Below are 55,530 nucleotides of genomic sequence, written 5' to 3'. Positions count from 1 at the left end.
CGAGCCAGCGGGCGCTCGCCCGTGCCCGCCGCGCGGGCCCGGTGGTGACGGTCGTCCTGCTCGCCGACCCGCTCGTCGCGACGGTCCTCGGCGCCGCCTGGTTCGGCGAGCGCCTCGCCCTCGACCCCCCGGTCACCACCGGGATCGTGCTGGCCGCGGGCCTCGCCGTCGTCGGGGTGCGGCTGCTCGACCCGGCGCCCGCGGACGCCGCGGCGCGGACCTAGCGGCCGTCGACCCGGCGGGCCCCGAGCTGCGAGGTCAGCAGCTCCATCGCCGCCTCCTCGGGGTCGACGCGCACCCCGCCGCCGGCGCCACCCGGGTCGGCGGCGGCCTCGTTGTACATGTCCTCCTCGGTGACCTCGCCGTCCTCGGGCGGCGGCTCCGGCGGCGGGGGGACGTCCGACGGCCCGGGCGCGGGACGGCTCGGCCGGCGGATCTCGCGGGGCCCCGACTCGCGGGCCTGCTCGCGCGGCGCCTCCGCCGGCCGGTCCGGCGCCGGCGGCTCCTGGCGCGGGCGCTCCGGGCGGCGCGGGGGGTCGGGACGCTGCCGGGGCGGAGGCTCCGGGCGCCCGCCACCGGAGCCCTCGCCCCCGGTGCCGTGGACCGCCTCCACCCGCCACTGCCCCGACAGCACCGCCCCGAGCGCCGCGGCGACGTGGTCGGCCCGGTTGGGCTGGGAGAGCTGGCGCGCCAGCGGCGGCGTCGGCATGCCGAGCGTGACCGTGGTGCCCTCGACCGCCGTCACCGTCGCGTTCTGCAGCAGCGCGTGGGTGGGCTTGTTGCGCTCGCGGACCTGGTTCATGACCTCCGGCCACACCCGCCGCAGCCCCGCCGCGTCCACGGCTCCGGCGGCCGCGGGCTGCGGGGCCGCCGGCCGGGGCGCCTCCTGCCGCGGCGCCTCCTGCCGCGGGGCCTCCTGCTGCGGGGGGCGGGCCGGCGGCTCGGGACGGGCCGTGGCGCGCTGCGGCTCGCGCGGCGCCTCGCGCGGCACGTCGCGGGGCGGGTCGTCGCTGCTCGCGACGGTGGCCGTCGGGCGGTCGGTGGGCGGGGCGACGGTGGCGTCGAGCTCGCCGGCCCGCGGCGTCGTCCGGACCGGCGGCGCCTCGTCGGCTTCGTCACTGCGCTGCGACGGGCGGGTGAAGCGCGCCGGCTCGTCGACACCCTCGGCCCCGGGGCCGGCCGGTGCGCCGCCGGCACCCAGCGCCAGCCGCCGCTCGACGCCCTCGAGGCGCTGCACCATGGCCGCGTCCTCGGACGACGCCGCGGGCAGCAGCATGCGCGCGCAGACCAGCTCGAGCAGCAGGCGCGGCGCGGTGGCCCCGCGCATCTCGGTGAGCGCGGTGTGCACGAGCTCCGCGTGCCGCGCGAGCGCCGCCGGGCCGAGGCGCTGGGCCTGGTCGACCATGCGCTCCAGCTCGTCGGCGGGCACGTCGACCAGACCGCGCTCCCCCGCGTCGGGGACGGCCTGCACGAGGATGAGGTCGCGCAGGCGCTGCAGCAGGTCGGCCGCGAAGCGCCGCGGGTCGTGCCCGGCCTCGACGAGGCGGTCGACGGCGCCGAACACCGCCGGCCCGTCCTGGGCCCCCAGCGCGTCGACGACGTCGTCGAGGATCGCCACGTCGGTGACGCCGAGCAGACCGACGGCGTGCGCGTAGGTGACGCCCGCGTCGTCGGCGCCCGCGAGGAGCTGGTCGAGCACCGAGAGCGAGTCGCGCGCCGAGCCCCCGCCGGCGCGGACGACCAGCGGGTAGACGGCCGGCTCGACCGTCACGCCCTCCTCGGTGCAGATGCGCTCGAGCAGCCCGCGCAGCGTGCTCGGCGGCAGCAGGCGGAACGGGTAGTGGTGGGTGCGCGAGCGGATGGTGGTGAGCACCTTGTCCGGCTCGGTGGTGGCGAAGATGAAGATGAGGTGCTCGGGCGGCTCCTCGACCACCTTGAGCAGCGCGTTGAACGCCGCCGTGGTGACCATGTGCGCCTCGTCGATGATGAAGACGCGGTAGCGGGAGCTGACCGGGGCGTAGGCCGCCTTGTCGCGCAGGTCGCGCGCCTCGTCGACGGTGCCGTGGCTCGCCGCGTCCATCTCGGTGACGTCGAGGGAGCCGGGGCCGTTGGGCGCGAGGGCGACGCACGAGTCGCAGACACCGCAGGGGTCGGGCGTCGGGCCCTGCACGCAGTTGAGCGAGCGGGCGAGGATGCGCGCGCTGGACGTCTTGCCGCAGCCGCGGGGCCCGGAGAAGAGGTAGGCGTGGTTGATCCGCCCGGCCAGCAGGGCCGTGCGCAGCGGATCGGTGACGTGCTCCTGCCCGACGACCTCGGCGAACGTCGACGGCCGATACCTGCGGTACAGCGCCAGAGCCACGGCCCGAGGCTACGCGGAGGGTCCGACGTCGAGAGACGGGACCAGAGATGAAAGGGGACCCCGCGCACCCGCCAGAGCCCGCTGACCCTTGCTGCCTTCCGGCCCTGGGGGAGTTCACAGGATGGACGCCGCGCGGGGTCCGTGCGCCAGTGTAACGAAGGGCCCGCGCGGCGCCGAGCGCCCCGCCCCGACCGCCGACCGGCCCCGCGGGGCGCTGTATCGTCTCCCGCGGAGGATTGGCCGAGCGGCCTAAGGCGCACGATTGGAAATCGTGTTGGGCTCACACCCTCACGGGTTCGAATCCCGTATCCTCCGCACCCGCTGAACAGCCCGCACTGGTCAGCACCGACGCCGGCCGGACCCGCGAGGGCCCGGCCGGCGTCGGTCTGTGCGGGCCACTCAGGCCGACGACCCGGTCCTGCGCTTCGCGCCCGGGCTCCGGCGTCGCGGCGACCCGTTCGTGCTCTTCGAGGCCCGCGCCCCGTTCGAGCCCTTCGAACCGGCGGGGCGGGCGTCGAGGGCGGGCTCCGCCGGGGTCTCGGTGTCGGTCACGGTGTCGATCACCCCGGCCTCCTCGCCCTCCTCGGCCCCGCCGGCCGGGACGGGCTCGTCGGTCTCCCCGAGCTCGGCCTCGACGTCGGCGACGTCCACGAGCTCGTCAGGACGGTCGTCGCCGTTCCCGGAGTCGGCGTTCCCGGAGTCGGTGTCGAGGTCGTCGACGACCTCCAGCTCCTCGCCGTCGAGGACGTCGGCGATCTCCTCGTCACCCGCGTCGACCTCACCGCCGACCGGCTCGACAGCGGCGCCCTCCACACCGACGCCCTCGCCACCGACGCCGATCCCGATGTCCTCGCCGTCGGCGCCGACGCCGACGTCCTCGGCACCGGTGTCCGCGAGGCCGACGTCCTCGAGGCCGATGTCCTCGACCGCCGTGTCGCCCACGGCGGCGTCCGTCAGCGCCGCACTCGCGACCACGCCGCCCCCGAGGTCGGTGTCGGGGATGCGCGGGACGTCGCCCTGGTCGCCCCCGGACCGCTCGACCTCGGACCGCTCGACCTCGGCGGAGGGGGCGGGCTCGCGCCGCGCCTGCACCGTCGCGGACAGGCGCTCGGCGCCCACGGCGGCCTTCTCGCCGGCCCGCTCGCCCACGTCGAGCACCGGCGCGGCCGACCGGATCAGGGCGACGACGAGGCGGCGCTGGGAGTCCAGCACCTCGCCGTAGATGCGGAACACGTCGTCGCACCAGGCCGCGATCGCGTCGGAGATCATCGGCGGGGTCCCGCCGTGGAGATCGGAGGCCATGTCGCCCTCCCGTCGTCGTGCTCGTGCCGCCCCGCAGGGTTCGAGACGGCGGAACGCCGGGTGGTGCCCGCGGGATCCGCCCGACACGCGGGACGCGCCGGAATCGGCGCGGAGTCAGGCCGATCGGCGCAGCGGGCCCCACCGCCCGCCCCGCGCCCTGGGCGCCACCCGCCGGGACGCGCGTGTTGCGGCACCGCCCCGGGCCCGATCACGCTGCGCCGCGATGACACCGTGTCGTCCGTGCGCGGATGCCTCATCAGCCTGCTCGTCCTCGTCGCGATCGTGGTCGGGGTCGACTTCGGCGCGCGGTGGGTCGCCGAGGACCGCGTCGGCGCGGCGCTGCAGGACGCCCTGTCGCTGCCCGCGCAGCCGGACGTCGACGTGCGCGGCTTCCCGTTCCTCACCCAGGCCCTGTCCGGGCAGTACGACGACGTCGGGCTCTCCGCGCCGGGCATCCAGTACGGCGATCTGCGCGACATCACGCTGACGGCCGACCTGTCCGGGGTGTCGGTGCCGACCGCGAACCTGATCAACGGCCAGGTCCGCGAGATCCCGGCGGACCAGGTCGTCGCCTCGGCGCGGGTGAACCCGACCGACCTCGCGCGGATCCTCGACGTCGGCGACCTGACCATCGAGCCGGTCACCGAGGCCGACCTCGACCAGCTGCGCTCCGACGCCGCCGCCGACGACTCGGGAGCGTCGGGCAGCAGCAGCGCCCTCGCCGACATCGACCCCGCGTCGGCGGTCCGGCTGACCTCGACGAGGACGATCGCCGGCCAGCCCGTGCAGGTCTCGGTGATCGCGACCTTCCGGCTCTCCGGCGGCCGGATCACGCTGCAGGCCCGCGACATCCGCGCGGAGGGCGGGGCGGGCGCCGCCGGGCAGGTGGCGGCGGCGGCCCTGCGCCGCCAGCTCTCCGGCTTCTCGACGAGCGTCGACCCCGGCCAGCTCCCGTTCGAGATCACCGCGACCGAGCTGCGGGCGGAGAACGGCGAGCTCGTGGTGTCCGGGACCGCGCAGGACGTCGACCTCTTGGCCCGCCCGGGGTCCTGACCGGGCGCGCTGACACAGTGAGCCCCATGCCAGACATCCGCTGGGGCATCGCCGGGCCCGGCCGCATCGCCGAGAAGGTCGCCGAGGACCTCGCCCTGGTCGAGGGCGCCGTCCTCGCGGCGGTGGGCTCGCGCTCCGAGGAGCGGGCCCGCGCCTTCGCGGAGACCCACGGCGCGCCGAACGCCCGCGCCCACGGCAGCTACCGGGCGCTGGTCGACGACCCCGAGGTCGACGTCGTCTACATCGCGACGCCGCACCCGCAGCACGCGGAGCTGGCGGTGGCGTGCCTCGAGGCCGGCAAGGGGGTCCTGGTCGAGAAGGCGTTCACCGCGACGCTCGCCGGGGCCTGGCGGGTGGTCGACACCGCCCGCACCCGCGGGGTGTTCGCGATGGAGGCGATGTGGACCCGCTTCCAGCCCGCCGTCGTGCGGCTGCGCGAGCTCATCGCGCAGGGCGAGATCGGCGAGCCGCGCTCGGTGCAGGCCGACCTCGGCACGGTGCGCGACGTCGACCCCACCGACCGTCTCTTCGCCCCCGAGCTCGGCGGTGGCGCGCTGCTCGACCTCGGGGTGTACCCCGTGTCGTTCGCGCAGATGGTGCTCGGCGCCCCGGACCGCGTCACGGCCGTCGCGTCCCGCGAGACCACCGGCGTCGACGCCGACGGCGCGATGCTGCTGGCGTTCCAGGACGGGCGCTACGCGACGCTGCAGACCTCGTTCCACAGCCCCTCGCCGGGCCAGGCCCGGGTGTTCGGGACGACGGGCTGGATCGACGTGCTCCCCCGGTTCCACCACCCGAGCACGATCGTCCTGCACCACGCCTCCGACGACCCCGGCGAGACCATCGAGCTGCCGGCCACGGGCGCGGGCTACTTCCACGAGCTGGTCGAGGTCACCGAGTGCCTGCGCGCCGGCCGGGCGGAGAGCACCGTGATGCCGCTCGACGACACCCTCGCCGTACAGGGCGTCCTGGCCGAGGCCGCCGATCAGCTCGGCCTCGTCTTCCGGGAGGACGACACCGCGGTGTGACCCTGCGCCGTACCCTGCCCCCTACCCTGCACGCGGACGGCAGGAGGTGCCATGGCCGATCGTGAGCAGGAGACAGCCCGGGGCACGTCCCCACACAGTGGCCTGCGCCGCGCCACCACCGAACGGGCGATCCTCGACTGCCTCGCCGCCGAGGACGGCCCCCTGACGCGCGCCGAGCTGTCGCGGCGCACGGCCATCTCGCCCCCGGCGATCAGCGAGGCGGTGCGCCGCCTGGAGGCCGACGCGGTCCTCGTCGCCGTCGGCCCCCGCTCCGGCGTGCCGGGGGCCGTCGCGACCCTCTACGACCTCGCCCCGGGCGCCGGCGTCGTGGTCGCCGTCGAGATCAACCGCAGCGTCGTGCGCACGGCCGTCGGCGACCTCGCCGGGCGCAGCCTCGAGCGCGCCGACCACGACCCGCCCGACGACGGCCGCGTCGCCCCGCGCCTGCAGGAGGTCCTCGCCGCGCTCGGCGAGCGCTGGCGCGCCGACGGCCGGCCGGTGCGGGCCGTGGCGGTGTCGATCGCCAACCCCGTCGACCCGGCGACGGGCCGGGTGATCGAGCTCCACGAGTCGGCGTTCCCCGCCGGGGTCGTCGGCGTCGAGGACGTGCACGGCATCGACCCCGCGATGGTCGTGCTGGACAACGACGTGAACTTCGCGGCGCTCGCCGAGCGCGACCACGGCGCCGCGGTCGGGGCGACGACGTTCGCGTACCTCTACGTCGGCGAGCGCCACAGTGTCGGGCTCGGGCTGGTGCTCGACGGCGTGCTGGTCCGCGGGGCGCGGGGGCTCGCCGGCGAGATCGGCTACCTCCCGCTCGGCGAGGGCACCGGGCGCTTCCGGTTCGGGGAGGCGGTCGCCGCGCAGGCCCTCACCGCCGGCGGCGAGCCCGACGACGCGGCGCTGGAGCGCGCCGGGCGCACGCTGGGCGAGGCGGCGGTGGCGGTGTGCGCCTGCGTCGACCCCGCGCTGCTGGTCCTGGGCGGCCCGGTGGGCCTCCTCCCCGGGCTGCGACCCCACGTCGAGGCCACGGTCACCGAGCTGGCGCCGCGCCCCGTGCCCGTCGTGGCCGGCGCGCTGGGCGAGAGCGCGCCGCTGTGGGGCGCGCTGGCCGAGGCGCGGCGCCGGGCCTGGGACCGGCTGGTCTCAGGACGGGGATAGCCAGCGCGCCGCGTCCTCGACGAGTGCGCGCTGGTCCGCGTGGTCGTCGCGCGCCGCCGACGCCGCGTCGCGGTGGGTGTCGAGCAGGACGTGGGTGGCGCCGAGCTCGCGCAGCTCGTCGAGGTCGGCCCGGATCTGGTCGGGGCGGCCCTCGCCGGTGAGGCGGTCGTCGTCGGTGCGGCGCTCGGTGGTGGGGTGCAGGACGACCCGCGGGGCGAGCGCGGGCACGGGCCGCCCGGCCTCGTCGGCCGCCGCGCGCAGCGCCGGCAGCCCGGTCGCGCGCAGCCACCCGGCCGGCGCGCGCAGCGGGTGCCAGGCGTCGCCGAAACGGACGGCCCGCCGCCGCGCCGCCGCCCCGTTGCCGCCGACCCACAGCGGCGGGTGGGGCCGGCGCCGCGGGCGGGGCCGGGTGTCGACGTCGCGGAACGCCACGTGCCGCCCGGTGAAGCTCACGACGTCGTCGGCCCACAGCGCGAGCAGCGCGCGCAGGTATTCGTCGGTGATCTCGCCGCGGCGCGCGGGGTCGACGCCGAGCGCGGCGAACTCCTCGCGCGCCCACCCCACCCCCACGCCGACGACGAGGCGGCCGTCGCTGAGCTGGTCGAGCCCGGCGAGGCTGCGCGCGGTCAGCAGCGGGTCGCGGTGGGGCACGACGAGCACCGTCGTCCCGAGCTCGACGCGGCGGGTCACGCCGGCGAGATAGCCCAGCAGCGTCAGCGGCTCCCAGAACGGGCCGGGGTAGGCCGCGGTGACGTCCGGGGTGGCCGCGACGTGGTCGCCGACCATGAGGAAGTCGAACCCCGCGTCCTCGACCACGGCGGCCCAGGCACGCAGCGAGTCCGCGGTCGCGGCGGGGCCGAAGTTGGGGACGGTGACGCCGACCTTCATGCGCAGGGCACCCCGGCGTCCCAGGCCATGGCCACCGTCTCCCCCGAGCGTCGCGCACGCTCCGCGGCCCAGACGATGCGGTGGCTGGTCAGCGCCTCCTCGAGCCCGGTCAGGTTGGCGCCGGGCTCGTCGTCGGCGACCGCGCGCAGGAAGACGCGGACGAGCTCCTCGTCGCCCTCCTGGTGCGGCGCCCGCCCGTCGCCGGCGGCGACCGTCTCGACGGCCCGGTCGGGGTGCGCGCGGAAGTCGTAGAAGCGCAGGACGCCCCCGTCGACCTCGACCGCGCCGTGGGTGCCGAACACGCGCGTCTGACGCGGGGCCTGCTCGGAGAACGCGGTGACGGTGTGGGTCGCGGTGATGCCGCTGTCGAACTCGAACGCGACGACCTGGTGGTCGACGACGTCGTTGTCGCAGCCGTACACGCAGCGGCCGTACGGGCCGTCGCGCAGGGCCGCGTCGAGGGCCTCGGGGGTCGGCACGTCGGTGACCGCGCCGAGCAGCTGGTGCTCCCAGTCGGGGTCGCCGAGGCACGAGCGGTAGATCCGCGGCGCGGAGTAGGGGCAGGTCGGCTCGACGGCGCAGTCGAGGCACCGGTCCGCGGCGCCCTCGGGCCGGCGCTCGGGGCGGAAGTGGCTCAGCCGCCCGAACGACGCGAGCCGCGACGGGCGGTCGCCGACGAGGTGGGTCAGCAGGTCGATGTCGTGGCTGCACTTGGCGAGCAGCAGCGACGACGCGAGGTCCTCGCGGCGCCACGACCCGCGCACGTAGGAGTGGGCGAAGTGCCAGGTGCCGACGGGCTCGAGGTGCTGGACCGACACGAGGTCGCCGATCCGCCCGGCGCGCAGGGCGGCCACCAGCGCGCGGGTCGAGGGCGCGTACCGGAGCGGGTGGGAGATCGTGAACTGCACCCCGGTGCGGCGCACGGCCTCGGCGACACGCAGGGCCGCGGGCTCGTCGGGCGCGATCGGCTTCTCGCACAGCAGGTGCACCCCGCGCTCGGCGAACGCGACGGCGGGGTCGGCGTGGTCGTGGTCCTGGGTCGCGATGACGACGACGTCGACGTGGTCGGCCGCGTGCTCGGCGAGCTCGGCCCAGTGCGCGAACCGCGCGGCGGCGGGCACGTCGTGGGTGGCGGCCAGCGGCTCGCGGCGCTCGCGCACCGGCTCGGCGATCGCGGTGACGCGGCCCCCGGCGCGCTGCACGTTGCGGGCGTGCAGGCGGCCGCGGCCACCCGCGCCGACGATCCCGACACGGACCGGACCTCTCCCGAGGCTCACCCGCGCTCCTCCCGCCGTCGGTCCCGATCCCTGGTCCCTCCGGCCCCCCATCCTGCCTCCGACGGGGGACACGGCGCGCCGGTGACCGCGCCCACCCGGCCGCTCATCCGTGCGAGCGACACCACGTTTAGGCGTCCCGATAGCGACCCGTTACGTTCCCGTGACCGACTTCGTTACTCCTTCAAGCTCCCCACCACTGCGGCGAACGGCCTCTCCGGACTCGCCCGAAGGGACCCTCATGCCGGCCAAGCACCGCACTGCCCCACGGCCCCCACGCCGTCCGGTCGCGAACAAGACGACCCCCGACGGGGCCCCGAGCGGCATGCAGCGCCGTCGCTTCCTCGGCTACCTGATCGCCGCCCCGACCCTGGCCGTCGGCGTCAAGCTGACCGCAGACAACGTGCTGGAGGCGCAGGCCCTGCCCTCGCCGACCCCCGAGGTGTCGGAGGTCTACGACCTGTCCGACCTCCTGCTCGACTCCACCCGCCCCACGGCGAACCTCATCACGATCGTCGTGAACGAGGACGGCACCGTCTCGTTCAGCATCCCGCGGGCCGAGAGCGGCCAGGGCATCACCACGACGGCGGCGATGCTCATCGCCGAGGAGATGGGCATCGACGTCTCCGACGTCACCGTGACCCTGGCCGACGCGCGCCCGGAGCTGCTGTTCAACCAGCAGACGCAGGGCTCGGCCTCGGTCATCTCCATCTACACGCCGGTCCGGGTGGCGGCGGCGCTGGCCCGCGGGCAGCTGGTCGAGGCGGCCGCGACGATCCTCGGCGACGAGGCCGAGAACCTCCGCACCACCGGCGGGCGGGTCCTCTCCACCGCCGGCTCGAGCGTCCCGTTCGCCGAGCTGGCCGCCGCCGCGGCGAACTCGGTGACCCGCGAGGCGATCACCGAGCTCAAGCCGGTCGACGAGTTCGAGGTCATCGGCACCCCGCAGCGCCGCGACGACGTGCTCGCCGCGGTCACCGGGCGCAAGAAGTACACGATGGACCTCGACGTCCCCGAGGCCCTGCCGACCATGATCGCCCGGCCGCCGACGATCAAGGGGACCGTCGAGTCGGTCAACAACCTCGCGCAGGTCAAGGGCATGCCCGGGGTCACCGACGTCGTGGAGATCTCCACCGACGCCGAGCCCGGGCGGGGGACGACGTCCTCGGCGGTGGCGGTGCGGGCGCGGACCTTCGGCCAGTGCATCGACGCGGTCAACGCGCTGGACATCACCTGGGGCGGCGGCAACGTCGACGACGAGTCGGACGCGACGATCCTGGAGCAGCTGCGCGCGGCCGACGCGCCGGCGAACCTGCCCTCGCCGGGGCCGCTCGACGAGGCCGGCGGGGTGCTCCCCCTCGTGACCGAGCCCGCGACCGCCGCCCTCGACGGCGTGGGCGCCGTCGAGACGATCGACCAGGAGTTCGTCTTCTACTGGCGCAGCAACGCCGCGATGGAGCCGAACGTCGCCATCGCCGACGTCCGCGACGGCGAGGCGGAGATCTGGACCCCCAGCCAGATCCCGATCGTGACCCAGTCGCAGATCGCCCAGGTGCTCGGGATGACCCCGGGCCAGGTGACCGTCCACGTCCCCCGGGGCGGCGGGGCCTTCGGGCGTCGTCTCTTCAGCGACGTCGCGCTCGACGCGGCGCGGGTGTCGCAGGAGATCGGCAAGCCGGTGCGGCTCATGTGGCACCGGGCCGACGAGTGCCGGGCCGGTCGCGTCCACCCGATGTGCATCTCGCGGGTGCGGGCCTCCTACGCCGGCAGCGAGGTCGTCAGCTTCGAGCACCGCCACACCAGCGTCGCCACCGACTACACCGAGTCCTTCGGCGACATGATCACCTCGCAGGCCGCGAAGCTGCCGTTCGCCAACGAGCTCACGCTCTCGCAGACGGTCTTCCTGCTCACCGCCAGCGTCCCGTACGACCTCGGCGCGGTCGCGCTCGGCTACAACGAGATCTTCGACTTCGACCGGTTCGCCACCGGCAGCGTCCGCAACCTCAACAACCAGGACTTCCGGCCGGCCCAGGAGCTCATGGTCGACCAGCTCGCCCTGAAGATGGGCGAGGACCCCCTGGACTTCCGGTTGGACCGCGTCGAGGACGAGCGCGCCAAGGCCTGCCTGGAGACGGTCCGCGACGAGGGCGACTGGGGCCGCGACCTGCCCGAGGGCGTCGCCCAGGGCGTCGTCGTGCACAACGAGTACAAGGGCTCGGTCGCGGTGCTCGTCGAGGTGGACACGCGGGCCGCGACCGCGGAGCGCGAGATCGCCGGCGCCACCACCGGCCCGCGGGTCACCAGGGTGACCGTCGCCGTGGACGTCGGCCTGCCCATCAACCCGCTCGGCCTCAAGGCGCAGATGGAGGGCGGGGTGATGACGGGCATCTCGCACGTCTTCACCGGCAGCCTGCACCTGCGCGACGGCAACTTCCTCGAGGGCAGCTGGGACGACTACCGCTACACGCGGCACTGGAACGCCCCGCCGGAGATCGACGTGATCGTCATGCCGCCCAGCGGCGACCGTCCCGGCGGCGCCGGCGAGCTCGCCGTGGGTGCGGCGACGGCCGCCGTGGCCTGCGCCTACGGGCGGGCCACCGGCGAGATGCCCACCAGCTTCCCGATCGGCCACACCAAGGACGTGCCGTTCGAGGTCAAGTCATTCGTCCCCCCGCTCCCCCCGTCGCCCGTGGACGGCCTGACCGCGTACCCCACGCCGTCCGCCGCCGGCCCGGCGTTCAACCCCGCCAGCTGAGGAGCCCCGCATGCCTCCCCACACCTTCAAGGTCAACGGCCGCCCGGTCACCGTCGAGGTCGAGGACGATGTGCGCCTGCTCTGGGTGCTGCGCGACCTGCTGAAGATCAACGGCCCGAAGTACGGCTGCGGCATCAACGTCTGCAAGGCCTGCACGAGCCACATCAACGGCCGCGCCTTCAACCCCTGCTCGGTGCCGGTGGGCCAGATCAAGCCCACCGACGAGATCACGACCATCGAGGGCCTGCCCGACACCGTCGGCGCCGACCTGCACCCGATGCAGGAGGCGTGGATCGACCGGGACGTGCCCCAGTGCGGCTACTGCCAGCCCGGCCAGATCATGGCCGCGGTCGACCTGGTCAAGAAGGTCCAGGCCGAGGGCGGATCGGTCACCGACGACGACATCGACGAGATCCGCAACATGTGCGCCTGCGGCACCTACGCCCGCATCCGCGAGGCCATCAAGCAGGGCGCCGAGAACATGTGAGCTCCCCGCCCGCTCCCCCCACCACCGTTCGTCGGAAGGACCCGTCATGACCGGAGCGCTCAGCCCGTCCCACTGGTTGATCATCCTCGTCGTCCTGCTGCTGCTGTTCGGCGCCAAGCGCCTGCCCGACGCCGCCCGCGGCATCGGGCGCTCGCTGCGCATCTTCAAGGCCGAGACCTCGGCGCTGACCGAGGACGACAAGGCAGAGAAGACCGCGGCCAAGGAGCTCCCGCAGGACACCGCGGTCGCGCCCGTCGAGGCCGTCCCGACCCGGACCTCGAACGGCACGACGGTCTGACCCCGTGCCCACGCTGACGCACCGCCTCACCCGGTGGTGGCCCGGCCGGCGCCGGGACCCCGAGGCGACGATGTCGTTCCTCGACCACCTCCTCGAGCTGCGCCGCCGCCTGGCCTGGGCGCTGGTGGCCGTCGCCCTCGGCACGGTGGCCGGGTTCGTCTGGTACGAGAACGCCCTCCCGGGCGTGCCGAGCCTCGGCTCGCTGCTCATCGAGCCCTACTGCTCGCTGCCGCCGGCGGCGCGCGCGGGACTGAACGGCACCGACTGCCGCCTGCTGGCGACCGGGCCGTTCGACCAGTTCCTGCTGCGGGTCAAGGTGGCGGCGACGGCCGGGGTGGTGCTGTCCGCCCCGGCCTGGCTGGGCCAGCTGTGGGCGTTCGTCACCCCGGGGCTGCGGCGCCACGAGCGGCGCGGCGCGGTGCTGTTCATCAGCACGGCGTCGGTGCTGTTCGCCGGCGGCGCGGTGCTCGCGTACCTGGTGGTGGCCCAGGCCCTGAGCTTCCTGCTCATGATCGGCAACTCGGTGCAGACGACGGCGCTGCGCGGCGACGAGTACTACTCGCTCGTCCTGTCGCTGATGATCGTGTTCGGCGTCGGGTTCCTGACGCCGCTCGTCGTGGTCATGCTCAACCGGGTCGGGGTCGTCTCGTACGCCAAGCTCGCGAGCTGGCGGCGGGTCATCATCTTCGGCGCGTTCCTCTTCGCCGGCATCGCGACGCCGGGCGGTGACCCGATCTCGATGGCGGTCCTGGCGGTGGCGCTCTGCGTGCTGCTCGAACTGGCCATCCAGGTCTGCCGCCTGCACGACCGCCGCCGTGCGCGCCGGGACCCCGGCTGGGAGCACCTCGACGACGACAGCGCCTCGCCCCTCCCCGATCCCGACCCCGACCCCGACCCGCTCTCGAAGGGGAGGTGACCCGTGTTCGGTCTGGGCATGGGTGAGCTCGTCCTGCTCGCCCTCGTCGGTTTCTTCGTCATCGGTCCCGAGCGCCTTCCCGGCGCCATCCGCTCGCTCGCCCGCGCCGCCACGCAGGTGAAGGGCTACGCGGCGTCCGTGCGCGAGCAGGTCGACACCGCGGCCGACCTCGCCGAGGTCCGCCGCCAGCTCGACGAGCTGCGCGAGCCGCTCGCGGAGATCCGCTCGGCGGACCCGCGCCGGGCGGTGCGGGAGGCCTTCCGCGAGGTCCCGCAGCCGGCGCCCCGCACGCGCACCCGCTCCTGAGGCTCACGATCGGGGGCGCCACAGCGCGCCCTCGATCGCCTCGGGGCTGCCGGTCGGCGCGGCGCGCAGCGACCGGATCGCGTCGAGGTGCTCGGCCATCGCCAGCGCCGAGAGCGCGGCGTCGAAGGCGTCCTCGGTCGCCACGACGTCGTCGCGCAGCGTCGCGGGGATGCGCGGGTCGCCGGCGACGTCCTCGCGGCGCGCGGCCGGCGAGCGCTTCACCACCGGCCCCGTGTGCACCCGCGGGTAGATCTCGATCAGCGTCGCCGGGCCGGCGTCGTCGAACGGCCACACCGCGAACCCGGCCGTCCGGAGGCGGGCCAGGTGGGGCATCCCGCGCAGGGAGCCCGTGCCCACCGCGCCCGCCCCGCCGATCTGGAACGTCGAGGTCGGTGTGAGCCCGTCGGCGCGCGCGGCCTCCTCGGTGACGCGGAACCCCGGGCGCGCCGGGTCGGGCGGGGGCCGGGGCGTCGCCCCGCGCCCCCAGAACGGCGGCCGGCACTCGCGCAGCCAGCGCTCGCCCTCGCGGGCCACCAGCGCCCACAGCGCCGCGACGTCGGCGCACCCCTGCTCCCGCGCGAACCAGGCCGGCAGCGCGAACGAGAAGTCGAGGCCGGCGACGACCGGCCCGGAGGCGGCACGCTCCCGCAGGAGGTCGGCGACCCCCTCGCGATCGAGACCGGCCCGGACCGCGAGCAGCCGGCCCGGGCGGGCGGTGGCCACGCGGATGCGCCGACGGGCGGCCCGCGCATCGCCCGACCAGTCGATCGCGACGGCCTCCACGCCCTCCGGCCTCCGTCCTCGCTCCGTGCCGTTCGTCCGGTTCCGACGACCGTTCGACGCGCGCTGCCCACCGCTCGCCCCGCTCAACCGACCGCCACGCTTTCCGGTGGCCCTTCGTCGCACCGATTGCCGGGGTCGGGGCGGCGGGGTTGAGTCCTCGCCGACCGTTCAGCGCAGCTGCAGATGCGACGAACGGTCTCCTTGGTTCGTACCTTCGCGAGGAGACCACCCATGTTCCGACGCTCTGCCTCGGTCGTCGCGCTCTGCGGCGCCGGGCTGCTCGCCGCCGCACCGTTCGCGGCGGCCGACCCCGTCGTCGTCGATGATGACGATTCGGGGGTGAACCTGCTCAACGACCTGACCGTCCTGCCCGTGCAGGCCTGCGGCGTGGAGGCGAGCATCCCGATCCTGTCCGACATCCTCTCCCCGTCCGACACGGCGGCCCCGGACGCCACCTGCAGCGTCGTGGACGAGGGCGACGGCGCCGACGACTGACGCGGCCCCGGGGCGCAGGTGGACCGGACGGCCCCGGGCCGTCCGGCCTGCCCGCGCTCGCGCGCTCAGCCCACCAGGACCCGGCTGGGCTCCGCCTCCGAGGCGGTGATCGCCGGGAGCCGCAGGCGCACCGCCGTGCCGACCCCGGGGCGGGTGTCGACGTGGACGTCGCACTGCGAGCCGAACGTGGCGTGCATCCGGCGTGACACCTCGGCGATGCCGCCGTGGCGGCGGTCGACCTGCGACGCGGTGCGCGTCGCCTCCGGCCCCATGCCAGCGCCGTCGTCGGACACCGTGATCACGCAGTCGGACCCCGAGCCGGACGCGAAGACGCTGACCGAGCCGCCACCGGGAACCGGCTCGATGCCGTGACGCACCGCGTTCTCCACCAGCGGTGCCACGACGAACGGCGGCACGAGCACGTGGCGCACCTCGGGGGCCACCGCGACCTCCGCGCGCAGCCGCTGCCCGAAGCGCGCCTGCTCGAGGGTGAGGTAGCGCTCGGCGTTGTGGAGCTCGTCGCCGACCGTGGTGAGCTCGCCGCCCGAGCGGAACGAGTAGCGGGTGAAGTCGGCGAACTCGGTGAGCAGCTCGCGCGCCCGGCCCGGATCGGTGCGCACGTAGGACGCGATCGCGGTGAGCGTGTTGTGCACGAAGTGCGCCGAGAACCGCGAGCGCAGCGCCGACTCGACGTCCTCGGCGGACGGCACGGCGACCACGTCAGCGGGGGTGGCCGGGGCGCGGCGGGCCGGCACCTCGGCGGTCTCCAGGTCGTCCAGCTCCAGGTCGGTGTCGACCACGGGCGCGGAGAGCACCGGCGCGGCGACCGTGGCGGGGTGGGCCGAGCGCAGGCCCTGCCAGACGGGCCGCTCCAGCAGCCCGGTGGCGGTCCAGCGGCGGTGCTCGACCTGCCCGACGAGGCGGGGCGCGAGCCAGTGCACGGCGCCGCCCTCGTCGTCGGGCAGCGGGGTCGCGAACGGGCTGACCTCGCGCTCGAGCGGCGCGAGGAACCCCTCGAGCTCGCGTCGCGCGGCCGCGGTGACACCGGTGACGACGCGGCCCGAGTAGCTCAGCCCCGCCTCGCCGGGCACCCCGACGAGCAGCGCGCCGACCGCGCCGGGCCGGTCGCGGGCGGGGGTCCAGCCGCCGATGACGACGTCCTGGGTGCGCCGCACCGGCGCCTCGATCCAGCTGCGCGAGCGCCGGCCCACCTGATAGGTCGACTCGAGGCGTTTCGCCACCACACCGTCGAGCCCGTAGCGCCGCGCGGTGCTCACGACCGCGTCGGCGTCGACACCGGTGAAGGACGGCGGGATCACGACACGGCTCCCGGAGAGATCGAGTTCGGCGAGCAGCTCGCGGCGCTGGCGGTAGGGCAGCCGGCGGGTCGAGGCGCCGGCCACCTCGAGCACGTCGAAGACGTAGAAGGACACGGGGACCCGGGCCTGCAGGACCTCCGAGGGGTGCGCCACGCGGGCACGGCGGCGCAGCTTGCCCGCGCTCGGGCGTCCGACCCCGTCCAGGGCCACCACGACCCCGTCGAGCACGAGCCCCTCGGTGCTCGTCCACGGCGCCGACACCCCGAGCTCGGGGAAGTGGGACGTGACGTCGCGGCCCGCCTCGGTGACGAGGGTCAGCCCGTCGGCACCGGTGCGGGCGAGGCAGCGCAGCCCGTCCCAGACGAACTCGAACGCCCAGCCCGCGCCGCGCGGGATGTCGCCGGCGCTCGCGAGCATGGGACGGCCGGGCGAGGCCTCACCGGCGGTCGTGCCGACGGCGGCGCCCGTGAGCCCGAGGGTCGCCACGTCCGTCATCGGCGCCTCCTCCCCGGCCCGTCGCGCTGCCCGCCGACGAGGTGATCGGCGGCGCGTCCCACGGTAGACGCGCGGTGCGACGGTGACACCGTCGTCGCCGACGCGGCGCGCGCGGACTGCGACCGGGGAGCACCGAGCAGCGACGAACGGTGGAACGGGGTGTGGCGTGCGGGCGAGGACCCGTCAGGTGGCCACCAGCCCGATCGCGACGACCGTCGACGGCCGCGCGGGAACCGGCCCCGTCGGCTCGATCGACACGGCCCAGCCGCGCGGTCCGGGGCCGTCCGGCGTGGTGGGGCCGTCCGCTGCGGCGAGCGGGCGTGTCACCCCGTCGTCCGGGTCCACCACCGCCACCGCCCGCGGCGCGTTGCCGGGCAGGCCGGTCGCCCAGACCACGTAGTCGCGCGCGTTCCCCGTGGCCGGGAGGTCGAGCGCGACCAGACGGACCGGCGCGCCCGGGTCGCCCGGGTCGACGAGCACCGCGGACGGCGTGCCGGTCTCCGAGCGCAGGATCGTGCTGCGGGCGCCGGGATCGCGGGAGCGGGCGTCGTCGACCACGCGGTCGGCCTGGTCGGCGAGCGCGGTCACCGGGTTGTCCGAGGGCGTCGACTGCGTGGGCAGGACCCCCTGCGCGACGATCAGCCCGATCCCCAGGACGACCGCGGCGACCAGCCCGCCGACGGCGGTCAGGAAGCGACGCCGGCGGGGCGGCGGGGCCTCGACCGGGGCGGGCGCCGGGGGTGCCGAGGGTGCCGAGGGGGCCGCCACCGGCCGCGCGCGGCGTCCCGGCTCCGCGCGGGCCGCGTCGAGGATGCGGGCCCGCAGGTCGGTGGGCGGCTCGACCGGCGGCACCGCGCGGCCGAGCGCGGCCACGACGTCCATGGCCTCGTCGTGGGCCCGCCGGCAGATCGCGCAGTGCGGCAGGTGGGCCTCGAGCGCGCGGTCCTCGTCGGGCTCGAGGGCGGAGAAGGCGTGTCCGACGGCGTCGTCACGCAGGTCGCAACCGCTCACGCGAAGTCCCCGAGGGCGTCGGCGGCCGAGGAGCCCAGCACCGGACCGAGCAGCACCCGCAGGCGCGCGACACCGGCGAACATGCGGGACTTGACGGTGCCGATGGGCACGCCGGTGAGGCTCGCGACCTCGCGCTGCGAGTAGCCGCCGTAGTAGGCGAGCCCGAGGGCCGTGCGCTGCTCGGTCGGCAGCCGGTGCAGCGCCGCGCGCACCTGCTCGCCGATCACCGAGCCGAGCGCCTGGCGCGCCGCCGACGGGCCGGCGGCCGGCACGCCCTCGTCGGGCTCGCCGGTGGTCGGGTGGTGGCGGCGCCGGGTGGCCTCGCGGCGCACGGCGTCGACGGCCTTGTGGTGCACGAGGGTCATGAGCCAGCTCGCGACCGTGCCGCGCCCGGGGTCGAAGCGGCCCGGGTCACGCCACAGCGCGAGGAAGACCTCCTGGACGACGTCCTCCGCGAGGCCCTCGTCGCCGCAGATCCGGCGCGCGAGCGAGTACGCGGGACGCCCGTAGCGCTGGTACAGCTCGTCGAGCGCCGCCTTCTCGCGCCCGCCGAGCCGCCGGACCAGCGCGGCGTCGGCCGCCGCCGCACCGCCGTCGGCCCGCGCACCGCTCTCCGGCGTGGTGATCGCCTCCGGCCGCATCTCCGCACGGACGGGCGCCACGGGCACCGTCACGGGTAGGGCCACCTCGACCACCACGGCCACCTCCTCGTCGACTTCCTGGGCACCGTTCGCCCAGGGGTCGCCGACGGTTCGGCCGTTCGGAGTGTCCGTGGCCGGGATGGTCCGGCGTCACACGGTCCCGGACCCCGGGGAGGTCGTCGCCAGCTCGGCGCGGAGATCGTCCCGTGCCTGCTCCAGGGCCCACAGCCGCCGGCCCCGCGCCGGGACGCGCTCGTCGGCGAGCAGGAACGCGATCTCGCCCTCCACCGCCGCGGGGCGATCGCGCACGGCGGCCCGGGCCACCACCCGTTCCGCCTCCCGCGCGACCTCCCGGGCCGCGGCGCCGATCCCCAGCGCCCGTCGGGCCTGCTCGCACCACCGTCGAAGTCCCATGGCTCGGCACTAAACCGGTTCAAACGGGTAGGGCGCAAGAGGAGTGGCGATGTCGATCGAGCTGTGGTTGAACCGGTTCACTTCCCGTCGTCTCCCGGTCCGGCGACGAGGTCGGGGAGAATCGCGCCGTGGAGACCGACGGGCGCCGGGGCGGGCGGGTCACGCTCGCGACCGTCGCCGACGCGCTCGGCGTCTCCCGGGCGACGGTCTCCAACGCCTACAACCACCCGGAGCGGCTGAGCGCCGCCCTGCGCGACCGGGTGCTCGGCACCGCCCGCGAGCTCGGGTACGCCGGGCCCCACCCGCTGGCCGCGACCCTCTCGCGGGGCCGGGTCAACGCGCTGGGCCTCGTCTACGACGACCCCATGTCCTTCGCGTTCTCCGACCCGGCCGCGGTCTTGTTCCTCCAGGGCGTCAGCGAGGTCTGCGAGCACGAGGACCTCGCGCTCGTGCTCATCAGCGGCGGGCCGGCGGGAGCGGTCGCGCGCGTGGCCCTCGTCGACGCCGTCATCTGCTACTGCGACGTGCCGATCGAGGGCGCGCTCGCCGCGATCGTCGACCGGGGACTGCCCTTCGTCGTCGTGGACGGCCCCCGCCTCCCGAACGCCGGGCACGTCGGCATCGACGACCGCCGCGGCGCCGCGTCGGCCGCCCGCCACCTGCTCGACCTCGGCCACACCCGGCTCGGCGTCGTCGCGATGCCGCTGGTCGAGGACGGGTGGGAGGGCACCGCCGGGCGGGAGCGCCAGGACCGGGCCCGCTACCGCGCCTCCCGCGAGCGGCTCATCGGCTACCGCGAGGCGGTCGAGGGCGCGGGGATCGACTGGTCCGCGGTGGCGGTCGAGGAGCGCGTCCCCTACGGCCGCGACGCGGGCCGGCGCGCGGCGGCGGCCCTGCTCGCCCGCGAGCCACGCCCCACCGCCCTGCTCGCGATGAGCGACGAGCTCGCCCTGGGCGCGCTGGCGGCGGCCGCCGACGCCGGGCTCGCGGTGCCCGGGGACCTCTCGGTCGTCGGGTTCGACGACGTCCCGGCCGCCGCCGACGCGCACCCCGCCCTGACCACCGTCCGCCAGCCCCACCGCGAGAAGGGGCGCCGCGCCGCGGAGCTGCTCCTGCGGCCGGCCGCGACGGCCGACGAGCACCGGCTGCCGGTCGAGCTCGTCGTGCGCGCCTCCACCGGACCCCCGCCCTCGCGGTGAGCGACCCCTCCGAACGGGCAGCCCGCGGACCGTCCGCGCAGACACCGTGGAGGCCGTCACGCGCGGATAGGCTGCGATGAAGCACGTCACGCGCGGAAGGGTTCTCATGGCTGGTCAGTGGTTCGAGTCCGTCGCCGAAGCTCAGCGGCGCGCCCGCAAGAACCTCCCGAAGTCGGTGTACGGCGCCTTGGTGGCCGGCAGCGAGGCCGGGGCGACGCTCGAGGACAACATCAACGCCTTCCGCGAGCTGCAGTTCCTGCCGCACGTGTGCGACCTGCCGTTCGAGAAGGACCTGTCCACCACGGTGATGGGCCAGGAGATCTCGCTGCCGGTGATCATCTCGCCGACCGGCGTGCAGGCCGTCAACCCGGAGGGTGAGGTCGCCGTCGCCCGCGCGGCCAAGAACGCCGGCACCGCGATGGGCCTGTCCTCGTTCGCCAGCCGCGCGATCGAGGACGTCGTCGAGGCCAACCCGACGACGTTCTTCCAGATGTACTGGGTGGGCGACCGCGAGACCCTCGCCGCCCGCGCGGAGCGCGCGAAGAAGGCCGGCGCCAAGGGTCTGATCGTCACCCTGGACTGGTCGTTCTCCCACGGCCGCGACTGGGGCAGCCCGGCCATCCCGGAGAAGATGGACTGGAAGACGATCCTCAAGTACATCCCCGAGGGCGCCACCCGTCCGAAGTGGGGGCTCCAGTTCCTGCGCTCGGGCAAGATCCCCGACCTGACGGTGCCGAACATCCCCACCGGCGGCGAGGACGCCCCGACGTTCTTCGGCGCCTACGGGCAGTGGATGTTCACCCCGCCCCCCACCTGGGCCGACGTCGCCTGGCTGCGGGAGCAGTGGGGCAGCGAGCTGCCGTTCTGTGTCAAGGGCATCACCCGCATCGACGACGCCAAGCGCGCCGTCGACGCCGGCGCCACCGCGATCCAGGTGTCCAACCACGGCGGCAACAACCTCGACTCCACCCCGGCGCCGATCCGCGTGCTGCCCGGGATCGTCGACGCCGTCGGCCGCGACGTCGAGGTCATCCTCGACGGTGGCATCCGCCGCGGCAGCGACGTCGTCAAGGCCCTCGCGCTCGGCGCCCGCGCCGTCGCCATCGGGCGCGCCTACCTGTGGGGCCTCGCCGCCGCGGGGCAGCCGGGCGTCGAGAACGTGCTGGAGATCCTGCGCGGCGGCATCGGCTCGGGGCTCATGGGCCTGGGCAAGAAGTCGGTGCACGACCTCGTCCCCGAGGACCTGATCATCCCGCCGAACTTCACCCGCCAGGCCGTCCACTAGGACCACGGACGACGAAGGCCCCCTCCCGGAATCCGGGAGGGGGCCTTCGTGGTCTTTCGGGAGTCCGGGGGCGGACCCCCGGTGCGCGGTAGCGGTGGGATTCGAACCCACGGTGGGCAGAACCCACACGCGCTTTCGAGGCGCGCTCCTTTGGCCGCTCGGACACGCTACCGCCGACAAGGCTACGGGACGCCCTCCCGACGATCACGACCGGGCCAGAAGTCGAGCATCAGCGCAGCGCACTCGGCCTCCCGCACGCCGGCGACCACCTCGGGGCGGTGGTTGAGCCGTCGGTCGCGCACGACGTCCCACAGGGAGCCGACGGCCCCGGTGCGCGGCTCCCAGGCCCCGAAGACGATCGTGTCCACCCGGGCGAGGACGGCCGCGCCGGCGCACATGGTGCAGGGCTCGAGGGTGACGACGAGGGTGCAGCCGCCCAGGCGCCATCCGTCGCCGTGGTGCCGCGCGGCCTCGCGCAGCGCCAGGATCTCGGCGTGCGCGGTGGGGTCGCCGGCGGCCTCGCGGGCGTTGGCGGCGGTGGCGAGCAGGCGGCCGTCGGCGTCGACCACCACCGCGCCCACGGGCACGTCGTCACCGGAGGTCCGGGCGACCTCGAGCGCCCGGCCCATCCAGCCCTCGTGATCAGGGCGCAGCGGTCTCCACGACCTTCGCCAGCTCGTCGGCGAACCCGCAGCGGCGGGCGATCGCGGTGAGCTGCTCGTCCGGGTAGAGATCGATCTCCTCGACCAGGACCGCGAGCTCGTCCTCGGGCACACCGAGGTCGGCGAGCATGCCGAGATCGCCCTCGGGCCACGGGTCGTCGTCGGCCTCGTCCTCGTCGGGCACCTCGAGGCGCAGCAGGTCGAGCACGTCGGCGGCGACGTCGTAGTCGAGCGCGGCGACCGCGTCGGAGAGCAGCAGCGCCACCCCGCCGGGCGTCGGGCGCACCAGGACGAAGAACTCGTCGTCGACGTCGAGCAGCCCGAGCACCGCCCCGGTGGAGCGCAGGCTCCGCAAGGCGCTGATGGCGGCGTCGAGGTCGGCCAGGCTGTCGCGCTCCATGGCGACCGCGCGCCAGCGTCCTTCCTCGCGCGTGACGGCCACCGCCCACCCGTCGAGGGGAGCGACGGTGCCCGTGCCGCCGCGTGTCGCGGTGGAGCCTCCAGGGCCCTGGCCTGCCATGGCTCTACGGTAGGGGCGGGTGTGTCCACGTGGAAGTCCGGCGAGGTCACGGGCGCCGGACGGTCGTCGGTGCACTGCCCGCGGGCGTCCGGGGGACCGCGCACGGGTGAACGGACGGCATCGCGCGACGCCGCGACCTCACGCAGGGGGTGCCAGGATCGGACGGGTGAGTGCTCCGGAGCGACGAGCGGGTGGTCGTCGCGCGGCCCACCGGGCGCCCGAACGGGCACTGCTGGCCGAGGCCCGGGCCCTGCAGCCGCGCACGCTCGCGCTGCGCCGCGTCCTGCACCGCAACCCCGAGACCGGGCTGACGCTGCCGGTGACGCAGGCGGCGGTCCTGTCCGCGCTGCGCGAGCTCCCGCTCGAGATCGACACCGGCCGTGACTGCAGCTCCGTCACCGCCGTGCTGCGGGGTGCGCACCCGGGGCCGACGGTGCTGGTGCGCGCCGACATGGACGCGCTGCCGATGGACGAGGAGTCCGGGGTCCCGTTCGCCTCCGAGGTCGACGGCGCGATGCACGCGTGCGGGCACGACCTGCACACCGCGATGCTCGCGTCGGCCGCCCGCCTGCTCACGGGCCGGCGCGAGCGCCTCGCCGGCACCGCGGTGTTCATGTTCCAGCCCGGCGAGGAGAGCGCGCACGGCGCCCGCACCATGATCGACGAGGGCCTGCTGTCCGCCGACGGCCCGGGCGGCGTGCCCGGGTCGGCGATGGCCCTGCACGTCACCTCGCGCCTGGCCGCCGGCACGCTGCAGACGCGCCCCGACTCGATCATGGCGTCGTCGGACGACCTGCACGTGCGGGTGACCGGCCGCGGCGGCCACGCCTCGGCCCCGCACGACGCGCTCGACCCCGTTCCCGCGGCGGCCGCGATGGTGGGCGCGCTGCACACGATGGTCACGCGGCGGATCAGCGCGTTCGACCCCGCCGTGCTCACCATCTCGCACATCAGCGCCGGCACGACCACCAACGTCATCCCCGAGACCGCCCTGCTCGAGGGCACGGTGCGCACGCTGTCGGAGGAGACCCGCGGGCGCGTGCTCGACGAGATCGGGCAGGTGTGCGCGGGCGTCGCGGCGGCCTACGGCTGCTCGTGCGACGTGCACATCGAGGCCGGCTACCCGGTCACGGTCAACGACCCCGACGTCGCCGACCGCGTCGCCGACGTCGGCCGCTCGGTGCTCGGATCGCGGTTCGTCGAGCCGATGCCCGACCCGATCATGGGCTCGGAGGACTTCTCCTACGTCCTCGGACGCGTCCCCGGCGCGCTCGCCTTCCTCGGCGCCTGCCCGCCCGACGTCGACCCCGCCGAGGCGCCGCCCAACCACTCGAACCGCGTGGTGTTCGACGAGGACGCGATGGTCGCCGGGGTCGCCCTGTACTCGGGGTACGTCATGGACGCCCTGCGTCCGCGCTGATCAGGGGTCGCGCCCCCGTTCGGGCGCATCGTCCTCACTCTCCCGGGTCGTCCTACCCTCGCCGACGTGGAATCCGCAGGTGCCACCCTCGCCGCCGCCCAGCAGCGCCCGGTGTGCGTCATCGGGCTCGGCCTCATCGGCGGGTCGCTGCTGCGCGCCGCCACCGACGCCGGGCGTCACGCCTGGGGCGCGTCCGCCTCGACGACGACCGCCGAGAAGGCCGCGGCCGACGGCTACGACATCGCCGCCTCGGTCGACGAGGCGCTCGCCCGGGCCGCCGAGCAGGACGCCCTCGTCGTGCTGGCCGTGCCGCTGACGGCCCTCGACGACGTGCTCGCCGCCGTGGCCCGCGAGGCCCCCGGCTGTCGCCTCACCGACGTCACGAGCGTCAAGGTGCCCGTCGCCGAGGCGGTGGCCCGCCGGGCGCCGGCGACCCGCTTCGTCGGCGGCCACCCGATGACCGGCACGGAGTTCTCCGGCTGGGACGCGGGCTCGCTGCAGCTGTTCCACGAGAAGGTGTGGGTGGTCGCCACCGAGGACGACGCCGACCTCGAGGTGTGGGTCGACGTCGCCGCGCTCGCGCTGGCGTGCGGCGCGGTCGTCGTCCCGGCCGCCGCCGACGAGCACGACCTCGCCGTCGCCCGCATCTCCCACCTGCCGCACCTGTTCGCCGCGGTGCTCGCCGCGGTCGGCGCCGACGGGGGCGAGCTCGCCCTCGCCCTGGCCGCCGGCTCGTTCACCGACGGCACCCGGGTCGCGGCCACCCGCCCCGAGCTCACCGCCGCGATGACCGAGGGCAACCGCTCGGCCCTCCTGTCGTCGCTGGACGACGCGCTCGGCCGGCTCGGCGCCGCGCGCGGGTCGCTGGCCTCCACCGGCGGGCTGCTGGCGACGCTCTCCGCGGGCCACGACGCGCGCGCCGCCCTCGACGGGGCGCGCACCGCCCGCCGCGAGGTGCGGATCGACCTGGACGGCACCCCCGGCGAGTTCCTCGAGGGCATGCGCGAGCTCGGCCGCACGGGCGGGCGCGTGATCGGCTGGACCTCGGAGGCCCTCGACGCCGCCGAGGAGGCGGGCGGGGCGCTCGACTGACCCGGGTGCGAGCGATGCGGCCTTGCTGGCGTGTAGCGCCAGGATCGCCACAGGCTCGCCGGCGGGACACGCCGGTGCGCTCCCGCGCGGTGCGCCGGAACCGGGCGGCGAGGTCGGCGTCGAGCGCGCGGTGCCGGAAGCGGGCGCCGGCGGTCGGCCGGTCTTCTTGAACCGTCCTCCCGGACCCCGGGCCGACGAAGAGAACCGGACCTCGCGATCCTGCGCCTCGACGTCACCGCGACCCTCACCGTATTGCTGGCCGTGCTGCTGCTGTGCTGCTGGCGGGCTCGTGGCGCCTGAGGGCCCCGACGGTCTTACAGATCTCGCCTCGGGTGTCGGACCCGTGCCGTATCATCGAACACATGTTCGAAGGATTCGTGGACGAGAGTGCTCCGGCCGCCCTGGCCGGGGTGGTCCCGGGTCCCGAGCTGGCCGAGCACCTGATCGCCGCCGAGCTCCTGGCGCCGTGCCCGGATCCGGGCGACCACTCCGCGGCCGGCGAGGACGCCTGGCAGGCGGCGAACAGCGACGGGCTCGACCGGGTCGCCGGGTGGGCGCGCATGACGGCCTGGGCCCAGGCGCAGGAGATGATGACCGTCGAGGGCCTGGTGTCGCGGGCGGTCGAGCGTGCCGAGCGGCGCCCGGCGGGGACAGCGCTCGACGAGCACGTCGGCGGGGTCGGCGCCGAGGTCGAGTCGGTGGTGACCGAGCTGGCCCTGACCTGGCAGGTCGCCCAGCGCACCGCGACCCGGCGCGTCGACGAGGCGGTCAGCCTGGTGAGCGGCCTGCCGTTGATGATCGAGGCCATGCTCGACGGGCGCCTCGGGCTCGCCCACGTCCGTGCGGTCGGCGCGGTCCTGCTCGACCTCGAGCCCGACCTGCGCGAGCGCATCTGCCGCGACCTGCTCGAGGGCACCGCCGCCGGCCGCCAGATCGCCCGCACCCCCGCGCAGCTCGCCGGCACCGCCCGCCGGGCCGCGGTCCGCCTCGACCCCACGAGCGCGCGCCGACGCGAGCGCGCCGCGGCCCGCGAGCGCGGGGTGCACCTGGGCGCCGAGGACCACGGGATGGCCACGGTGACGGCGTACCTGCCCGCCGCCGAGGCCCTGCTGCTCTACCGCACGATCGACGCCCACTCCCGCCGTGTGGCACCGACCGCCGCGGGGGACGACGAGGGCGATCGCTCCCCCGACGCCCGGCGCGCCGACGCCCTGTCCGACCTCGTCGCCCTCGGTGCCGTCGCGGCCGCGGGCGGGCTGCCGGAGGAGCCGGACGACGACGCGGACGAGGCCGGCACGGAGGCGTGCACCTGTCCGCCGCCGTGCGGCCCGCGACCGGGCACAGACCTCGACCCCGACCCGCGACCGGACCCGGAGCCGGAGCCGGAGCCCGAGAGCGAGCCGAGGCAGAACGGTGAGCCCGGCCGTGTCCCTGTCCCCGCACCGCGGAGCTCCGGCGACGGCGGTGTTCCCGGCACCCCCGCGCCACCCCCACGCCGCCGCACCCTGGTCCGGCGGCCTCGCACCGTGCAGGTCCGGGTCGTGGTCTCCGCCGACACGCTCCTCGGGCTCGACGAGCGTCCCGCCGAGCTCGTCGGCTACGGACCGATCACCGCTGCCGCGGCACGGGCCCTGGCCGCCGACGGCGACGCGACCTGGCGCCGCATCCTCACCGACCCCGCCTCCGGCGCCGTCCTCGACGTCGGACACCGCCGGTACCGACCCCCGGCGGCGATGGCCGAACACGTCCTCAACCGCGATCTCACCTGCACCTTCCCGGGCTGTCGCGTGCCCGCGCAGGCCTGCGACCTCGACCACGTGGTGCCGTTCGACCCGCTCGACCCCGACGGGCGCACCGCCGCCGACAACCTCGGCCCCGACTGCCGACATCACCACCGCATCAAGCACCGACCGGGCTGGGCGGTCGCGCGCGGTCCCGACGGCTCGCTGCTGTGGACCACGCCGTCGGGGCGCCGCTACCGCACTGTCCGCCCCGTCCTGACGCCGATCGCCACCGGACCGCCGACGTCCCCACCTCGGGGACCCGACCTCGGGGCGCTGGTCGGGCCCGGACCGGGCGTCGACCCGACGGCCCTCGACGTCCGGCCCGCGACCCGCACCGTGCTGATCCCACGAGGCAGCGATGACTCGCCGATCTGACGGCCGGCGGCGCCGCGCCGCGAGCTCAGAACAGCGTGTCGTGCTGGGGCGTGCGCTCGCGGCGGGCGTGGCGGGGCCGTCGGGAGGGCGGCGGGGTGACCGGGCCGGCCGGGGACACGGGAGCCGTCGGGGGCACGTCGACGCCGTCGGACCCCTCGAACCCCTCAGGCCCCCGGGGTCGCGACGGCCTCGCAGCGAGCGCGGGGTCGACGCGGATCCAGTCGCCGCCGGAGTCGCCCGGGCGGTAGGGCGTCCCGCGGCGCTTGGCGATCACCCCGGACAGGTGCTGGGCGATCACGCCCGCGAGCAGGGCCGGGCCGTCGTCGTAGGCCGGCGAGATCTGGATGCGCGTCGACTGCGAGAGGTCCAGCCGCGAGAGCACGGCCCGCCGCTCCTCGAGGGGCCGCGGGTCGAGCGGCACCCCGTAGAGCCGCACGACGTCGTAGACCATGAACACCGCCGGCCGCTCGCGGGCCATGGCGCGGGCCCGGCCGGCGTCGGAGGTGTGCAGGCGCTCCCCGAGCGCCTCGCCCGAGGGGCTGCCGCCGTCGAGCATCACGGCCTCGCCGTCGAGCAGGCCGTCGGCGACGGCGTCGACGAGGCCGGCGAACTCGGGGAAGCGGGCGGTGACGTCCTCGCCGTCGGCGGTGCGCAGGGTCAGCTCGCCCTGGTCGACGTCGGCGAGCAGGCGGACCCCCGCCCAGTCGACCTCGTAGCTCCAGCCGCCGTCGACCGGGAGGTCGCCGGGGACGGGGAGCATCGGACGCACCCGGCCATCGTGCCTCCGCCCACCGACAATGCCGCGGACCGGGGTCGGCGCGTCCCTGACTGGGACGAATGGGGCCGGTGGGGCATGCTGGTCCCGACGCACGGTGAGCGCCGACCCACCGCGCCGACCGACCTGCCCGCCGAGAGGGGCCCATGATGCGCGCGATCTGGAACGGCGCGGTGTCGTTCGGGCTCGTGAACGTGCCGGTGCGGCTGTACGCCGCGACCACGAACCACGACATCCGTTTCCACCAGGTGCACGAGCGCGACGGCGGCCGCATCCGCCAGAAGCGCACGTGCTCGGTCTGCGGCGAGGAGGTGCAGTACTCCGAGATCGCCAAGGGCTACGAGACCGACGACGGCCAGCTGATCATGCTGGACGACGACGACCTGGCGACGCTGCCCGTCGCGTCCGGGCACGAGATCGACGTGGTGCAGTTCGTGCCGTCCGACCAGATCGACGCCCTGCTGCTCGACAAGAGCTACTACCTCGAGCCGGAGAGCAAGGCGGTCAAGCCCTACGCGCTGCTGCGCGAGGCCCTGCGCGAGACCGACCGCATGGCCGTGGTCAAGGTGGCGCTGCGGCAGCGCGAGACGCTGGCCCTGCTGCGAGTGCGCGACGAGGCGATCGTGCTGCAGACGATGCTGTGGCCCGACGAGGTGCGCGAGCCGGAGTTCGAGACGCTGCGCACCGAGGTCGACCTGCGTCCGCAGGAGATGCAGATGGCGTCGTCGCTGGTGGAGAGCCTCTCGGGCGAGTTCGACTCCGACCAGTTCGAGGACGACTACCGCCAGGCCATGGTCGACCTGATCGAGTACAAGCGCGAGCACGGCGGCGGGCGCCCGACCCCCGAGGCCGCCCCCGCCGACGAGGGCGACGACATGACCGACCTGCTCACCGCCCTGCGGCGCAGCGTCGAGGCGGCCGGCGGGAAGGCCCCGGCCGAGGAGCCGGCGGCCGCGAGCTCCGAGGCGACGGCCGACGCCGACGCCCAGACCGACGAGGCACCCGCCGAGGAGAAGCCGAAGCGCGCCCGCTCGCGCACGAAGAAGACCTCGGAGGCGACCGAGGAGGCCGAGCAGGCCACCGAGGAAGCACCCAAGAAGTCGACGCGGTCGAAGAGCTCGTCCAAGAAGAAGTCCGAGGACGACGACGAGGCCACGACCACCAAGGGGCGGCGCAGCAAGAGCGCGTGACTCAGCCGGCGAGCGCCTCCTGGTCGGGGACGTCATAGCCCTGGTCCTCGATCACGTCGACGAGGGCGCGCACGGTGACGGCGTCGTCGTGGTCCACGCGCACGCTGCGGGCGTCGACGTCGACCTCGACGGCGGACACGCCCTCGAGCGGCCCGACCGCGCCCTCGATCGCCGCCTTGCAGTGCCCGCAGTGGATCTCGGGGACGGACAGGGTGGTGCTGGTCATCGCGCGGCCTCCGTTTCGTCGCGACGGGGCCGGGGGAGCCCCTCGCGTCCGCAGTCACCGTCCCGCAGAGGGAGCGGCTGCATACCCCCCGAGGGTACCCATGACGTGAGGGAGCGCTGCACGAGATGGCCGACACCGGCACGCCGCTGCAGGGGAAGACGATCATGTTCCTCTGCGCGAAGGAGGGCACCGAGCAGGTCGAGCTCACCGAGCCGTGGCAGGCGGTCGAGCAGGCCGGGGGCACCCCGGTCCTGGTCTCCGAGACGCCCGGCTCCATCCAGGCCTTCAACCACCTCGACAAGGGCGACCGCTTCGACGTCGACGCGGTCATCACCCAGGTCAAGATCGAGAACTACGACGCCCTCGTGCTCCCGGGCGGGGTCGCGAACCCCGACCTGCTGCGCACCATCCCGGACGTCGTCCAGGTGGTCGGGCAGTTCTTCGCGAACCGCAAGCCGGTCGCCGCGATCTGCCACGCGCCGTGGACGCTCATCGAGGCCGACGTCGTCCGCGGGCGCCGCATGACCTCGTTCCCGAGCCTCGCGACCGACCTGCGCAACGCCGGCGCGGAGTGGGTCGACGAGGAGGTCGTCGTCGACCAGGGGCTCGTCACCAGCCGCAACCCCGACGACCTGCCGGCCTTCTGCCGCACGCTCGTCGAGGAGTTCGCGAACGCGCCGACCCCGGCCCACGCGCTGTCGGCCGACCAGGCCTGAGCCCGCCGCGGACGCCGACCGGCCCCTGACCGACCCACTGCGCCGGTCGGCGTCATCGCGCGGGCCCCACGGGAGCAGCGCCATACTCCCGCCCCATGCGCAGACGCACCGCCCGCACCGCGGCCGCCCTCGGCCTGATCGCGGGCCTGGCCCTCGCCGCGTGCAGCAACGAGCCCCCGGCCGCCGCGCCGGCCCCGGCCGCTCCGGCCGCTCCCCCCACGACCACCACCGGCTTCCTCCCGCCCGGTGTCCCCACCGAGGGCACCCGCCCGCCCACGGACCAGCTGCCCCTGGCCGCGGAGCCGCAGGGCGCCCCCGAGCCGTCCGCGACCCCGCCGGGGCGCCAGGTCCAGGTCGGGTCCGCCCCCGAGGGCGTGGTGGTCGACCCGGTGACGCGGACGGTGGCCGTCACCAAGCGCAACCCCAACGAGCTCGTCCTCCTCGACGCCGACACCGGCGCGATCCGCACCCGCACGCCGCTGCCGGGCTTCGTGCGCCACCTGCAGCTCGCGGGCCCCGGCGGCCCCGTGCTGGCGCCCGTCGAGAGCGCCAACGCCGTCGTGCGCGTCGCGCTGCCCGGCGGGCAGGCCGACCCGCCGCTGGTGGTCGGGACGGTGCCGCACGACGTCACCCAGGCCCCGAACGGCACGGTCATCGCCGCCGACGAGCTCGGCGGGACGGTCTCGGCGGTGCGCGGCGACCGGGTCGTCAAGGTCTTCACCGACGCGGTGCAGCCCGCGGGCGTGGCCCCGGTCGGCGACACCGTCGGCATGATCGACGTCCGCAAGAACACGCTCACCACCTACGACGTCGCCGGCCTGCGCATCGTCGGCGAGGTCCCGGCGGGCGCCGGCCCGACCCACCTCGTCGCCGACCGCCACGGCCGCATGATCGCGACCGACACCCGCGGCGACGCCGTGATCGTCTTCGAGCCGACGAGCGGGCCGGACGGCGGGCCCCGCGAGGTCGCCCGCATCGCCCAGCCCGGCGGCCCGTACGGCATCACCTACGACCCCGTGCGCGACCGCGTCTGGGTCGCGTCCTCGGGCACCAACGAGGTCGTCGGCTACGACATGACCGCGTCACAGCCGCGCGAGGTCGCGCGGGTCGCCACCGTGCAGAACCCGTACACCCTCGGCGTCGACCCGCAGACGGGCCGGCTCTACGTCGCCGGCGTCTCCACCGGAGCCGTGCAGTTCGTCGACCCGTAGCGCGGATCAGCCGCCGGTGAGCAGGCTCGGCGGGATCTCCTCGTCCTCGCGGATCGCGTCGAAGTACTGCGCGGACTTCTGTCGGTTCCACACGACGCCACCCGACACGCTCGAGGACAGGTCGACCGGCACCGTCGACGTCACCCCGCTGCCGCCCGAGAGCGAGCGCATCGCGAAGCCGAGGCTCGCGAGGTTCCAGACGTGGGTGCTGTCGTCGACCGTCAGCGTGGCGATCGCGGAGTTCGCGAACGGCACGACGCGGAACGGGTTGAGCAGCACCGTCGGGCTGGACGCCTCCGAGATCAGCGCCGAGAGGAACTTGCGCTGGTTCTGGATGCGCTGGAGGTCGGCGTTGGGGAACGCGCGGGTCCGGACGAAGCCCAGCGCGCTCGGGCCGTCCAGGTCCTGGCAGCCGGCCGGCAGGTCGATGCCCGCCTTGGGGTCGTCGATCGCCTCGTCGAGACACATGTTGACCCCGCCGATGGCGTCGACCATGCCGGCGAAGCCCTCGAAGCCGATCTCCGCGTAGTGGTCGATCTCGATGTCGGCGTTCTGCTCGATGGTCTGCACGAGCAGCTTCGGCCCGCCGATCCCGTACGCGGAGTTCAGGCGGCCGCGGCCGTGACCCGGGATGGCCAGGATCGAGTCGCGCGGCAGGCTCGTCAGCGACGTCTGGCCGCCGAAGCCGCCGACGTGCACGAGCATCATCGTGTCGGTGCGGCTGCCGTCGACCTCACCGGTGGACAACTGCTGGGCGGCGGTGTCGTCCAGGCCGGCGCGGCTGTCCGAACCGATGATCAGCCAGTTGGTGCCGGAGCTCGCCGAGCCCTCGTACTCGGGCAGCGCGTCGATCCGCGTCATCTGCGTGTCGAGGTAGATCCCGAAGCTGACGAGCAGCAGGAGCAGCACCGCGAGGACGGCGCCGATGCGCTTCGGCCAGCTCCAGCGGGCGAACGGGCCGCCCCGACCACCACGGCCACCACCGCCGCCCCCGGTGCGCGACCACGCCGGACGCTCGGGCAGGCGCTCGCGCCACGACGGGCGCTCCTGCTCGCGCGCCGCGCGGGCGACGTCGGGGTCGAAGCCGACCTGCGGGTCGCGGTTCCAGTCGGGCCCGCCGACGCGGGTGGGCTGCTGGCGCGGGCCGCCGCGCGGCGGGCCGCCCGGGGCGCCGGCGCCACCGCCGGCACCGACGCTGCCGCCACCGCCACCACGCCCGCGCCCACCACCCCGGGAGCCGCGCCCCGGCATCTGGAACCCGCCGGGCCGCGGGGGCTGCCCCTGCGGAGGTCCGGGAGGCGGGGAGCCGGGACGGCCGGGCGGGGGTCCGCCAGGACCCGCAGGGGGTCGTCCCCGGCCGGGGGGTCCGCCGGGTCGGTTCATCCGTGTCACCTCGCGCCTCGCGTCGACGGGGCGTCGGGGGACGCCCGGCCGGCTCTCGGATACCGACCGCGGGCCGTCGTGATCGATGAGGATACGCAGGCCACGGGCCCGCCGAGCGCCCCCCGCTCGTGCGGGCGCCACCGGCCGCCGTCCGCGGGGCCGCGAGGGAGCGTCACACGTCCGGAGCAGCGCCTCCCGGACGCGCGGCCGTCAGGCCGGGCGCGCGGTGCGGTCGATGACCGCGAGGATCAGCTCGGTGACGGTCGGGGTGAGCTCGGCGAGCCGGTCGCCGCGCCCGTCCTCGACGGCGTCGAGGACCAGCTCGTTGATGCCGCCCACGAGCGCGACGGCCGTCGGGTGCGGCAGCCCGCGCACGCCGGCGAGCTCGGGGACGGCGGCGGGGCCCTCCTCGCCGGAGGCCCAGCGGGCGGCGCCGAGGGCGATGAGGACGGAGAGCTGCTCGGCGAAGCGGTTGAGCACCTCGCGCCGCACCCGCCGGCCCTGCGGCCCGAGGGCGCTGATCTCGGTGAGCAGCGTGCGGGTCAGCCCCGGCTGCTCGGCCAGCGCCGCCAGGTAGGCCGACGTGCCCGCCGTCACCTCGTCGGCGAGCGAGGGCGGCTCCGCGTCCGGCGCGGCCTCGACGACCGGGGCCACGGCCTCCGCGATCCGGGCGAGCGGCTGCTCGGCGGCGGCGACGTAGGCGGCGAGGAAGCAGTCCTCGCGATCGGAGAAGTGCTGGTAGAAGGTCCGCTTGGACACGCGCGCGGCGGCGACGACGTCGGCCACGGTGACCGCCGCGTAGCCGCGCTCGGCGACTAGCGCGATCATCGCCTGCACGAGGCGGTCGCGGTGCGCGGAGCCGGCGGTACCCGCGGGATCGGCGGCGGCGGGAACGGACACTGGACAACGGTACCACCGCGTACCACACTGGCCCCCACTTCGGTACGCTTGCGTACCAAGCGCCGTGTCCGAGCACGGACGACGACGTCCACCAGGAGGGACCGCGATGAGCACGCCGACCCGAGCCCCCGAGACGGCCGCGGGCGCCACCCCGCCGGCCGCCGCCGGCGGCGACGTCCCGCACCTCGCCGTGGCGATCGTCGGCAACGGCTTCTCCGGCCTGGGCACGGCGATCCGGCTGCGCCAGGCGGGCGAGGACAACTTCCTGATCTTCGAGCGCCACGAGGACGTGGGTGGCACCTGGCGCGACAACTCCTACCCCGGCTGCGCCTGCGACGTGCCCAGCCACCTCTACTCGTTCTCGTTCGCGCCCAACCCGGACTGGAGCCGCTCCTTCTCGGCCCAGCCGGAGATCCACGCCTACCTGCAGCGCGTGTCGGCCGAGTACGACATCGACCGGTTCACCCGCAACCGGCACGAGGTGCTCGACGCGTCCTGGGACGACGAGGCGCAGCACTGGGTGGTGACGACGAGCCAGGGCACCTGGACCGCCGACGCGCTCGTGCTGGGCTCCGGGGCGCTGTCGGACCCGTCGTTCCCCGACGTGCCGGGGCTCGACTCCTTCGACGGGCCGGTGTTCCACTCGGCGACCTGGCGCCACGACCTCGACCTGCGCGGACGGAAGGTCGCCGTCATCGGCACCGGGGCGTCGGCGATCCAGTTCGTGCCGGAGATCGCGCCGGTGGTGGGCGAACTGAGGGTCTTCCAGCGCACCCCGCCGTGGATCATGCCGCGCGGCGACCGGGCCATCACGAGCCTCGAGAAGCGACTGTTCCGCTGGTTCCCGCCGGCCCAGCGCCTCGTGCGCGAGGCGATCTACTGGGCGCGGGAGACGTTCGTGTTCGGGTTCAAGGACCCGCGGCGGATGGCCAGGGCCGCGAAGATCGCCGAGGCGCACATGCGCCGGCAGGTCACCGACCCGGAGCTGCGCGAGAAGATCACGCCGAGCTACTCGATGGGCTGCAAGCGCATCCTGCTGTCCAACGACTACCTGCCCGCGCTCGACCGCGACAACGTCGAGGTGGTCACCGAGAAGATCGTCGAGATCCGGCCGCACGCCGTCGTCACCGCGGACGGCACGGAGCACGAGGTCGACACGATCATCGCCGGCACCGGCTTCGCGATCGGCGACCTGCCGATCAGCCACCGCATCCACGGGCGCGACGGCCGCACCCTGGCCGACCACTGGGCCGGCTCGCCGTACGCCCACAACGGCACGATGATCGCGGGCTTCCCCAACGCGTTCACCCTGCTCGGGCCGAACACCGGACTGGGCCACAACTCGGTCGTGTTCATGATCGAGTCGCAGATCGCGCTCGTCCTCGACACCCTGCGCCACCAGCGCACCCACGGCGTCGGGGCCGTCGAGCCGACCCGCGCGGCGCAGGACGCGTTCGTGGCCGAGATGCAGCGCCGGACCGAGGGCACCGTGTGGGTCGATGGCGGGTGCTCGAGCTGGTACCTCGACAAGCACGGCCAGAACTCGGCGCTGTGGCCGACCTTCACGATGCCGTTCCGCCGGCGCCTGCGGCGCTTCCGGCCGGAGGAGCACACGCTCACGCCGCTCGCCTCCACCCGCACGTCCTGACGACGACACCCCCGAGGAGATCCACATGGCCGCCGACCTGGCCGGCAGCTTGAAGGACAAGGTCCTGTTCATCACCGGCGCCGCCCGCGGCATCGGCGAGGAGACCGCGCGGCGCGCCGCCGCGCTCGGCGCCCACGTCGCCGCGGTCGGCATGGAGCCCGAGCGCCTGGAGAAGCTCGTCGCCGAGCTCGGCCCGGGGCACTGCTGGGCCGAGTGCGACGTCACCGACCAGGAGTCGCTCGACGCCGCGGTCGCGACGACGGTGCGCGAGCTCGGCGGGATCGACGTGGTGATCGCCAACGCCGGCATCGCCAACCACGGCACCGTGGCCACGAGCCCGGCCGACGTCATCGCCCGCGTCATGGAGGTCAACCTCATCGGCGTCTCGCGGACGGTGTCGGCGACGGTCGCCGAGGTCGAGAAGCGGCAGGGCTACATGCTGCTGGTGTCCTCGCTGGCCGCGTTCACCGCGCTGCCGGGCATGGCCGCCTACTGCGGCGCCAAGGCGGGCGTCGAGAACTACGGCAACGCGCTGCGCTTCGAGCTCGCCCACCGGGGCGTCGGCGTCGGCACCGCGCACATGGGCTGGATCGACACCGACCTCGTGCGCGACGTCAAGGCGGACTCGTCGACGTTCGAGGACACGCTGAAGAGGCTCCCCTACCCCCTCGGCGCGCTGACCTCGGTCGAGGACTGCGCGGACGCCTTCCTCGAGGGCATCGTCAGGCGCAAGCGCCGGATCTTCGTGCCGAAGGCGGTCGCGCTCGTCGCCGCGGCCCGCCCGATCACGTTCTCGCGGATCGGGGACCTGCCGGTGCTCGCGCAGGCCAAGCAGATGGTGCCCCGCCTGGAGGAGCAGTTCCGGAAGACCGGACGCGCCTTCGGTGCGACGAGCGCGGGGATGGGGAAGCCTCGCGGCTGAACCCACGGGAGACGGAGCCTGCGGAGCTCGACCATCGTCACGGCAGGACCCCTGACTCGCGGGTACGTTCGTCACTGAACCATCACTCAGTGAACCCGGAAGGGGTCCTGTCCCGTGACCGATGTCGCCCCCGCGCCGCTGTTCTCCGACGACTACTGGCGCGACCCCTTCGCCGCGCTGGGCGAGCTGCGCGAGCGGGGTCCGGTCCACGAGGTCGACCTGCCCGAGGGCGGCCGCACGTGGCTGGTCACGCGCTACGCCGACGCCCGGTCGGTGATGGCGGACCCGCGCTTCGTCAAGGACTTCCGCAACACGCTGCCGGAGGACCAGAGGGCGTCGATCCCCGGCATCCCCTCGCCGGGCGGCGAGATGATGCTGCTCAACGACCCGCCGGTGCACACCCGCCTGCGCAAGCTCGTGGTCAAGGCGTTCACCGTGCGCCGGGTCGCCGCGCTGCGCCCGCGCATCGAGGAGATGGCGGCCTCGCTGCTGACCGGCCTGCCCGGGGACACGCCCGTCGACCTCGTCGAGGCCTACGCGGTGCCGCTGCCGACCGCCGTCATCTGCGAGCTGCTCGGGGTCCCGGTGGACGACCAGGACGCGTTCGGTGCCTGGTCGCGCACCCTCATCGACGACTCCGGCGAGGCCGCCACCCAGCAGGCCAACGCGAGCCTCGCGGCGTACCTGGGCGAGCTCGTGGAGCGCAAGCGCGCGGAGCCCGACGAGGCGCTGATCTCGGCGCTCATCGAGGTCTCCGAGGAGGGCGAGCAGCTCTCCACCACCGAGATCGTCGCCATGGCGATGCTGCTGCTCATCGCCGGGCACGAGACGACGGCGACGCTGATCACCTCCGCCGTCGAGCGGATGCTGCGCGACCCCGCGCTGCGCGACCGGCTCGCCGCCGCCGACTCCGACGAGCTGCGCGCGGCGATCGAGGAGTTCCTGCGCTGGGGCACGCCGATCGCCCAGGCCCCGCTGCGCTTCGCCGCCGAGGACGTCGACTTCGACGGGGTCGTCGTGCCCCGCGGGGCGATGCTGATGGTGTCGCTGGCGGCGGCCAACCACGACCCGGCGCGGTTCGAGAACCCCGACGAGTACGAGGAGCTGCGCGACACCACCGGGCACCTCGCCTTCGGGCACGGCCTGCACTTCTGCCTGGGGGCGTCGCTGGCGCGCCTCGAGGCCGAGGTGGCCCTGCGCACCCTGCTCGACCGCTTCCCGGGCTTCGCGCCCGCCGTGGACCTGCCGGTCGAGCGGCGCCGCAGCGTGCTGGTCAACGCGTGGGCGCGGCTGCCGGTGCTGCTGGGCGCGGAAGCCGACCGGGGGAACGCGCCGACCCGGTGACGCTGTGACACCCTGCGGCGGGTGTCCGGCATGACCGCCCCCGACGCCCGGTGGACCCTGGCGATCGACCACGGGACCACCACGACGGTGGGCGCGTGGGCCGACGTCGACCCGCGGGACGGGTGGGTGCGCGTCGGCCCGGTCGGCGTCGACGGCTTCCCGACGATGCCCTCGGCGGTGCTCTCGCGCCCCGACGGCGCCGTCCTGGCCGGGCGCCCGGCCCTCGAGGCCGGCGCGCTCGACCCGGCGGCGGCGCTGCTGCGCACCCGCCCGCACCTGGCGGCGAGCACCGGCGGGCCGCCCGAGCTGCTGACGCAGTACCCCCGCCCGACCACCGCGGTCGACGTCGCGACGGCGCTCGTCGCCACGGTGGTGCGGGCGGAGGCGGCCCGCCGCGGCACGCTGCCGTCCTCGATCGTGCTGCTGCACCCGGCGGCGTGGTCGTCGGCGGCGTGCGAGGCGCTGCGGTCCGCGGGGCGCGCGGCGCTGTCGGCGATCCCCTACACCTCGCCCGACCAGCTCCAGCTGCTCGACTCCCCGCGCGCCGCGGCCCACCGCCTCGGCGGGCAGGGGCGCCTGCTCGTCGTCGACCTCGGCGGCGCCGCGACCGAGCTCGCCGTGGTCGACCGCGGCGGCGACGGCACCGGCTCGGTGGCCGCGGTGCGGACGGTCAACGTGGGCGGGGAGGTGCTCGACGACGCCCTCGCGCAGCTGGTGCTCGACCGCGCCCCGCAGCCCTTCGCCGCACGTGTGCGCTTCGGCGGCGACCTCGAGGCCTACCGCGCCTGGTTCCGCCTGCGCACGAGCGTGCGCGAGGGCAAGGAGACGCTTGCGTCCCGCGGCGCGGTGGCCGTGACGCTGCCCCCGCTCCCGCCCGAGAGCCCGGGCCCCGGGGTCGTCCAGCTCACCCACGCCGACCTCGGCGCCATGCTCGCCCCGGGGCTGGAGGAGATCGCCCAGGGCATCGCCGCGATCGTCGACACGCTCACCGGGCCCCGCCCGGCCATGCTGGTGCGCGGCGGGCTCGCCGAGATGCCGCGCGTGCGGGAGTGGATCGCCGAGCGCACCGGGTTCGGCCTGGCGCACGGCGGGGACCCGGGCGCGGTCTCGGCGTTCGGCCCCGCCTCCGGGGCGGCGGCGTGGGCCGCCGAGAGCCTGGGACTGGGACGGCGCTGAGGGGGACGCTCCGTGGAGGGTGACGCCGTCCACCGCTGCGCCGCCCGGCTCGACACCCTGTCCGGCACCACCGTCGTCCGCGGCGACTTCCGGACCCCGTCGCTGGCCACCGCCGACCTCGCCGGCCGGACCCTCGTGGAGACCCGCGCGCACGGCAAGCACCTGCTCACCCGGTTCTCCGACGGCTGGACGCTGCACAGCCACCTGCGGATGACCGGCTCCTGGAGCGTCGTGCGCAAGCGCCGCGCCGACGGGCGCCCCGCGCTGCCCCGCGGCGTGCGGGCGGCGCTGACCCTCGACTCCGGCGTCGCGCTCGTCGGCGTCGACGTCCCGGTGCTCGAGCTGCTGCGCACCCGCGACGAGCACCGGGTCGTCGGTCACCTCGGCCCCGACGTCCTCGCCGGCGCGCCGACCGCGACCCAGGACCACTTCGACGAGCAGGACGCGCTGGCCCGCCTGCGCCGCGACCCGGCGCGCCCGATCGTGGAGGCCCTGCTCGACCAGCGCGGCGTCGCCGGGCTCGGCAACCTGTGGGCGGTCGAGGTGTGCTTCCTGCGCGGACTGTGGCCGTGGACCCCGGTCGGCGACGTGGACCTCGAGCCCCTGCTCGCGCTGGCCCGGCGGATGATTCGCCACAGCCTCGAGCACGGCACCGGCATGACGACCACGGGCGTGCGCCGCCGCGGCGAGAACCACTGGGTCACCGGCCGCTCGAACCGGCCCTGCCGGCGCTGCGGGACGCTCGTGCGCTTCCGGCCAGCGGCCGGCTCGGGTGCCCCCTACCGGCGCGAGGTGTGGTGGTGCCCCTCGTGCCAGCCGGCGCCCGCCGGATGAGTGATCATGGGGTGGTGCGGCTGGCGACATTCAACCTCCTGCACGGTCGCTCCCCCGCCGACGGCGTGGTCTGTCCCGACCGTCTCCGCGACGCCGTCGCCGGCCTCGACGCCGACGTCCTGGCCCTCCAGGAGGTCGACCACTCCCAGCCCCGCTCCGGGCTCGTCGACCAGACCGCGCTCGTCGCCGACGCCGCCGGTGCGCGCGACGCCCTGTTCGTCCCCGCGCTGGTCGGCACCCCCGGGCAGCGGTGGCGGGCGGCGGGCCCCGACGAGTCCCCGGACGGGGAGCCGACCTACGGCATCGGTCTCGTGAGCCGGTACCCGGTCGCCCGCTGGCTGCGCCTCCCGCTCGGGACGTCCCGGGCCACGCTGCCGCTGCTGGTCGACGCGCGGCGCCCCGCGCTGGTGCGCGACGAGCCGCGCGTCGCCCTGGCGGCCGTGCTCGAGGCGCCCGCGCCGGTGGGCACGGTCGTCGCGACCCACCTCGCGTTCACGCCGGGCGTCAACGTCCTGCAGCTCGTGCGCCTGGCGCGGGCCGTCGAGCACCTGCCCGGCCCGGTGGTCATCCTCGGCGACCTCAACATGCCGGGGCCGGTGCCGGGCGCGGTGCTGCGGGGCTTCCGGTCCCTCGCGCGCGCGGCGACCTTCCCCACCGAACGGCCCCGCGTGCAGTTCGACCACGTGCTCGCCGGCGCCGGCGCGCCGACCGTGCACGACGCGCGGGCGGTGCCGACGGCGGTGTCGGACCACCGCGCGCTGGTGGTGGAGCTCAGCTGAGGCCGGCGACCTCCCCGATCACGATCACCGCCGGCGGGCGCACCCCGGCCTCGGCGATCGCGTGCGGCAGCTTCGCGAGCGTCGCGCGCGTCGTGACCTCCCCGGGCAGCCCGCCCTCCTGGACGGCCAGCGCCGGGGTCTGCGGGTCGCGGCCCGCGGCGACGAGCGCCTCGGTGATCGCGCCGATGTTCTCGACGGCCATGAGCAGCACGACCGTGCCGTGCAGGCGTCCCAGGGCGTCCCAGTCGACGAGCGACTGGGCGTGCCCGGGCGGGAGGTGTCCGGAGACCACGGTGAACTCGTGGGTCACGCCGCGGTGGGTGACGGGCACGCCGACCAGCGCGGGGACCGCGATAGCGCTGGTGATGCCCGGGACGACCTCGACCTCGACGCCGGCCGCGACGCAGGCCTGGATCTCCTCGAGCCCGCGGCCGAAGACGAACGGGTCGCCGCCCTTGAGCCGCACCACGCGCCGCCCGGCGAGCGCCTCGGACACGAGCACCTCGTTGATGGTGTCCTGGCTCATGTAGCGCCCGCGGGGCAGCTTCGAGGCGTCGATGATCGTGACGTCGGGCGGCAGCTCGTCGAGCAGCGGCTGCGGGGCGAGCCGGTCGGTGACGACGACGTCGGCCTGCGCCAGCGCCTGGCGCCCGCGCACGGTGATCAGCCCGGGGTCGCCGGGACCGCCGCCGACGAGCACGACACCCGGGCGCACGGCGCGGTGGCGGCGGTCGAGCAGGGTGCCGCTGCGCAGGGCCTCCACCGCGCCGTCGCGCACACCGGTCGCCCGCCGCGGGTCGCCGCCGCCGTGCACCGCGACGGTGATGTCGTCGTAGCGCCCGACCGCCGGGGTCACCGCGGTGCCGGCGTCGGCGATGTCGGCGCGCACGCAGAACACGCGCAGGCGCTCGGCCTCCGCGGCCACGGCGGCGTTGACCTGCGCGTCGTCGGTGGCCGCCACCGCGTACCAGGCCTCGGCGAGGTCGCCGTCGGCGTAGGGGCGGGCGTGCCAGGTGATCTCGCGGGAGTCGGCGAGGGCCGAGAGCGCGGTGGTCAGCGTGGGGCTGACGACGACGGTGTCCGCGCCGACCTCGTGCAGGCCGGCGACGCGGCGCTGGGCCACGGAGCCGCCGCCGACCACGACGACCCGCCGGCCCCGCAGGTGCAGGCCGACCGGGTACACGCGGGCCGGGCTCTCGCCGTCGTTCACTCGAGCTCCTTCTCCGTCACTCCCGCCGCGTCGAACGTCGCGACGTCGGCCAGCGCGCGGGCCGCCGCGGTCACCACCGGCACCGCCAGCAGGGCACCGGTGCCCTCACCGACCCGCAGCCCCAGGTCCAGCGTCGGCGCCAGCCCGAGGTGCTCGAGGGCCAGGGTATGGGCCGGTTCGACGGAACGGTGCCCCGCGATCCACGCGTGTGACGCGGTCGGGGCCAGCGCCGCCGCCGCGAGCGCCGCCGCGCCGGACACGACGCCGTCGAGCACCACCGGCGTGCGCAGGGCCGCGGCGCCCAGCAGGAAGCCGGCGAGGCCCGCGTGCTCCAGGCCGCCGACGGCGGCGAGCGTCCCGAGCGGGTCGGCGGGATCGGGGCGGTGGAGGGCGAGCGCCTCGGCGACGACGGCGACCTTGCGCGCGTGGGTGGCGTCGTCGATCCCGGTGCCGCGGCCGGTGACGGTCTCGGCGCCCGCTCCCGTGAACGCGGCGACGAGGGCGGCGGACGGCGTCGTGTTGGCGATGCCCATGTCGCCGGTGACGAGCAGCCTGTTGCCGGCGGTGACCAGGTCGCGGGCGGCCTCGATGCCGGCACGTAGCGCGGCGCGCGCCTCGTCGCGGGTCATCGCGGGCTCGACGGTCATGTCGCGGGTGCCGGCGCGGACCTTGCGCGGGAGCAGCCCGGGCGCCGCCTCGAGCTCGACGGCCACCCCGACGTCGACGACCTGGACCTCGGCGCCGACCGTCGCGGCGAAGGCGTTCACCGCGGCGCCGCCGGCCAGGAAGGTGGCGACCATCTGCGCGGTCACCTCCTGCGGCCACGGCGTCACCCCGCGGGCGTGCACGCCGTGGTCGCCGGCGAACACGGCGACGACCGCGGGCTCGGGCAGGGGCGGCGGGCACGCGCCGGCGAGACCGGCGAGCCGGACCCCGATCTCGGCGACCCCGCCCAGCGCGCCGGGCGGCACGGTCATGCGCGTCAGGTGCTCGCGCGCGGCGGCCTCGCCGGGTGCTGTGTCCAGATCGGCGAGCGCGGCGAGCGTCTCGTCCAGCGGATCCATGCGGTGGTGTCCCCAGATCTCCTCGTGCACGGCCCACGCCAGGGGTCGGCGGTGGGCCCATCCGGCGGTGGCGAGCTCGGGCTCGGCGGCGAACTCCGCGACGTGCCCGACGCACAGGTAGGCGACGACCTCGAGGTGCTGCGGCATCCCGACGCGCCGCCCGAGCAGCGCGGCGAGCTCCCGCTCGCGGAAGAAGCTGACCCAGCCCACGCCGAGCTCCTCGGCGCGGGCGGCGAGCCACAGGTTCTGCACGGCGCCGGCCACCGAGTGCGCGGCCATCCGCGGCTGCGTGTGCCGCCCCAGGACGTGCCGACCGCCGCGAGTGGGGTCGCAGGTGACGACGATGCCCAGCGGCGCCTCGCGGATGGCCTCGACGCGCAGGCCGGCGAACCTCCGGGCTCTCGCCGCCGGGAGGCTGGCCGCGAACTCCTGCCGCTGGTGTTCCGCGAGTTGCGCCAGCTCGTCGCGGAGCTCCGGCGAGCGCACCAGCAGGAAGTCCCAGGGCTGCGAGAACCCGACGCTGGGCGCGGCGTGGGCGGCCTCGAGGACGCGGTGCAGGCGCTCGTCGTCGACGGGGGTGTCGACGAAGCCGGTGCGCACGTCGCGGCGGGCGCGCAGGACGCGGTGCAGGGCGTCCCGGTCGCCGTCCCGGAGGGTCACAGGATCTCCGCCAGCGCCGTCACGAGCCGGTCGGTGGTCGCGCGGTCCCGCACCGCGATCCGGACGTGCTCGGCGTCGAGGCCCGGGAAGGTGTCGCCGCGGCGGACCGCCAGGCCGCGGTCGCGGAGCCGCTCGCGGACGTCGGAGCGGGTGCGCACGAGCACGAAGCTCGCGGCCGGGGTGCCGCGGACCTCGACGCCGTCGATCCGCCGCAGCGCCGCCACCAGGTGATCGCGGTCGGCCGCCATCGCGCGCGCGGCCTCGTCGGCCTCGGCGCGGGCGGCGGGGGTGCTGCAGACCTCGAGCGCGACGAGCGCCGGCGTCGACACCGACCACTTCGGGGCGGCGCCGCGCAGGCCCTCGGCGAGCCCGGCGGGGGCGAGCGCGTAGCCGACGCGCAGGCCGGCGAGGCCCCAGGTCTTGGTCAGGCTGCGCAGCACGACGAGGCCCGGCAGGTCGCGGCGCCCGGCCAGCGAGTCGGGCTCGCCGGGCGCGGTGTCGATGAACGCCTCGTCGACGACGAGCGTGCGCCCGGGGCGGGCGAGGCGCGCGAGGACGTCCGCGGGGTGGCGCACCGACGTGGGGTTGGTGGGGTTGCCGACGACGACGAGGTCGGCGTCGTCCGGCACGACCTCGGGGTCGAGGCGGAGGTCGCCGTCCAGGAGCACGCGGTCGACCGCGTGCCCGGCGGCCCGCAGCGCGGCCTCCGGCTCGGTGAACTGGGGGTGCACGACCACGGCGTGCCGCGGGCGCAGGGCCCGCGCGAGCAGCACGAACGCCTCGGCGCCGCCCGCGGTGGGCACCACCTCGTCGCCCGGCCGGTCGTGGCGCGCGGCCAGCGCGGCGACCGCCCGGCGCGGGTCCGGATAGGCGGCGACGTCGTCGAGGCTCGCGGCGAGGCGCTCGCGCAGCCAGGACGGCGGCGTGCCCGCGCGGACGTTGACCGCCAGGTCGACCAGCCCGGGGCCGACCTCCGCGTCGCCGTGGTGGTGGAGGTCGTGCTGGAGGGTCACCGTCGCGTGCGCGCAGCCCGCAGGAGGACCGTCTCGGCCTCGGGGACGGACGCGGCGAGCACCGAGGTCACCGCCGACGGCACGGCGCCCTCCCGCCAGCCGGCGCCGCGCATGCGCTCGACGAGCTCGCGGGCGAGGGCGTCGACGCGCTCGGCGGCCTCGTCGTGGTCGCGGACCGGCCCCTCGCCCAGCAGGTCGAGCGGGACGTGGCCGGCGCCGGCGAGCACGCGGCGCAGGTCGGCGAGGAGGCGGTCCTCGCGACGCCTCCTCCGGGTGACCACCGGGTGCGGACGTGCATGGGGACTCGCGGGAGCGTGCATCTCGTCGCCGGCCTTCCTCGGGTTCCTCGCCCGATGTCTGCTGCCACTCGACGGCCGGAGTCTCCTGGCTCCCGGATCGCTGCTCGCCCCGGCCTTCCCGCCGGTGTGTCCGGCAGTGGCCTCGCGTGGGGTCTGCTCCCCGGTGACAGTGGCGGGACCGCGCCGGATTCGCACCGGCTTCCTCCGCGTCCGTCGACCGCGGCCAGTTCACCGCGCCCGGAGTCGGCGCGTCAACGCACCCGGGCACTTCGAGCGCGTGGCGTTGCGGACACTGGGCGTCAGCGACGCCACGCCGCTGACACGAGCGCTGCGCCGTTCAGCGCAGCAGGCCCTGGCGGAAGCCGCGGGCGACGGCGTCGGCGCGGTCGCCCGCGCCGAGCTTGCGGAACAGGCGCCGGGCGTGGGTCTTCACCGTGTCCTCGGCGAGGACGAGCTCGGCGGCGATCTCGGCGTTGGACAGGCCCTCGGTCATGCCGAGCAGCACGTCCATCTCGCGGTCGGAGAGCTCGGTCGTGGCCGGGCGGGCGCCGGGCAGCACCGACGGGTCGGCGAGCTCGCCCGCGCGCAGGAACCCGCGGGCCCCGAGGCGCAGGGCGTGGGTGGCGCGCTCGTCCTCGGCGATCCCGGCGGGGTCGGGCGCGGGCCGGTCACCGAGCGGGTCCATGGCGCCGGCGGGGGACTCCCCCACGACGAGCACCGGGGTCTCCGGGGTGTGGCGGCGCACCTGGCGGACCGCCTCCATCCAGGCGCTGCCCTCGTCGGCGCCGACGAGGACGACGTCGGGACGCCCCTCGACGGTGGCGCCCAGGCGCGTGACGAGGTCGGGGACGTTGTCGACGCACGGGAGGTCGTCGAACACCGACGAGAGATGGCCGACGAGGCGTTCCCTCGCGGGCGTGGCTCCGGCGAACACCAGGCACGATCCCATTCACGCGCTCCTCACCCCGATGAGTGTGCACACACTCGCACACGGTGAACGCCGATCGGGTGACCCCCTCCTCGGACGTGTGGCGCAGCGAGGTCCCGCAGCGCGCCGGGGTGAGCGATCCCGCGACGCTCCAGGATCTCCAGCAGCACCGGGCCCACCGCGCGGGCGCCGCCGTCGACGACCGACAGGGCGAGCGCGGCGCCGTCGGGCAGCACGGCGAGCAGGACGCCCTCGGCGCCGATCTTGGACAGCGCCCCGGGCAGCAGGGTCATCACCGCCGTGTCGAGCCGGTCGGTGCCCGCCACGAGGTCCGGGTGGGCGCGCATCGCGGCGGCGACGCGGCGCTCGGCGGCACCAGCGGCGCCGCCCTCGGCACCGGCCAGGGCCCGTCCCAGGCGCGCGACGGCGACGAGGTCGGTGGCGAACGCGGGCGCGCCGCAGCCGTCGACGGTGACGTCGTGGACCGGGCCCGCGAGCCGTACGAGGGTGGCGCGCACGTGGCGCTGCAACGGGTGGGCCGGGTCGAGGTAGCCCTCGACCGGCCAGCCCTGGGCCCGGCAGGCCGCGAGCATCGCCGCGTGCTTGCCCGAGCAGTTCATGGCGAGGCGCTCGGGCGCGCGCGTGCCCCACGCGCGGTCGGCGGCGAGGCCGAGCGGGCGCCCGGGCGGGCACCCCAGCGCGTCCGGACCGAGGCCGAGGCGGGCGAGCAGGCCGGCGGCGACCGCGAGGTGGCCGGGCTCGCCGGAGTGCGAGCCGGTGGCCAGCGCGAGCTCGCGGTCGTCGAGGTCGGCGCCCAGCTCGACGCACGCGACGGCCTGCGCGGGCTTGAGCGCCGAGCGCGCGAGCATCGGCGCGTCCACCGGTCCCGCCCGCAGCTCCTCCGCGCCGCCCGGCCCGAGCACCACCAGCGTCACGCGGTGCGCGGACTCCACGAGGTCGCCGCGGGTCACCTCGACGGTCCAGTGCGGGGTCACACCAGCCGTTCCGCGAGCGTGCGCGCGTGGCCCGCCCGTTCCTCGACGTACTCGACGCGGGGGTCCGCCAGCTCACCGGCGTCCGCGATGTTGGTGCCCACCAGCATCGCCGCGGACTCGGCGGCCGCGGCGGCGAGGAAGGCGGCGGTCACCGCGTCGCCGGTGAGCGCATCGGGGCCCTCCTCGGCGAGCAGGGCGGCGAGCTCGGCGACCCGGACGGCGATCGTGACGACGTCCGCGGGCACCTGGACGATCGCCTCCGCCGCGGCCGGGACCGCCCCTCGGCCAGAGGAACGATCCAGCCGGCGCGCCTCGAGGAACCCGGCGAAGGCCTCGACGTCGTCGTCGGCGAGGCGCAGGGCCTTGGCGCGCAGGCGGTCGAGCTCCTCGACGGCCTCCCGGTCGGCGGCACCCTTGGCGACCTTGGTGGCCAGGCCCGCGGCGAGCGAGACCGTCACCGCGGCCGTCGACCCGGCGGCCGGCCCGGGCCCCTTGCCGGCGAGGACCTCCCCGAACCGCGCGAGCCCGAGCTCCCCGAGCGGCCGGCTCACGTCGCCTCCCCATGTGAGCACTTTCCGGGCCCATGGGCCCGGAAAGTGCTCACACAGGACGTCAGAAGAGCCCCACGATCGTGCCGTCGGGCTTGACGTCGATGTGGTGGGCGGCCGGGTTCTTGCCCAGGCCCGGCATCGTCCGCATGTCGCCGCAGATCGGGTAGATGAAGCCGGCGCCGACCGACGCGCGGACCTCGCGCACCGGCATCCGCCAGCCCGTCGGGGCGCCGAGGAGCTTCGGGTCCGACGAGATCGACAGGTGTGTCTTGGCCACGCACACCGGCAGGTTCCCGAATCCGTTGCGCTCGTAGAGGTCGATCGAGGTGTTCGCCGCCGGGGCGTAGTCGACGCCGTCGGCGCCGTACACCTTCGTCGCGATGGTCTCGATCTTCTCGCGCAGCGGGGCGTCGTCCGGGTAGAGCAGCTGGAACTGGCTCGGCTCGTTCGCGGCCTCCGCGACGGCCTCGGCGACCTCCGCGGCGCCCCGCCCGCCGTCGGCGAAGTGCGTCGACACCGCGGCCCGCGCGCCCATCGACTCGGCGATCTCGCGGATCGCCTGGTGCTCGCTGGGGTGGTCGGTCGGGAACGCGTTGATGCAGACGACCGGCGACACCCCGTGGATGCGCATGTTCTCGATCTGCTTGCGCAGGTTGGCCGCGCCGGCGTGCACCTCCTCGGGGTTCTCCTCGAGCAGCGCCGGCGGCAGGTCCTTGCCCGCCACGATCTTGTGGTTGCCGGAGTGGACCTTGAGGGCGCGCACCGTGGCGACGACCACCGCGGCGTCCGGCGACATGCCCGAGGTCCGGCACTTGATGTTGAAGAAGCGCTCGGCGCCCATGTCGGCACCGAAGCCCGCCTCGGTGACGAGGAAGTCGCCGGAGTGGATGCCGATACGGTCGGCGACGATCGACGAGTTGCCCGTCGCGATGTTGCCGAACGGCCCCGCGTGCACCAGGACCGGCGTGTTCTCCAGCGTCTGCATGAGGTTCGGCTTGAGCGCGTCGCGCATCAGCGCGGCCATCGACCCGGCGGCGTGGATGTCCTCGGCGGTCACCGCGTCCCCGTCGGGGGTGTAGCCGACGACGATGCGCCCGAGGCGCTGTCGCAGCTCGCCGAGGTCGTTGGACAGCGCGAGCACGGCCATCACCTCGGAGGCGGAGGTGATGTCGAAGCCGGCCTCGCGCGGGACGCCGTCCATGCGGCCGCCGAGCCCGGTGACGACGTTGCGCAGGGCGCGGTCGTTGACGTCGAGCACGCGCCGCCAGGTGACGCGGTACGGGTCGAGGCCCGCCGCGTTGCCCTGGTAGAGGTGGTTGTCCAGCACCGCAGAGAGCAGGTTGTGGGCACTCGTGACGGCGTGGAAGTCGCCGGTGAGGTGGAGGTTGAACTTCTCCATCGGCACGACCTGCGAGTAGCCGCCGCCGGCCGCCCCGCCCTTGATGCCGAACGTCGGACCCATGCTCGGCTGGCGGATGGCGACCACGCCGCGCTTGCCGATGTGCGAGAAGGCCTGGCCCAGCCCGACCGTCGTGGTGGTCTTGCCCTCCCCCAGCGGGGTCGGGGTGACCGCGGTGACCACGACGTACTTCGCGCGCGGCCGGTCCTTCATCGCCTCGATGGCCTCGAGCTCGATCTTGGCGACGTCGGTGCCGTGGCGTTCGAGGAACTCGGTCGGCAGGTCCATCTGCCGAGCGATGTCGTCCATGGGCTTCAGCGTCGCCGCCTGCGCGATGTCGAGGTCCGACGGGATGCTCACGCGAGTCCTCCAGTTCTCGGGCCTGCCACCCCGGCTCCGGCACCGCCGCCGGGGGACTCCTGACCGGGCACGTTGGCAGAGCGGGGGCGATCTGTCAGCCCGAGGTGTGACGGTCCGCTCCCGGATCCGCCACGATGGGCGGGTGACGGGGGGCGTGGTGCGGCGGGCGCTGCTCGTCGTCGTGCTCCTGATCACCACCGGCCTGGTCGCCACGCCCGCCGCCGTCGCCGCGCCCGCCTGTCCCCCGGTCGCCCTCTTCGCGGTCCCCGGCACCGGCGAGACCTCCGAGGCCGCCGACCCCGCCGCGTCCGTCGGGCTCCTCGCCGGGCTCACCGACCCGCTCGCGCGGCGGTGGGGGGACGGGCTCGCCGTGCGCTACGTCCCCTACCCCGCGACGGTGGACCGGCCCTTCTACTTCACCAGCGAGGGGCGCGGCGCCGAGCGCCTGGCGCGCGACGCCGGGGACGTGGCCGCGCGCTGCCCCGACACGACGATCATGCTGATCGGCTACAGCCAGGGCGGTGACGTGGTCTCCGACGTCGTCCACCGCGCCGCCAACGGGACGATCGGCCTGCCCGCCGAGCGGATCGCCGGCGCCATCATGCTGGGCAGCCCGCGACGCGACCCGCAGGCGCCGAACCTCGTCGACACCCCGGGCCGCGGCGTGCTCGGCCCCCGCCCGACGCGCGAGCTCGCCGTCTACGACGGGCGGGTCTACGAGGTGTGCGCACCCGGCGACCCGATCTGTGCCACCGAGAACCTGGACATCCGCGTGTTCCGCGAGGGCTGGGCGTCCGGGGCGCACCGCAGCTACCCCGAGGTGCGCGTCGGGCCGACCGGAGCGCGGCTGTTCCCGGTGCTGGAGCGCGCCGTCGACACGGTCGTGGCACGGGCCACGATGACGCCGTTCGCGGCCGCGGGCAGCTGAGCGCACTCGTACGGTCCACGCCGTGGGTGAACTGCTCAGCCGGATCCTCCCCGTCTTCGCGGTCATCGCGGTCGGGGCGGTGGCGGGGCGCTTCGAGCGCTTCGGCGAGCGCACCGCGGCCGTGCTGAACGACCTCGTCTACTGGATCGCCCTGCCCGCCCTGATCTTCGTGTCGGTGGCCGGGGCTGACCTCTCCGCCGGCGTCCCGGCCTCGGCCCTGCTCGCCGCGGCGGCCGTCGTGGTCGTCGCCTACGCGCTGGGCTGGTCGGCGGCGCGGGTGGTGCGCCGTCCGCCGCGCGAGGCCCACGCCGTCGGGCTGGTCGCGGGCTGGGGCAACGTCGGCTACCTCGGCATCCCGCTGACGGTGGCCGTGCTCGGGCCCGCGACGGCGTTCGCGGCGTCGCTGACCTCGACGCTGCACACCGCGCTCGCGATCTCGGTGTTCCTCGTCGCGGTGACGCTCGACGGCCGCGGGCGCGGCGAGGAGGGCGCGGTGGCCCTGCCCGCGCTGCTGGCCCGCCGCGTGCTCGGCAACCCGGTGGTCGTCGGCATCGTCGCCGGGGTGGTCGTCGCGCTGCTCGGCGTGCGGCTGCCGTCGCCGGTGGCGACGACGATCGAGATGCTCGGCGACCTCGCCGCGCCGGGCGGGCTCTTCGCGCTCGGCATCCTGCTGCGCGGTGCGGTCGGCTCGCTGCGGGAGTCCCGGGCGCAGTGGGTGCCGATCGGCGCGGCGGTGGTCATCAAGCTGCTGGTGATGCCGGCGCTCGCGCTGGGCGCCGTGGTGCTGTTCGCCGTCCCGGCGCCGTGGGGCGCGGTGCTGGTGCTGATGGCGGCGCTGCCCGACGCGGCGACGGTCTTCGTGCTCACCGCCCAGTACCGGGCCTGGTACCGCGAGAGCACCGCGGTGGTCGTGATCACCACGGTGCTCTCGCTGGTCACGCTGCCGCTCGTCGTGCTGGTGCTGCCGTGAGGTCAGCCGTCGCGGAAGACGCTGCGGCGCTGCTCGTGGGTGCGGGCGTGCCCCATGCGGGCGACGCGCGCACGCTGGTCGTCGGTGGCGGTGCCCGACGCGACCGCGCGCTCGGCCTCCGCCATGGCGCGGTCGGCCGCGGCCTCCTGGCGGTCGGCCGGGGTCGGTGCGACCCAGCCCCGGTGGCCGTCCTCGGGCTCCTGGTGGCGGCGTCCGCCGTTCCCGATCATCGTGGTGACCTCCGATCGTCTACGGACGAGTCACGGCCTGGGTTACCGGGTCCTGTCGTGCCCAATCGGTCGCGCGCGTCACGTGTGGGGGGTCCTCGGTGAGCGAGGTCGCGGGGGTCGTGCTGGCCGGGGGCCGGTCGCGGCGGATGGGCCGGGACAAGGCGGCCCTGGAGCTGGGTGGGAGCTCGTTGCTCGCGCACGTCCTCACGGTGCTGGCGACCGCCGTCGACGGCCCGCTCGTCGTGGTCGGCGCCGCCGACGCGCCCCGCGACCTGCCCGCCGGGCTCGACCCCGCGGTGCGGGCGCGCACCACCGTGGTCCACGACACCGTCGCCGACCGGGGGCCGCTGCAGGGGCTGGCCACAGGGCTCGGTGCTGCGGCGCAGGCCGCGACGGCGTTCGTCGCCGCCGTCGACCTGCCCCACCTGCACGAGGACCTCGTCCGCGCCGTGCTCGCCCACCGGGTGGCGCCCGTCGAGGTCGCGCTCCCGGTGCTCGACGGGCACCGCCAGCACCTGCTCGCCGCCTACGCCACCGCCCTCGCCCCGCGCGCCGCCGACCTCCTCGACCGCGGCGAGCGCAGCGTCGGCGCGCTGATCGCCGCGAGCCGGGTCCGCGAGCTCGACGCCGCGGCGCTGCTCGCCGACCCCCGGCTCGCCGCCCGGGACCCGGAGCTGCTCGGCGCGCGGGGCGTCAACACGCCCGAGGAGTGGGACCGCGCGCGGCGGCAGGCGCCCGGCGGGCCGACCTAGGCTCGGGTCATGGCCGACCTCAGCGACCCCGACGTCCTCGCCTTCCTCTCCCACGGCACCCGCACCGGCAAGATCGGGTGGACCGCGCAGGACGGCCGCCCGCTGGTCGCCCCGATCTGGTTCCTCGTCGAGGACGGCACGATCGTCTTCAACACCGGCGCGGACACCGCCAAGGGGCGCGCCTTCGCCCGCGACCCGCGCGTCGTGCTCTGCGTCGACCTCGAGGAGCCGCCGTTCGCGTTCGTCCAGGTCCAGGGCTCGGTGACGCTCTCGGAGGACCCCGACGAGCTGCGGCGCACCGCCACCGCGCTCGGGGCGCGGTACATGGGTGCCGACCGGGCCGAGGAGTTCGGCGCCCGCAACGGCGTCCCGGGCGAGCTCGTCGTGCGCCTGCACCCGGCCAAGGTGATCGCCACGCTGGACATGACCGCGTGACGCCCCCGCTCGCCCGCGCGCTCGACCTCGCGCCCCACCCCGAGGGCGGCTGGTTCCGCCGCACCTGGACCGCGGGACCCACGCTCCACCCCGCCGGTTACCCCGGTCCGCGCGCGAGCGCCACGGCCATCCACTACGTCCTCGCGCCCGGCGAGCAGTCGCGCTGGCACCGCGTCCGCTCCGACGAGCTGTGGTGCTGGCACCGGGGCCCGGCGCTGTCGCTCTGGCTGGGCGGCGGGGGCGACGCACCCGACGACGAGGGGTCCCGCGAGATCGTGCTCGGCGACCGCGTCGAGGACGGCCAGGCGGCGACGGCGCTCGTGCCCGGCGGGGTGTGGCAGCGCGCCGCACCGGCGCCCGGCGCGAGCACCGAGGTGCTGGTGACCTGCGTCGTCAGCCCCGGCTTCGACGACGCCGACTTCGCGCTGGCCCAGGACTCGGAGGGCTAGTTCTCCGGCGGGTCCGCGCCCGCCGGGGCATCCGCGTTCTCGCCGCCCTCGGGCGCCGCCGCGGCCGCGTCACCGGGCTGGTCGGCGCCGCCCGGCGGCGCCTCCTCGCCCTCCGGCGCGGGCACCTCCGCCGGCGGGGCGGTCGTGGTCGGCGCCGCGGACGACGACGGCGCGGACGTGCTCGACGGCGACGGCGACGAGGACTCGGTGGACCGGGCGGTGTCACCGGGATCGGTGCCCGCGACCGGGGTGAACGCGCCGAACGTCTGCTTCGGCGTGTCGTCCAGCGCCTCGTCCATGAACGTCTTCCAGATCTCGCTGGGCAGCCCGTGGCCGTAGACCGGGCGCCCGTCGGAGGTCCGGATCGGGGTGTTGTCGTCGGTCCCGACCCACACGACCGTCGACGCCGACGGCGTGTAGCCGGCGAACCAGGCGTCGTTGTTCTCGCTGTCGACGTGCGACTGGACGGTGCCGGTCTTGCCCGCCGACTGCCGCCCGCCCTGCAGCGACACCCCGTCGTACTCGGGCACGTCGCGCATCGCCTCGGTGACGTTGCGCGCCACCCGCGGGTCGATGCGCTGCTCGCCCTGCGCGGTGGCGTCGTCGTAGAGGACCTCGCCGCTCGCCGTCGTCACCCGCGCCACCAGGTGCGGGCGGTGGTACATGCCCTCGTTGGAGAAGGTCGCGTACGCCGAGGCGAGGTCGACCGCGGTGGTCTCCTGGTTGCCCAGCGAGATGCCGCTGTTCGGGTCGTTCATCGGCTGCGAGATCCCGGCCTGCCGGGCGGCCGCGGCTACGGCCTGCGGTCCGACCCGGTTGCCGAGCGCGGTGAACACGACGTTGTTCGACAGCGTCATCGCGCGCTTGAGGCTGCAGTTGGCGCAGTCGGCGCCGTCGACGTTGCGGACGGTGCGCCCGGGGATGGCCCGCCCGTCGAACTCGGTGGAGATGCCGATCGGCGGGTCCTGCTGCAGCGCGGCCAGCAGCACGAACGGCTTGAACGTCGAGCCCGCCTGCTTCTCGACGCGCGCGTAGTCCAGTCCCGCACCGTTGTCGCCGCCGTAGTAGGCGAGGATGCCGCCGGTGCGCGGGTCGATCGACACCGCCGAGGTCCGCAGGTTCTGCGGCTGGTCGCGCATCTGTCGGCGCACGGCCTCGACGGCCTCGCGCTGGGCCTCCGGCCGGATGGTCGTCTGGATCTGCAGCCCCTGGGTGACGAGCGCGTCCTGGTCGATGCCGAGGCTGCGCAGCTCGTCGCGGACCGCGCTGTAGATGTGGCCGCGGTCGTCGTCGGGCACGCCGCCGGTGACGCGGCGCGGGGGCACGGTCGCCGGGAACTGCGCGGCCGCCCGCTCCGGGGCGGCCAGCCAGTTCTGCGCGACCATCCCGTCCATGACGTAGTTCCAGCGGCGCAGGGCGTCGTCGGGGTTCTGGGCGGGGTCCCACTTCGACGGCGCCTGGATGACGCCGGCGAGCAGCGCGCCCTCGGCCGGCGTCAGCGTCTCGACGGGGCGGCCGAAGTAGGCCTGGGACGCGGCCTGGATGCCGTAGGCGCCGCGGCCGAAGTAGATGCTGTTGAGGTAGTCGGTGAGGATCTCGTCCTTCGAGCGCTCCTGCGAGATCTTCAAGGAGATGATGAGCTCCTTGTACTTGCGCATCAGCGAGTACTCGTCGCCCACCATCGCGTTCTTGACGTACTGCTGCGTGACCGTCGAACCGCCGCCGGTGCCGCCGGTGAGGTTCTTCCAGACGGCGCGGCCGAAGCCGACGACGTCGAAGCCGCTGTTGGAGTAGAAGGAGCGGTCCTCGGCGGAGAGCACCGCGAACCGCACCGGCGGCGGGACCTGCTCGAGGCCGACCTTCTGCCGGTTGCCCTGCTCGCCGGGCGCGATGCGCGCGAGCACCGTGCCGTCGGAGAAGGACACGGTGTTGAGCTGGCTCTCGACGGCGTCGTCCGCGTTGGGCACGGGGATGAACAGGAAGCCGACCACCATCGCCAGCACCGGCGCCGCGACCATCGCGCCGACGGCGGCGTAGGCGGTGCGGCGCAGGCGCCGCCAGCGCAGGGCGGCGGGCGCCAGTGACTCGGGGTGCGGCCCGTCGAGGTAGAGGACGACCCGCGCGCGCACCCGGCGACCGAACGCGACGACCTTCTCGCCGTGGGGCAGGCGGACCACGCGGGCGGCCACGACGCCGAGGACCACCGCGATCGCGGCGGCGATGCGCCCGCGCGGCACGCGGGGGGCGTCGGCGTCCCGGCCGTCCTTCGTGCGGCCCGGCGACCGGTGCGCGGTGGTGCGGGTGCTGGTGGTGCGGGTGCTGGTGGTGCGGGTGCTGGTGGTGCGGGTGCTCGCGCTGCGCGACCGGCTGGTGGTCGTGCGGGAGCGGGTCGTGCCGGCGCCCCGGCGGGCGGTCGAGCGCGCGGCGCCGGTGCGGGTGGCGCCGTCCTCGCGGTCCTCCGCGGGGGTCTCGTCCGCGGCGACCTCGTCCGCGGCGTCGTCGCGGTCCTCGTCGCGGTCGTCGTCGCGCTTCGGCAGCGGCCCGGAGCTGTGACCCCGGGGCGACGGTGCGTCGATGGCGGGCATCGCGGCGGTGCCGGTGGGGCTGCGCCGCGCGGCGGGGCTCTCGGGGGCGCTGCCCGGGCGGGGGGCGGCCGCCGTGGTGGAGGTCGTCGGCGCCGCGGTCGGGCGGCCGGGGACGGCGCTGGTGGCGGGGCCGGCCGGGGGGCGGCCGGCGGGCGCCGGAGCACCGGGGGCCGGAGCATTCGGGGCCGGAGCTGCCGGGGCGGCACCGCGCGGCGGACCGGCCGGAGCACCGCGGGGCGGCGCCGGGGCGGGGCCGGCGGGCGCGGCCCCGCGCGG

The 55,530-nt window shown here is 75.7% G+C and carries 55 protein-coding genes, 2 tRNA genes, 1 other RNA gene and 1 riboswitch (1 of these 59 only partly in view); of the genes, 31 read left to right on the top strand and 27 right to left on the bottom strand.

The genetic code is table 11. The annotated features are described in order from the left end of the window. Positions 1-224: the 3' end of a hypothetical protein gene (locus ACFPK1_RS14825; protein ID WP_378021701.1), read on the top strand. Its footprint begins 616 nt before the window's first position; 224 of the gene's 840 nt are visible here — the last part of the coding sequence; the start codon falls outside the window, past its left edge; the stop codon is at positions 222-224. Here ACFPK1_RS14825 and ACFPK1_RS14820 read toward each other — a convergent pair. Together ACFPK1_RS14820 and ffs are read right to left on the bottom strand one after the other, a co-directional pair. Continuing rightward, positions 221-2,359 (bottom strand): DNA polymerase III subunit gamma and tau, encoded by a 2,139-nt coding sequence (locus tag ACFPK1_RS14820; protein ID WP_378021700.1) that lies wholly within the window; start codon positions 2,357-2,359, stop codon positions 221-223. The two genes, ACFPK1_RS14825 and ACFPK1_RS14820, sit on opposite strands and share 4 nt — an antisense overlap. A gap of 49 nt (positions 2,360-2,408) precedes the next feature. After that, positions 2,409-2,503: signal recognition particle sRNA small type (gene ffs / locus ACFPK1_RS14815), an RNA gene on the bottom strand. 86 nt (positions 2,504-2,589) lie between these two features. Here ffs and ACFPK1_RS14810 point away from each other — a divergent pair. Continuing rightward, positions 2,590-2,674, top strand: a tRNA-Ser gene (locus tag ACFPK1_RS14810). Positions 2,675-2,758: 84 nt separating this feature from the next. Here ACFPK1_RS14810 and ACFPK1_RS14805 read toward each other — a convergent pair. After that, complete coding sequence (locus ACFPK1_RS14805) at positions 2,759-3,661, bottom strand: hypothetical protein (RefSeq protein WP_378021699.1); 903 nt, start codon at positions 3,659-3,661, stop codon at positions 2,759-2,761. 240 nt (positions 3,662-3,901) lie between these two features. Here ACFPK1_RS14805 and ACFPK1_RS14800 point away from each other — a divergent pair, with 240 nt between their 5' ends. The 3 genes from ACFPK1_RS14800 to ACFPK1_RS14790 are packed head-to-tail and all read left to right on the top strand — an operon-like array spanning position 3,902 to position 6,903. Next, positions 3,902-4,714: an LmeA family phospholipid-binding protein gene (locus ACFPK1_RS14800; protein WP_378021698.1), complete on the top strand. Its 813-nt coding sequence runs from the start codon at positions 3,902-3,904 to the stop codon at positions 4,712-4,714. A 26-nt stretch (positions 4,715-4,740) separates the two neighbouring features. Next, the gene (locus ACFPK1_RS14795; protein WP_378021697.1) at positions 4,741-5,742 is read left to right on the top strand and encodes a Gfo/Idh/MocA family protein; all 1,002 of its coding nucleotides are present in this window, start codon (positions 4,741-4,743) and stop codon (positions 5,740-5,742) included. Positions 5,743-5,793: 51 nt separating this feature from the next. Then, a complete protein-coding gene (locus ACFPK1_RS14790) occupies positions 5,794-6,903 on the top strand; it encodes an ROK family transcriptional regulator (RefSeq protein ID WP_378021696.1) in 1,110 nt (369 codons plus the stop codon). Here ACFPK1_RS14790 and ACFPK1_RS14785 read toward each other — a convergent pair. Continuing rightward, complete coding sequence (locus ACFPK1_RS14785; RefSeq protein WP_378021695.1) at positions 6,889-7,791, bottom strand: TIGR03619 family F420-dependent LLM class oxidoreductase; 903 nt, start codon at positions 7,789-7,791, stop codon at positions 6,889-6,891. The two genes, ACFPK1_RS14790 and ACFPK1_RS14785, sit on opposite strands and share 15 nt — an antisense overlap. Next, a complete protein-coding gene (locus ACFPK1_RS14780; protein ID WP_378021694.1) occupies positions 7,788-9,068 on the bottom strand; it encodes a Gfo/Idh/MocA family protein in 1,281 nt (426 codons plus the stop codon). The genes ACFPK1_RS14785 and ACFPK1_RS14780 overlap by 4 nt, the downstream gene beginning before the upstream one ends. A gap of 322 nt (positions 9,069-9,390) precedes the next feature. Between ACFPK1_RS14780 and ACFPK1_RS14775 the strand changes: the two genes are divergently transcribed. From ACFPK1_RS14775 to ACFPK1_RS14755, 5 genes are read left to right on the top strand one after another with little or no spacing between them, the layout of a single operon-like run. Beyond that, entirely contained in the window at positions 9,391-11,820 is a 2,430-nt protein-coding gene (locus tag ACFPK1_RS14775) for a molybdopterin cofactor-binding domain-containing protein (RefSeq protein ID WP_378021693.1), read from the top strand. 10 nt (positions 11,821-11,830) lie between these two features. Beyond that, the gene (locus tag ACFPK1_RS14770) at positions 11,831-12,307 is read left to right on the top strand and encodes a (2Fe-2S)-binding protein (protein WP_378021692.1); all 477 of its coding nucleotides are present in this window, start codon (positions 11,831-11,833) and stop codon (positions 12,305-12,307) included. 46 nt (positions 12,308-12,353) lie between these two features. Further along, positions 12,354-12,605, top strand: coding sequence for a Sec-independent protein translocase subunit TatA (gene tatA / locus ACFPK1_RS14765; RefSeq protein WP_378021691.1), 252 nt, complete (start codon positions 12,354-12,356; stop codon positions 12,603-12,605). 4 nt (positions 12,606-12,609) lie between these two features. Then, positions 12,610-13,521 carry a twin-arginine translocase subunit TatC gene (gene tatC / locus ACFPK1_RS14760; protein WP_378021690.1) on the top strand — a complete coding sequence of 304 codons (912 nt, stop codon included), beginning with the start codon at positions 12,610-12,612 and terminating at the stop codon, positions 13,519-13,521. An 18-nt stretch (positions 13,522-13,539) separates the two neighbouring features. After that, the gene (locus ACFPK1_RS14755; protein ID WP_378021689.1) at positions 13,540-13,827 is read left to right on the top strand and encodes a twin-arginine translocase TatA/TatE family subunit; all 288 of its coding nucleotides are present in this window, start codon (positions 13,540-13,542) and stop codon (positions 13,825-13,827) included. A 3-nt stretch (positions 13,828-13,830) separates the two neighbouring features. Here the strand turns inward: ACFPK1_RS14755 and ACFPK1_RS14750 are convergent, their stop codons facing one another. Next, positions 13,831-14,610: a hypothetical protein gene (locus ACFPK1_RS14750; RefSeq protein ID WP_378021688.1), complete on the bottom strand. Its 780-nt coding sequence runs from the start codon at positions 14,608-14,610 to the stop codon at positions 13,831-13,833. A 231-nt stretch (positions 14,611-14,841) separates the two neighbouring features. Here ACFPK1_RS14750 and ACFPK1_RS14745 point away from each other — a divergent pair, with 231 nt between their 5' ends. Beyond that, a complete protein-coding gene (locus tag ACFPK1_RS14745; protein WP_378021687.1) occupies positions 14,842-15,105 on the top strand; it encodes a hypothetical protein in 264 nt (87 codons plus the stop codon). 65 nt (positions 15,106-15,170) lie between these two features. Here the strand turns inward: ACFPK1_RS14745 and ACFPK1_RS14740 are convergent, their stop codons facing one another. The 4 genes from ACFPK1_RS14740 to ACFPK1_RS14725 form a co-directional block, all read right to left on the bottom strand. Beyond that, entirely contained in the window at positions 15,171-16,919 is a 1,749-nt protein-coding gene (locus ACFPK1_RS14740; RefSeq protein WP_378021686.1) for an ATP-dependent DNA ligase, read from the bottom strand. 183 nt (positions 16,920-17,102) lie between these two features. Next, a complete protein-coding gene (locus tag ACFPK1_RS14735; RefSeq protein ID WP_378021685.1) occupies positions 17,103-17,930 on the bottom strand; it encodes a hypothetical protein in 828 nt (275 codons plus the stop codon). Further along, positions 17,927-18,628: an RNA polymerase sigma factor gene (locus tag ACFPK1_RS14730; protein WP_378021684.1), complete on the bottom strand. Its 702-nt coding sequence runs from the start codon at positions 18,626-18,628 to the stop codon at positions 17,927-17,929. The genes ACFPK1_RS14735 and ACFPK1_RS14730 overlap by 4 nt, the downstream gene beginning before the upstream one ends. A gap of 93 nt (positions 18,629-18,721) precedes the next feature. Then, positions 18,722-18,985: a hypothetical protein gene (locus ACFPK1_RS14725; protein WP_378021683.1), complete on the bottom strand. Its 264-nt coding sequence runs from the start codon at positions 18,983-18,985 to the stop codon at positions 18,722-18,724. A gap of 128 nt (positions 18,986-19,113) precedes the next feature. Between ACFPK1_RS14725 and ACFPK1_RS14720 the strand changes: the two genes are divergently transcribed. Together ACFPK1_RS14720 and mftD are read left to right on the top strand one after the other, a co-directional pair. Next, positions 19,114-20,184, top strand: coding sequence for a LacI family DNA-binding transcriptional regulator (locus ACFPK1_RS14720; protein WP_378021682.1), 1,071 nt, complete (start codon positions 19,114-19,116; stop codon positions 20,182-20,184). Positions 20,185-20,290: 106 nt separating this feature from the next. After that, positions 20,291-21,469, top strand: coding sequence for a pre-mycofactocin synthase MftD (gene mftD, locus ACFPK1_RS14715; RefSeq protein ID WP_378021681.1), 1,179 nt, complete (start codon positions 20,291-20,293; stop codon positions 21,467-21,469). Positions 21,470-21,555: 86 nt separating this feature from the next. Here the strand turns inward: mftD and ACFPK1_RS14710 are convergent. From ACFPK1_RS14710 to ACFPK1_RS14700, 3 genes are all read right to left on the bottom strand, one after another. Next, positions 21,556-21,641, bottom strand: a tRNA-Ser gene (locus ACFPK1_RS14710). A 10-nt stretch (positions 21,642-21,651) separates the two neighbouring features. Further along, positions 21,652-22,122 carry a nucleoside deaminase gene (locus tag ACFPK1_RS14705; protein ID WP_378021924.1) on the bottom strand — a complete coding sequence of 157 codons (471 nt, stop codon included), beginning with the start codon at positions 22,120-22,122 and terminating at the stop codon, positions 21,652-21,654. Continuing rightward, the gene (locus ACFPK1_RS14700) at positions 22,112-22,651 is read right to left on the bottom strand and encodes a tRNA adenosine deaminase-associated protein (protein ID WP_378021680.1); all 540 of its coding nucleotides are present in this window, start codon (positions 22,649-22,651) and stop codon (positions 22,112-22,114) included. The genes ACFPK1_RS14705 and ACFPK1_RS14700 overlap by 11 nt, the downstream gene beginning before the upstream one ends. A 166-nt stretch (positions 22,652-22,817) precedes the next feature. On the opposite strand from ACFPK1_RS14700, the gene ACFPK1_RS14695 reads away from it, so the two are divergent. The 3 genes from ACFPK1_RS14695 to ACFPK1_RS14685 all read left to right on the top strand — a co-directional run bounded on the left by ACFPK1_RS14695 (position 22,818) and on the right by ACFPK1_RS14685 (position 27,322). After that, positions 22,818-24,071 (top strand): M20 metallopeptidase family protein, encoded by a 1,254-nt coding sequence (locus ACFPK1_RS14695; RefSeq protein WP_378021679.1) that lies wholly within the window; start codon positions 22,818-22,820, stop codon positions 24,069-24,071. A gap of 66 nt (positions 24,072-24,137) precedes the next feature. Further along, the gene (locus tag ACFPK1_RS14690; protein WP_378021678.1) at positions 24,138-25,163 is read left to right on the top strand and encodes a prephenate dehydrogenase; all 1,026 of its coding nucleotides are present in this window, start codon (positions 24,138-24,140) and stop codon (positions 25,161-25,163) included. A gap of 362 nt (positions 25,164-25,525) precedes the next feature. After that, a complete protein-coding gene (locus ACFPK1_RS14685) occupies positions 25,526-27,322 on the top strand; it encodes an HNH endonuclease signature motif containing protein (RefSeq protein ID WP_378021677.1) in 1,797 nt (598 codons plus the stop codon). A 25-nt stretch (positions 27,323-27,347) separates the two neighbouring features. Here ACFPK1_RS14685 and ACFPK1_RS14680 read toward each other — a convergent pair whose 3' ends face one another. Next, the gene (locus ACFPK1_RS14680) at positions 27,348-28,082 is read right to left on the bottom strand and encodes an ATP-dependent DNA ligase (RefSeq protein ID WP_378021923.1); all 735 of its coding nucleotides are present in this window, start codon (positions 28,080-28,082) and stop codon (positions 27,348-27,350) included. 164 nt (positions 28,083-28,246) lie between these two features. On the opposite strand from ACFPK1_RS14680, the gene ku reads away from it, so the two are divergent. Beyond that, complete coding sequence (ku, locus tag ACFPK1_RS14675) at positions 28,247-29,287, top strand: non-homologous end joining protein Ku (RefSeq protein ID WP_378021676.1); 1,041 nt, start codon at positions 28,247-28,249, stop codon at positions 29,285-29,287. A 1-nt stretch (position 29,288) separates the two neighbouring features. On the opposite strand, the gene ACFPK1_RS14670 is transcribed toward ku, so the two are convergent. Continuing rightward, complete coding sequence (locus tag ACFPK1_RS14670; protein WP_378021675.1) at positions 29,289-29,513, bottom strand: copper ion binding protein; 225 nt, start codon at positions 29,511-29,513, stop codon at positions 29,289-29,291. Between the two features lie 125 nt (positions 29,514-29,638). Between ACFPK1_RS14670 and ACFPK1_RS14665 the strand changes: the two genes are divergently transcribed. Further along, positions 29,639-30,229: a type 1 glutamine amidotransferase domain-containing protein gene (locus ACFPK1_RS14665; RefSeq protein ID WP_378021674.1), complete on the top strand. Its 591-nt coding sequence runs from the start codon at positions 29,639-29,641 to the stop codon at positions 30,227-30,229. A gap of 95 nt (positions 30,230-30,324) precedes the next feature. Beyond that, entirely contained in the window at positions 30,325-31,440 is a 1,116-nt protein-coding gene (locus ACFPK1_RS14660; RefSeq protein ID WP_378021673.1) for a YncE family protein, read from the top strand. 6 nt (positions 31,441-31,446) lie between these two features. Here ACFPK1_RS14660 and ACFPK1_RS14655 read toward each other — a convergent pair whose 3' ends face one another. Both ACFPK1_RS14655 and ACFPK1_RS14650 read right to left on the bottom strand, forming a co-directional pair. Next, a complete protein-coding gene (locus ACFPK1_RS14655; RefSeq protein ID WP_378021672.1) occupies positions 31,447-32,691 on the bottom strand; it encodes an LCP family protein in 1,245 nt (414 codons plus the stop codon). Positions 32,692-33,033: 342 nt separating this feature from the next. After that, positions 33,034-33,723 carry a TetR/AcrR family transcriptional regulator gene (locus ACFPK1_RS14650; protein WP_378021671.1) on the bottom strand — a complete coding sequence of 230 codons (690 nt, stop codon included), beginning with the start codon at positions 33,721-33,723 and terminating at the stop codon, positions 33,034-33,036. 106 nt (positions 33,724-33,829) lie between these two features. Between ACFPK1_RS14650 and ACFPK1_RS14645 the strand changes: the two genes are divergently transcribed. The 6 genes from ACFPK1_RS14645 to ACFPK1_RS14620 all read left to right on the top strand — a co-directional run bounded on the left by ACFPK1_RS14645 (position 33,830) and on the right by ACFPK1_RS14620 (position 40,426). Continuing rightward, positions 33,830-35,371 carry a flavin-containing monooxygenase gene (locus tag ACFPK1_RS14645; protein ID WP_378021670.1) on the top strand — a complete coding sequence of 514 codons (1,542 nt, stop codon included), beginning with the start codon at positions 33,830-33,832 and terminating at the stop codon, positions 35,369-35,371. Between the two features lie 25 nt (positions 35,372-35,396). After that, positions 35,397-36,293: an SDR family oxidoreductase gene (locus ACFPK1_RS14640; RefSeq protein WP_378021669.1), complete on the top strand. Its 897-nt coding sequence runs from the start codon at positions 35,397-35,399 to the stop codon at positions 36,291-36,293. A gap of 114 nt (positions 36,294-36,407) precedes the next feature. Beyond that, on the top strand, positions 36,408-37,637 hold the full coding sequence (locus tag ACFPK1_RS14635) for a cytochrome P450 family protein (protein WP_378021668.1): 1,230 nt from the start codon (positions 36,408-36,410) through the stop codon (positions 37,635-37,637). A 30-nt stretch (positions 37,638-37,667) separates the two neighbouring features. Beyond that, positions 37,668-38,813, top strand: coding sequence for an Hsp70 family protein (locus ACFPK1_RS14630; RefSeq protein ID WP_378021667.1), 1,146 nt, complete (start codon positions 37,668-37,670; stop codon positions 38,811-38,813). A gap of 12 nt (positions 38,814-38,825) precedes the next feature. Continuing rightward, on the top strand, positions 38,826-39,647 hold the full coding sequence (locus ACFPK1_RS14625; protein WP_378021666.1) for a DNA-formamidopyrimidine glycosylase family protein: 822 nt from the start codon (positions 38,826-38,828) through the stop codon (positions 39,645-39,647). 14 nt (positions 39,648-39,661) lie between these two features. Then, positions 39,662-40,426, top strand: a complete 765-nt coding sequence (locus ACFPK1_RS14620) for an endonuclease/exonuclease/phosphatase family protein (protein WP_378021665.1) — start codon at positions 39,662-39,664, stop codon at positions 40,424-40,426. On the opposite strand, the gene cobA is transcribed toward ACFPK1_RS14620, so the two are convergent. The 8 genes from cobA to ACFPK1_RS14580 all read right to left on the bottom strand — a co-directional run bounded on the left by cobA (position 40,419) and on the right by ACFPK1_RS14580 (position 48,905). Beyond that, a complete protein-coding gene (gene cobA / locus ACFPK1_RS14615) occupies positions 40,419-41,636 on the bottom strand; it encodes a uroporphyrinogen-III C-methyltransferase (RefSeq protein WP_378021664.1) in 1,218 nt (405 codons plus the stop codon). The two genes, ACFPK1_RS14620 and cobA, sit on opposite strands and share 8 nt — an antisense overlap. After that, positions 41,633-43,360 (bottom strand): nicotinate-nucleotide--dimethylbenzimidazole phosphoribosyltransferase, encoded by a 1,728-nt coding sequence (gene cobT / locus ACFPK1_RS14610; protein WP_378021663.1) that lies wholly within the window; start codon positions 43,358-43,360, stop codon positions 41,633-41,635. The genes cobA and cobT overlap by 4 nt, the downstream gene beginning before the upstream one ends. Next, the gene (cobC, locus tag ACFPK1_RS14605) at positions 43,357-44,373 is read right to left on the bottom strand and encodes an Rv2231c family pyridoxal phosphate-dependent protein CobC (RefSeq protein WP_378021662.1); all 1,017 of its coding nucleotides are present in this window, start codon (positions 44,371-44,373) and stop codon (positions 43,357-43,359) included. The genes cobT and cobC overlap by 4 nt, the downstream gene beginning before the upstream one ends. Continuing rightward, complete coding sequence (locus ACFPK1_RS14600; RefSeq protein ID WP_378021661.1) at positions 44,370-44,654, bottom strand: hypothetical protein; 285 nt, start codon at positions 44,652-44,654, stop codon at positions 44,370-44,372. Before ACFPK1_RS14600 ends, cobC begins: the two co-directional genes overlap by 4 nt. A 97-nt stretch (positions 44,655-44,751) precedes the next feature. Beyond that, positions 44,752-44,876: riboswitch (cobalamin riboswitch) on the bottom strand. Between the two features lie 133 nt (positions 44,877-45,009). Next, positions 45,010-45,621, bottom strand: coding sequence for a helix-turn-helix transcriptional regulator (locus ACFPK1_RS14595; protein WP_378021660.1), 612 nt, complete (start codon positions 45,619-45,621; stop codon positions 45,010-45,012). Between the two features lie 11 nt (positions 45,622-45,632). Then, positions 45,633-46,595 carry an asparaginase gene (locus tag ACFPK1_RS14590; protein WP_378021659.1) on the bottom strand — a complete coding sequence of 321 codons (963 nt, stop codon included), beginning with the start codon at positions 46,593-46,595 and terminating at the stop codon, positions 45,633-45,635. Next, entirely contained in the window at positions 46,592-47,146 is a 555-nt protein-coding gene (locus ACFPK1_RS14585) for a cyclodeaminase/cyclohydrolase family protein (protein ID WP_378021658.1), read from the bottom strand. The genes ACFPK1_RS14590 and ACFPK1_RS14585 overlap by 4 nt, the downstream gene beginning before the upstream one ends. A 61-nt stretch (positions 47,147-47,207) precedes the next feature. Next, on the bottom strand, positions 47,208-48,905 hold the full coding sequence (locus ACFPK1_RS14580) for a formate--tetrahydrofolate ligase (RefSeq protein ID WP_378021657.1): 1,698 nt from the start codon (positions 48,903-48,905) through the stop codon (positions 47,208-47,210). A 142-nt stretch (positions 48,906-49,047) separates the two neighbouring features. Between ACFPK1_RS14580 and ACFPK1_RS14575 the strand changes: the two genes are divergently transcribed. Next, a complete protein-coding gene (locus ACFPK1_RS14575; RefSeq protein WP_378021656.1) occupies positions 49,048-49,833 on the top strand; it encodes a cutinase family protein in 786 nt (261 codons plus the stop codon). A 22-nt stretch (positions 49,834-49,855) separates the two neighbouring features. Further along, positions 49,856-50,803, top strand: a complete 948-nt coding sequence (locus ACFPK1_RS14570; RefSeq protein WP_378021655.1) for an AEC family transporter — start codon at positions 49,856-49,858, stop codon at positions 50,801-50,803. A gap of 2 nt (positions 50,804-50,805) precedes the next feature. Here the strand turns inward: ACFPK1_RS14570 and ACFPK1_RS14565 are convergent, their stop codons facing one another. Further along, complete coding sequence (locus ACFPK1_RS14565; RefSeq protein ID WP_378021654.1) at positions 50,806-51,033, bottom strand: hypothetical protein; 228 nt, start codon at positions 51,031-51,033, stop codon at positions 50,806-50,808. 98 nt (positions 51,034-51,131) lie between these two features. On the opposite strand from ACFPK1_RS14565, the gene mobA reads away from it, so the two are divergent. The 3 genes from mobA to ACFPK1_RS14550 are packed head-to-tail and all read left to right on the top strand — an operon-like array spanning position 51,132 to position 52,669. Further along, positions 51,132-51,785, top strand: coding sequence for a molybdenum cofactor guanylyltransferase (gene mobA, locus ACFPK1_RS14560; RefSeq protein WP_378021653.1), 654 nt, complete (start codon positions 51,132-51,134; stop codon positions 51,783-51,785). 9 nt (positions 51,786-51,794) lie between these two features. After that, complete coding sequence (locus tag ACFPK1_RS14555; protein ID WP_378021652.1) at positions 51,795-52,220, top strand: PPOX class F420-dependent oxidoreductase; 426 nt, start codon at positions 51,795-51,797, stop codon at positions 52,218-52,220. Next, positions 52,217-52,669, top strand: coding sequence for a cupin domain-containing protein (locus ACFPK1_RS14550; RefSeq protein WP_378021651.1), 453 nt, complete (start codon positions 52,217-52,219; stop codon positions 52,667-52,669). The genes ACFPK1_RS14555 and ACFPK1_RS14550 overlap by 4 nt, the downstream gene beginning before the upstream one ends. Here the strand turns inward: ACFPK1_RS14550 and ACFPK1_RS14545 are convergent. Continuing rightward, entirely contained in the window at positions 52,666-55,254 is a 2,589-nt protein-coding gene (locus tag ACFPK1_RS14545) for a transglycosylase domain-containing protein (RefSeq protein WP_378021650.1), read from the bottom strand. The genes ACFPK1_RS14550 and ACFPK1_RS14545 overlap by 4 nt on opposite strands. On the opposite strand from ACFPK1_RS14545, the gene ACFPK1_RS14540 reads away from it, so the two are divergent. Beyond that, positions 55,244-55,530: hypothetical protein (locus tag ACFPK1_RS14540; protein WP_378021649.1), on the top strand; the 287-nt coding region annotated here is incomplete at its 3' end. The genes ACFPK1_RS14545 and ACFPK1_RS14540 overlap by 11 nt on opposite strands.

It is taken from the genome of Actinomycetospora rhizophila, from assembly GCF_042657905.1.
GTDB lineage: Bacteria > Actinomycetota > Actinomycetes > Mycobacteriales > Pseudonocardiaceae > Actinomycetospora > Actinomycetospora rhizophila.
The sequence above is the reverse complement of the archived record's forward strand: the minus strand, read 5'-3'. Positions and strand labels throughout refer to the sequence as shown.

Bases quoted from the DNA above. Each gene is read 5' to 3' on its own strand.
- ACFPK1_RS14745 (WP_378021687.1), top strand. From the start codon at position 14,842: ATGTTCCGACGCTCTGCCTCGGTCGTCGCGCTCTGCGGCGCCGGGCTG.
- ACFPK1_RS14640 (WP_378021669.1), top strand. From the start codon at position 35,397: ATGGCCGCCGACCTGGCCGGCAGCTTGAAGGACAAGGTCCTGTTCATC.
- ACFPK1_RS14725 (WP_378021683.1), bottom strand. From the start codon at position 18,985: ATGGGACTTCGACGGTGGTGCGAGCAGGCCCGACGGGCGCTGGGGATC.
- tatA (WP_378021691.1), top strand. From the start codon at position 12,354: ATGACCGGAGCGCTCAGCCCGTCCCACTGGTTGATCATCCTCGTCGTC.
- ACFPK1_RS14770 (WP_378021692.1), top strand. From the start codon at position 11,831: ATGCCTCCCCACACCTTCAAGGTCAACGGCCGCCCGGTCACCGTCGAG.
- ACFPK1_RS14755 (WP_378021689.1), top strand. From the start codon at position 13,540: ATGGGTGAGCTCGTCCTGCTCGCCCTCGTCGGTTTCTTCGTCATCGGT.
- ACFPK1_RS14660 (WP_378021673.1), top strand. From the start codon at position 30,325: ATGCGCAGACGCACCGCCCGCACCGCGGCCGCCCTCGGCCTGATCGCG.
- mftD (WP_378021681.1), top strand. From the start codon at position 20,291: ATGGCTGGTCAGTGGTTCGAGTCCGTCGCCGAAGCTCAGCGGCGCGCC.
- ACFPK1_RS14680 (WP_378021923.1), bottom strand. From the start codon at position 28,082: ATGCTCCCCGTCCCCGGCGACCTCCCGGTCGACGGCGGCTGGAGCTAC.
- ACFPK1_RS14545 (WP_378021650.1), bottom strand. From the start codon at position 55,254: ATGCCCGCCATCGACGCACCGTCGCCCCGGGGTCACAGCTCCGGGCCG.
- ku (WP_378021676.1), top strand. From the start codon at position 28,247: ATGCGCGCGATCTGGAACGGCGCGGTGTCGTTCGGGCTCGTGAACGTG.
- ACFPK1_RS14665 (WP_378021674.1), top strand. From the start codon at position 29,639: ATGGCCGACACCGGCACGCCGCTGCAGGGGAAGACGATCATGTTCCTC.
- ACFPK1_RS14785 (WP_378021695.1), bottom strand. From the start codon at position 7,791: ATGAAGGTCGGCGTCACCGTCCCCAACTTCGGCCCCGCCGCGACCGCG.
- ACFPK1_RS14630 (WP_378021667.1), top strand. From the start codon at position 37,668: ATGACCGCCCCCGACGCCCGGTGGACCCTGGCGATCGACCACGGGACC.
- ACFPK1_RS14790 (WP_378021696.1), top strand. From the start codon at position 5,794: ATGGCCGATCGTGAGCAGGAGACAGCCCGGGGCACGTCCCCACACAGT.
- ACFPK1_RS14645 (WP_378021670.1), top strand. From the start codon at position 33,830: ATGAGCACGCCGACCCGAGCCCCCGAGACGGCCGCGGGCGCCACCCCG.
- ACFPK1_RS14595 (WP_378021660.1), bottom strand. From the start codon at position 45,621: ATGGGATCGTGCCTGGTGTTCGCCGGAGCCACGCCCGCGAGGGAACGC.
- ACFPK1_RS14795 (WP_378021697.1), top strand. From the start codon at position 4,741: ATGCCAGACATCCGCTGGGGCATCGCCGGGCCCGGCCGCATCGCCGAG.
- ACFPK1_RS14670 (WP_378021675.1), bottom strand. From the start codon at position 29,513: ATGACCAGCACCACCCTGTCCGTCCCCGAGATCCACTGCGGGCACTGC.
- ACFPK1_RS14685 (WP_378021677.1), top strand. From the start codon at position 25,526: ATGTTCGAAGGATTCGTGGACGAGAGTGCTCCGGCCGCCCTGGCCGGG.
- ACFPK1_RS14700 (WP_378021680.1), bottom strand. From the start codon at position 22,651: ATGGCAGGCCAGGGCCCTGGAGGCTCCACCGCGACACGCGGCGGCACG.
- ACFPK1_RS14775 (WP_378021693.1), top strand. From the start codon at position 9,391: ATGCAGCGCCGTCGCTTCCTCGGCTACCTGATCGCCGCCCCGACCCTG.
- ACFPK1_RS14565 (WP_378021654.1), bottom strand. From the start codon at position 51,033: ATGATCGGGAACGGCGGACGCCGCCACCAGGAGCCCGAGGACGGCCAC.
- ACFPK1_RS14655 (WP_378021672.1), bottom strand. From the start codon at position 32,691: ATGCCGGGGCGCGGCTCCCGGGGTGGTGGGCGCGGGCGTGGTGGCGGT.
- ACFPK1_RS14555 (WP_378021652.1), top strand. From the start codon at position 51,795: ATGGCCGACCTCAGCGACCCCGACGTCCTCGCCTTCCTCTCCCACGGC.
- ACFPK1_RS14805 (WP_378021699.1), bottom strand. From the start codon at position 3,661: ATGGCCTCCGATCTCCACGGCGGGACCCCGCCGATGATCTCCGACGCG.
- ACFPK1_RS14740 (WP_378021686.1), bottom strand. From the start codon at position 16,919: ATGACGGACGTGGCGACCCTCGGGCTCACGGGCGCCGCCGTCGGCACG.